The organism is Escherichia sp. KTE96 (genome assembly GCF_000408525.1).
In the GTDB taxonomy this organism is placed as follows: Bacteria; Pseudomonadota; Gammaproteobacteria; order Enterobacterales; family Enterobacteriaceae; genus Escherichia; species Escherichia marmotae.
Genome location: NZ_KE137149.1, coordinates 862,687 through 919,610, shown reverse-complemented (window position 1 = coordinate 919,610; position 56,924 = coordinate 862,687). Strand labels below are relative to the sequence as shown.

General features: G+C 51.2%; 62 protein-coding genes and 1 tRNA gene (2 of these 63 only partly in view). 19 read left to right on the top strand and 44 right to left on the bottom strand.

Annotation, left to right across the window (positions count from 1 at the left end; genetic code table 11):
- Window positions 1-276, top strand: partial view of an FAD-dependent oxidoreductase gene (locus A1WG_RS09965; RefSeq protein WP_001517635.1) — the 3' end only. It extends 1,797 nt beyond the left edge of the window; 276 of the gene's 2,073 nt are visible here — the last part of the coding sequence; the start codon falls outside the window, past its left edge; its stop codon occupies window positions 274-276.
- A 91-nt stretch (window positions 277-367) separates the two neighbouring features.
- Window positions 368-1,645: an MFS transporter gene (locus A1WG_RS09970; RefSeq protein ID WP_001033611.1), complete on the top strand. Its 1,278-nt coding sequence runs from the start codon at window positions 368-370 to the stop codon at window positions 1,643-1,645.
- Between the two features lie 100 nt (window positions 1,646-1,745).
- On the opposite strand, the gene rplI is transcribed toward A1WG_RS09970, so the two are convergent.
- Genes rplI through rpsF form a run of 4 tightly spaced genes read right to left on the bottom strand, consistent with a single transcriptional unit; the run spans window position 1,746 to window position 3,185 of the window.
- Complete coding sequence (gene rplI, locus A1WG_RS09975) at window positions 1,746-2,195, bottom strand: 50S ribosomal protein L9 (RefSeq protein ID WP_001196062.1); 450 nt, start codon at window positions 2,193-2,195, stop codon at window positions 1,746-1,748.
- A 41-nt stretch (window positions 2,196-2,236) separates the two neighbouring features.
- Entirely contained in the window at window positions 2,237-2,464 is a 228-nt protein-coding gene (rpsR, locus tag A1WG_RS09980; protein ID WP_000135199.1) for a 30S ribosomal protein S18, read from the bottom strand.
- Between the two features lie 4 nt (window positions 2,465-2,468).
- Complete coding sequence (priB, locus tag A1WG_RS09985; RefSeq protein WP_001517634.1) at window positions 2,469-2,783, bottom strand: primosomal replication protein N; 315 nt, start codon at window positions 2,781-2,783, stop codon at window positions 2,469-2,471.
- Between the two features lie 6 nt (window positions 2,784-2,789).
- Window positions 2,790-3,185, bottom strand: a complete 396-nt coding sequence (gene rpsF, locus A1WG_RS09990; protein WP_001216676.1) for a 30S ribosomal protein S6 — start codon at window positions 3,183-3,185, stop codon at window positions 2,790-2,792.
- 326 nt (window positions 3,186-3,511) lie between these two features.
- On the opposite strand from rpsF, the gene yjfY reads away from it, so the two are divergent.
- Window positions 3,512-3,787, top strand: coding sequence for a DUF1471 family protein YjfY (yjfY, locus tag A1WG_RS09995; protein ID WP_000492914.1), 276 nt, complete (start codon window positions 3,512-3,514; stop codon window positions 3,785-3,787).
- Window positions 3,788-3,916: 129 nt separating this feature from the next.
- On the opposite strand, the gene ulaF is transcribed toward yjfY, so the two are convergent.
- From ulaF to ulaA, 6 genes are read right to left on the bottom strand one after another with little or no spacing between them, the layout of a single operon-like run.
- A complete protein-coding gene (gene ulaF / locus A1WG_RS10000; protein ID WP_001517633.1) occupies window positions 3,917-4,603 on the bottom strand; it encodes an L-ribulose-5-phosphate 4-epimerase UlaF in 687 nt (228 codons plus the stop codon).
- The gene (gene ulaE / locus A1WG_RS10005) at window positions 4,603-5,457 is read right to left on the bottom strand and encodes an L-ribulose-5-phosphate 3-epimerase UlaE (protein WP_000949556.1); all 855 of its coding nucleotides are present in this window, start codon (window positions 5,455-5,457) and stop codon (window positions 4,603-4,605) included. The genes ulaF and ulaE overlap by 1 nt, the downstream gene beginning before the upstream one ends.
- A gap of 9 nt (window positions 5,458-5,466) precedes the next feature.
- The gene (gene ulaD, locus A1WG_RS10010; protein ID WP_000056742.1) at window positions 5,467-6,117 is read right to left on the bottom strand and encodes a 3-keto-L-gulonate-6-phosphate decarboxylase UlaD; all 651 of its coding nucleotides are present in this window, start codon (window positions 6,115-6,117) and stop codon (window positions 5,467-5,469) included.
- 13 nt (window positions 6,118-6,130) lie between these two features.
- Window positions 6,131-6,595, bottom strand: a complete 465-nt coding sequence (ulaC, locus tag A1WG_RS10015; protein WP_000776497.1) for a PTS ascorbate transporter subunit IIA — start codon at window positions 6,593-6,595, stop codon at window positions 6,131-6,133.
- 9 nt (window positions 6,596-6,604) lie between these two features.
- Window positions 6,605-6,910 (bottom strand): PTS ascorbate transporter subunit IIB, encoded by a 306-nt coding sequence (gene ulaB, locus A1WG_RS10020; RefSeq protein WP_000218363.1) that lies wholly within the window; start codon window positions 6,908-6,910, stop codon window positions 6,605-6,607.
- 15 nt (window positions 6,911-6,925) lie between these two features.
- On the bottom strand, window positions 6,926-8,323 hold the full coding sequence (ulaA, locus tag A1WG_RS10025) for a PTS ascorbate transporter subunit IIC (RefSeq protein WP_001517632.1): 1,398 nt from the start codon (window positions 8,321-8,323) through the stop codon (window positions 6,926-6,928).
- Window positions 8,324-8,677: 354 nt separating this feature from the next.
- Between ulaA and ulaG the strand changes: the two genes are divergently transcribed.
- On the top strand, window positions 8,678-9,742 hold the full coding sequence (gene ulaG / locus A1WG_RS10030; protein ID WP_001517631.1) for an L-ascorbate 6-phosphate lactonase: 1,065 nt from the start codon (window positions 8,678-8,680) through the stop codon (window positions 9,740-9,742).
- 107 nt (window positions 9,743-9,849) lie between these two features.
- Window positions 9,850-10,605: an HTH-type transcriptional regulator UlaR gene (gene ulaR / locus A1WG_RS10035; protein ID WP_000133636.1), complete on the top strand. Its 756-nt coding sequence runs from the start codon at window positions 9,850-9,852 to the stop codon at window positions 10,603-10,605.
- On the opposite strand, the gene yjfP is transcribed toward ulaR, so the two are convergent.
- Window positions 10,602-11,351 carry an esterase gene (yjfP, locus tag A1WG_RS10040; RefSeq protein ID WP_000571047.1) on the bottom strand — a complete coding sequence of 250 codons (750 nt, stop codon included), beginning with the start codon at window positions 11,349-11,351 and terminating at the stop codon, window positions 10,602-10,604. The genes ulaR and yjfP overlap by 4 nt on opposite strands.
- 181 nt (window positions 11,352-11,532) lie before the next feature.
- Between yjfP and bsmA the strand changes: the two genes are divergently transcribed.
- Together bsmA and yjfN are read left to right on the top strand one after the other, a co-directional pair.
- Window positions 11,533-11,862, top strand: a complete 330-nt coding sequence (bsmA, locus tag A1WG_RS10045) for a biofilm peroxide resistance protein BsmA (RefSeq protein ID WP_000254648.1) — start codon at window positions 11,533-11,535, stop codon at window positions 11,860-11,862.
- Between the two features lie 148 nt (window positions 11,863-12,010).
- Window positions 12,011-12,286, top strand: a complete 276-nt coding sequence (gene yjfN / locus A1WG_RS10050; protein WP_001517630.1) for a DUF1471 family protease activator YjfN — start codon at window positions 12,011-12,013, stop codon at window positions 12,284-12,286.
- A 90-nt stretch (window positions 12,287-12,376) separates the two neighbouring features.
- Here yjfN and A1WG_RS10055 read toward each other — a convergent pair whose 3' ends face one another.
- The 21 genes from A1WG_RS10055 to nnr all read right to left on the bottom strand — a co-directional run bounded on the left by A1WG_RS10055 (window position 12,377) and on the right by nnr (window position 34,220).
- Entirely contained in the window at window positions 12,377-14,002 is a 1,626-nt protein-coding gene (locus A1WG_RS10055) for an isovaleryl-CoA dehydrogenase (RefSeq protein ID WP_001517629.1), read from the bottom strand.
- 83 nt (window positions 14,003-14,085) lie between these two features.
- Complete coding sequence (locus tag A1WG_RS10060) at window positions 14,086-15,249, bottom strand: glutathionylspermidine synthase family protein (protein ID WP_000943972.1); 1,164 nt, start codon at window positions 15,247-15,249, stop codon at window positions 14,086-14,088.
- 2 nt (window positions 15,250-15,251) lie between these two features.
- Window positions 15,252-15,890 (bottom strand): DUF1190 domain-containing protein, encoded by a 639-nt coding sequence (locus tag A1WG_RS10065; protein WP_000101693.1) that lies wholly within the window; start codon window positions 15,888-15,890, stop codon window positions 15,252-15,254.
- A 9-nt stretch (window positions 15,891-15,899) separates the two neighbouring features.
- Window positions 15,900-16,298, bottom strand: a complete 399-nt coding sequence (locus A1WG_RS10070) for a DUF350 domain-containing protein (protein WP_001517628.1) — start codon at window positions 16,296-16,298, stop codon at window positions 15,900-15,902.
- A 17-nt stretch (window positions 16,299-16,315) separates the two neighbouring features.
- On the bottom strand, window positions 16,316-16,975 hold the full coding sequence (locus A1WG_RS10075; RefSeq protein WP_001517627.1) for a YjfK family protein: 660 nt from the start codon (window positions 16,973-16,975) through the stop codon (window positions 16,316-16,318).
- Between the two features lie 50 nt (window positions 16,976-17,025).
- Entirely contained in the window at window positions 17,026-17,724 is a 699-nt protein-coding gene (locus tag A1WG_RS10080; RefSeq protein ID WP_001517626.1) for a PspA/IM30 family protein, read from the bottom strand.
- A gap of 18 nt (window positions 17,725-17,742) precedes the next feature.
- Complete coding sequence (locus tag A1WG_RS10085) at window positions 17,743-18,144, bottom strand: DUF2170 family protein (RefSeq protein WP_000220117.1); 402 nt, start codon at window positions 18,142-18,144, stop codon at window positions 17,743-17,745.
- A 126-nt stretch (window positions 18,145-18,270) separates the two neighbouring features.
- Window positions 18,271-19,002 carry a 23S rRNA (guanosine(2251)-2'-O)-methyltransferase RlmB gene (gene rlmB / locus A1WG_RS10090; protein ID WP_001293269.1) on the bottom strand — a complete coding sequence of 244 codons (732 nt, stop codon included), beginning with the start codon at window positions 19,000-19,002 and terminating at the stop codon, window positions 18,271-18,273.
- A gap of 179 nt (window positions 19,003-19,181) precedes the next feature.
- A complete protein-coding gene (gene rnr / locus A1WG_RS10095; protein ID WP_001517624.1) occupies window positions 19,182-21,623 on the bottom strand; it encodes a ribonuclease R in 2,442 nt (813 codons plus the stop codon).
- Between the two features lie 38 nt (window positions 21,624-21,661).
- On the bottom strand, window positions 21,662-22,087 hold the full coding sequence (gene nsrR, locus A1WG_RS10100) for a nitric oxide-sensing transcriptional repressor NsrR (protein WP_001177639.1): 426 nt from the start codon (window positions 22,085-22,087) through the stop codon (window positions 21,662-21,664).
- Between the two features lie 206 nt (window positions 22,088-22,293).
- Window positions 22,294-23,592 carry an adenylosuccinate synthase gene (purA, locus tag A1WG_RS10105; protein ID WP_000527967.1) on the bottom strand — a complete coding sequence of 433 codons (1,299 nt, stop codon included), beginning with the start codon at window positions 23,590-23,592 and terminating at the stop codon, window positions 22,294-22,296.
- Window positions 23,593-23,695: 103 nt separating this feature from the next.
- Window positions 23,696-23,893, bottom strand: coding sequence for a DUF2065 domain-containing protein (locus A1WG_RS10110; RefSeq protein ID WP_001089300.1), 198 nt, complete (start codon window positions 23,891-23,893; stop codon window positions 23,696-23,698).
- Window positions 23,894-23,974: 81 nt separating this feature from the next.
- Window positions 23,975-24,979: a protease modulator HflC gene (hflC, locus tag A1WG_RS10115; protein WP_001232407.1), complete on the bottom strand. Its 1,005-nt coding sequence runs from the start codon at window positions 24,977-24,979 to the stop codon at window positions 23,975-23,977.
- Window positions 24,980-24,981: 2 nt separating this feature from the next.
- Window positions 24,982-26,241 carry an FtsH protease activity modulator HflK gene (gene hflK, locus A1WG_RS10120; RefSeq protein WP_001517623.1) on the bottom strand — a complete coding sequence of 420 codons (1,260 nt, stop codon included), beginning with the start codon at window positions 26,239-26,241 and terminating at the stop codon, window positions 24,982-24,984.
- An 86-nt stretch (window positions 26,242-26,327) separates the two neighbouring features.
- On the bottom strand, window positions 26,328-27,608 hold the full coding sequence (hflX, locus tag A1WG_RS10125) for a ribosome rescue GTPase HflX (RefSeq protein WP_000460354.1): 1,281 nt from the start codon (window positions 27,606-27,608) through the stop codon (window positions 26,328-26,330).
- A 75-nt stretch (window positions 27,609-27,683) separates the two neighbouring features.
- A complete protein-coding gene (gene hfq, locus A1WG_RS10130) occupies window positions 27,684-27,992 on the bottom strand; it encodes an RNA chaperone Hfq (RefSeq protein ID WP_001051887.1) in 309 nt (102 codons plus the stop codon).
- Window positions 27,993-28,077: 85 nt separating this feature from the next.
- A complete protein-coding gene (gene miaA / locus A1WG_RS10135) occupies window positions 28,078-29,028 on the bottom strand; it encodes a tRNA (adenosine(37)-N6)-dimethylallyltransferase MiaA (protein WP_001280339.1) in 951 nt (316 codons plus the stop codon).
- Window positions 29,021-30,868 carry a DNA mismatch repair endonuclease MutL gene (mutL, locus tag A1WG_RS10140; protein ID WP_001122492.1) on the bottom strand — a complete coding sequence of 616 codons (1,848 nt, stop codon included), beginning with the start codon at window positions 30,866-30,868 and terminating at the stop codon, window positions 29,021-29,023. Before mutL ends, miaA begins: the two co-directional genes overlap by 8 nt.
- Before the next feature lie 9 nt (window positions 30,869-30,877).
- Complete coding sequence (amiB, locus tag A1WG_RS10145; RefSeq protein ID WP_001517622.1) at window positions 30,878-32,221, bottom strand: N-acetylmuramoyl-L-alanine amidase AmiB; 1,344 nt, start codon at window positions 32,219-32,221, stop codon at window positions 30,878-30,880.
- A gap of 18 nt (window positions 32,222-32,239) precedes the next feature.
- Window positions 32,240-32,701, bottom strand: a complete 462-nt coding sequence (gene tsaE, locus A1WG_RS10150; RefSeq protein ID WP_000981973.1) for a tRNA (adenosine(37)-N6)-threonylcarbamoyltransferase complex ATPase subunit type 1 TsaE — start codon at window positions 32,699-32,701, stop codon at window positions 32,240-32,242.
- Window positions 32,673-34,220, bottom strand: coding sequence for a bifunctional ADP-dependent NAD(P)H-hydrate dehydratase/NAD(P)H-hydrate epimerase (nnr, locus tag A1WG_RS10155; protein WP_010379592.1), 1,548 nt, complete (start codon window positions 34,218-34,220; stop codon window positions 32,673-32,675). The genes tsaE and nnr overlap by 29 nt, the downstream gene beginning before the upstream one ends.
- Between nnr and queG the strand changes: the two genes are divergently transcribed.
- Window positions 34,219-35,358 carry a tRNA epoxyqueuosine(34) reductase QueG gene (gene queG / locus A1WG_RS10160; protein ID WP_001294210.1) on the top strand — a complete coding sequence of 380 codons (1,140 nt, stop codon included), beginning with the start codon at window positions 34,219-34,221 and terminating at the stop codon, window positions 35,356-35,358. The genes nnr and queG overlap by 2 nt on opposite strands.
- Window positions 35,359-35,627: 269 nt before the next feature.
- On the opposite strand, the gene A1WG_RS10165 is transcribed toward queG, so the two are convergent.
- Window positions 35,628-35,703: transfer RNA gene (locus A1WG_RS10165), tRNA-Gly, on the bottom strand.
- 210 nt (window positions 35,704-35,913) lie between these two features.
- On the bottom strand, window positions 35,914-36,459 hold the full coding sequence (orn, locus tag A1WG_RS10170) for an oligoribonuclease (protein WP_001517620.1): 546 nt from the start codon (window positions 36,457-36,459) through the stop codon (window positions 35,914-35,916).
- Between the two features lie 94 nt (window positions 36,460-36,553).
- Here orn and rsgA point away from each other — a divergent pair, with 94 nt between their 5' ends.
- The 3 genes from rsgA (at window position 36,554) to mscM (ending at window position 42,016) form a co-directional block, all read left to right on the top strand.
- A complete protein-coding gene (gene rsgA / locus A1WG_RS10175) occupies window positions 36,554-37,606 on the top strand; it encodes a small ribosomal subunit biogenesis GTPase RsgA (RefSeq protein WP_000041983.1) in 1,053 nt (350 codons plus the stop codon).
- Window positions 37,607-37,702: 96 nt separating this feature from the next.
- The gene (gene asd / locus A1WG_RS10180) at window positions 37,703-38,671 is read left to right on the top strand and encodes an archaetidylserine decarboxylase (protein ID WP_000934902.1); all 969 of its coding nucleotides are present in this window, start codon (window positions 37,703-37,705) and stop codon (window positions 38,669-38,671) included.
- Between the two features lie 21 nt (window positions 38,672-38,692).
- Complete coding sequence (gene mscM, locus A1WG_RS10185; RefSeq protein WP_001517619.1) at window positions 38,693-42,016, top strand: miniconductance mechanosensitive channel MscM; 3,324 nt, start codon at window positions 38,693-38,695, stop codon at window positions 42,014-42,016.
- A 37-nt stretch (window positions 42,017-42,053) separates the two neighbouring features.
- Here mscM and A1WG_RS10190 read toward each other — a convergent pair whose 3' ends face one another.
- From A1WG_RS10190 to epmA, 4 genes are all read right to left on the bottom strand, one after another.
- Window positions 42,054-42,368, bottom strand: a complete 315-nt coding sequence (locus A1WG_RS10190) for a YjeO family protein (RefSeq protein WP_001272717.1) — start codon at window positions 42,366-42,368, stop codon at window positions 42,054-42,056.
- Entirely contained in the window at window positions 42,365-42,682 is a 318-nt protein-coding gene (gene yjeN / locus A1WG_RS10195) for a protein YjeN (protein ID WP_001517618.1), read from the bottom strand. Before yjeN ends, A1WG_RS10190 begins: the two co-directional genes overlap by 4 nt.
- Before the next feature lie 60 nt (window positions 42,683-42,742).
- A complete protein-coding gene (gene yjeM / locus A1WG_RS10200) occupies window positions 42,743-44,245 on the bottom strand; it encodes a glutamate/gamma-aminobutyrate family transporter YjeM (protein ID WP_001517617.1) in 1,503 nt (500 codons plus the stop codon).
- Between the two features lie 217 nt (window positions 44,246-44,462).
- Window positions 44,463-45,440: an elongation factor P--(R)-beta-lysine ligase gene (gene epmA / locus A1WG_RS10205; protein ID WP_000004769.1), complete on the bottom strand. Its 978-nt coding sequence runs from the start codon at window positions 45,438-45,440 to the stop codon at window positions 44,463-44,465.
- A gap of 324 nt (window positions 45,441-45,764) precedes the next feature.
- Between epmA and frdA the strand changes: the two genes are divergently transcribed.
- The 6 genes from frdA (at window position 45,765) to blc (ending at window position 50,894) form a co-directional block, all read left to right on the top strand.
- Window positions 45,765-47,573, top strand: a complete 1,809-nt coding sequence (gene frdA / locus A1WG_RS10210; protein ID WP_001517616.1) for a fumarate reductase (quinol) flavoprotein subunit — start codon at window positions 45,765-45,767, stop codon at window positions 47,571-47,573.
- Entirely contained in the window at window positions 47,566-48,300 is a 735-nt protein-coding gene (gene frdB / locus A1WG_RS10215) for a fumarate reductase iron-sulfur protein (RefSeq protein WP_000829498.1), read from the top strand. Before frdA ends, frdB begins: the two co-directional genes overlap by 8 nt.
- Window positions 48,301-48,310: 10 nt before the next feature.
- Window positions 48,311-48,706, top strand: a complete 396-nt coding sequence (gene frdC, locus A1WG_RS10220) for a fumarate reductase subunit FrdC (protein WP_000208757.1) — start codon at window positions 48,311-48,313, stop codon at window positions 48,704-48,706.
- A gap of 10 nt (window positions 48,707-48,716) precedes the next feature.
- On the top strand, window positions 48,717-49,076 hold the full coding sequence (gene frdD / locus A1WG_RS10225; RefSeq protein WP_000609664.1) for a fumarate reductase subunit FrdD: 360 nt from the start codon (window positions 48,717-48,719) through the stop codon (window positions 49,074-49,076).
- 62 nt (window positions 49,077-49,138) lie between these two features.
- Window positions 49,139-50,272 carry a BlaEC family class C beta-lactamase gene (locus tag A1WG_RS10230; protein WP_001517615.1) on the top strand — a complete coding sequence of 378 codons (1,134 nt, stop codon included), beginning with the start codon at window positions 49,139-49,141 and terminating at the stop codon, window positions 50,270-50,272.
- A gap of 88 nt (window positions 50,273-50,360) precedes the next feature.
- Entirely contained in the window at window positions 50,361-50,894 is a 534-nt protein-coding gene (gene blc / locus A1WG_RS10235; RefSeq protein WP_001238372.1) for a lipocalin Blc, read from the top strand.
- Here blc and sugE read toward each other — a convergent pair.
- The 4 genes from sugE to efp all read right to left on the bottom strand — a co-directional run bounded on the left by sugE (window position 50,891) and on the right by efp (window position 52,385).
- The gene (sugE, locus tag A1WG_RS10240; RefSeq protein WP_001517614.1) at window positions 50,891-51,208 is read right to left on the bottom strand and encodes a quaternary ammonium compound efflux SMR transporter SugE; all 318 of its coding nucleotides are present in this window, start codon (window positions 51,206-51,208) and stop codon (window positions 50,891-50,893) included. The two genes, blc and sugE, sit on opposite strands and share 4 nt — an antisense overlap.
- A 176-nt stretch (window positions 51,209-51,384) precedes the next feature.
- Window positions 51,385-51,531, bottom strand: coding sequence for a lipoprotein toxin entericidin B (ecnB, locus tag A1WG_RS10245; RefSeq protein WP_000239596.1), 147 nt, complete (start codon window positions 51,529-51,531; stop codon window positions 51,385-51,387).
- Between the two features lie 111 nt (window positions 51,532-51,642).
- Complete coding sequence (ecnA, locus tag A1WG_RS0121885; RefSeq protein ID WP_000977753.1) at window positions 51,643-51,768, bottom strand: lipoprotein antitoxin entericidin A; 126 nt, start codon at window positions 51,766-51,768, stop codon at window positions 51,643-51,645.
- A 50-nt stretch (window positions 51,769-51,818) separates the two neighbouring features.
- Window positions 51,819-52,385 (bottom strand): elongation factor P, encoded by a 567-nt coding sequence (efp, locus tag A1WG_RS10250; protein ID WP_000257278.1) that lies wholly within the window; start codon window positions 52,383-52,385, stop codon window positions 51,819-51,821.
- Between the two features lie 41 nt (window positions 52,386-52,426).
- On the opposite strand from efp, the gene epmB reads away from it, so the two are divergent.
- Window positions 52,427-53,455 (top strand): EF-P beta-lysylation protein EpmB, encoded by a 1,029-nt coding sequence (epmB, locus tag A1WG_RS10255; RefSeq protein WP_000940494.1) that lies wholly within the window; start codon window positions 52,427-52,429, stop codon window positions 53,453-53,455.
- A 404-nt stretch (window positions 53,456-53,859) separates the two neighbouring features.
- Complete coding sequence (locus tag A1WG_RS10260) at window positions 53,860-54,729, top strand: YjeJ family protein (protein ID WP_001517613.1); 870 nt, start codon at window positions 53,860-53,862, stop codon at window positions 54,727-54,729.
- Window positions 54,730-54,931: 202 nt separating this feature from the next.
- On the opposite strand, the gene A1WG_RS10265 is transcribed toward A1WG_RS10260, so the two are convergent.
- The gene (locus tag A1WG_RS10265; RefSeq protein ID WP_000558209.1) at window positions 54,932-55,285 is read right to left on the bottom strand and encodes a DUF4156 domain-containing protein; all 354 of its coding nucleotides are present in this window, start codon (window positions 55,283-55,285) and stop codon (window positions 54,932-54,934) included.
- A 137-nt stretch (window positions 55,286-55,422) separates the two neighbouring features.
- Window positions 55,423-56,924, bottom strand: the 3' portion of a protein-coding gene (gene groL / locus A1WG_RS10270; protein ID WP_000729132.1) for a chaperonin GroEL. Its footprint extends 145 nt past the window's final position; only the last 1,502 of its 1,647 coding nucleotides appear in the window; the start codon falls outside the window, past its right edge — the gene reads right to left on this strand; its stop codon occupies window positions 55,423-55,425.

Here is a 56,924-nt window from a genome sequence, read left to right as displayed (position 1 = left end):
ACACATTATATTGACGCAGGTGGCGGCAGTCGTGGGGCGCGGATGGTTATTGATCCGCAAGGCGAATGCCTGCCACAAACTCGTCGCGGCGCAAAAGAAGAATGGCGTTTTCGCTCTGAGCAAGCCGACGATAAAAATCACAAATTAACGATTCAATATTCACAAGGTTCTTTTATTACCGAAGTTAAGTCTTTACGCAAACAACCGCATATTAACGGTATTTTCTTTGAAAAAAACTGGCCAGATTTTCTGAATGGAGAGATTTACACACAATAATTTTTAATATGTTCTCTGTACCTGATTTTATTACCTATTACACGGAAATACCAACAACCAGGGTTTATTAATATAATTAAAAGGTTTAAACATGAATAAAATAAAGAATTATCGGTGGCATATGATTGCCCTCGTATGTTTTATCACTGTAATCAATTATCTGGACAGAACTGCATTAGGTATTGCGGCTCCAACCATTATGGAGACCACTGGAATAACCAAAGAGCAATATTCATGGATCGTCAGTGCGTTCCAGTTGGCCTATACATTAGGGCAACCGGTGATGGGTTTCTTTATTGATACCGTTGGTCTGAAATTAAGCTTTGCGATTTGCGCCGCAATCTGGGGTCTGGCGACAATGGGTCATGCACTGACCGGAACATGGTCAGGTCTGGCATTTATGCGCGCCCTGATGGGGTTCAGCGAAGCATCGGCAATTCCGGCGGGTGTTAAAACAGCATCAACATGGTTCCCGGCAAAAGAGCGCGGTGTGGCTACGGGGGTTTTCAATATGGGAACTTCACTCGGTGCAATGCTTGCGCCACCGCTGATTGCCTGGTGCATTATGTTTCATAGCTGGCAATTTGCGTTTATTGTCTCGGGTAGCCTTGCTTTGCTCGCGGCTATATTTTGGTTCTTTTGTTATAAAGATCCGAAAGATGCCAAACGCCTTTCTGATGAAGAGCGTCAATATATTGAATCAGGACAAGAGCAGCATCTTAAAACAGGTAAAAAAGAAAAAACGTCAATCAAACATATCCTCAGCCAACGTAATTTCTGGGGTATCGGCATCGCGCGTTTTCTCGCAGACCCGGCATGGGGAACCATTAATTTCTGGGTGCCTATATTCTTCGTTGAAACGCTGCATTTTAGCCTGAAAGAAATTGCCATGTTTGTCTGGCTACCTTTCCTGCTGGGCGACCTCGGCTGTTTAGCCAGCGGTTTTGTGGCGAAGTTCTTCCACGATCGCGGCGTGAGTTTAATTAACTCGCGAAGAATTACCTTCACTATTGCTGCGGTCATTATGATGACAATCGGCCTAGTGAGTATTGTCGAAAATCCCTACATTGCCGTATTGCTGATTAGTATTGGCGCGTTCTCGCATCAATGTCTTTCTACTGTTGCGGCAACACTGGGCGGCGATTTGTTCAAAAAAGATGAAGTTGCCACCGCCGTTGGTATGGCGGGAGCCTGTGCGTGGAGTGGTCAGTTGATTTTCAACCTGTTTATCGGGGCATTCGTTCACATTATCGGCTTCGCGCCGTTCTTTATTGCTCTGGCTTTCTTTGACATCCTGGGGGCAATTGCGCTGTGGGCGCTTATCAAAGTCAAAGATGAAGAACCGCACGTACAATTAGCTACGAGCTAATATTTAAGATGAGTGCGCTGTAATTATGGTTATGGCGCTTCAACAATAAAGCAAAACGCCGGCACATGGCCGGCGTTTTTACGTCTCGTTGAATAACGAATTATTCAGCTACTACGTTTACGATCACTTTCGCGAATACTTCGCTGTGAACCTGGAAGCTTACTTCGTGTTCGCCAGTGGTACGCAGAACGCCGTTCGGCAGACGAACTTCGCTCTTAGCCACTTCAACGCCTGCTGCAGTTACAGCGTCAGCGATGTCGCGAGTACCGATGGAACCGAACAGTTTACCTTCGTCGCCAGCTTTAGACGCGATGGTAACAGTTTCCAGTGCATTGATTTTCTCAGCGCGAGCATTAGCTGCTGCCAGAACTTCAGCCAGTTTAGCTTCCAGTTCAGCGCGACGTGCTTCGAAGAATTCAATGTTTTTCTTGGTAGCTGGAACAGCTTTACCCTGTGGTACCAGGAAGTTACGAGCGTAGCCCGCTTTAACATTTACCTGATCACCCAGGCTACCCAGGTTTGCTACTTTATCAAGCAGAATAACTTGCATTACCTTATCCTCTCAAAGTCGTATTAATGGACCGTGACCGATTACTGATGGCGATCAGTGTACGGCAGCAGGGACAGGTAGCGAGCGCGTTTGATAGCGCGAGCCAGCTGACGCTGGTATTTTGCACGGGTCCCGGTGATACGGCTTGGGACAATCTTACCGCTTTCGGTGATGTAGTTTTTCAGCGTAGCGATATCTTTATAGTCGATCTCTTGAACGCCTTCCGCGGTGAAACGGCAGAACTTGCGACGACGGAAATAACGTGCCATATGGCTAGTCTCCAGAATCTATCAATTCAATCTGCTCGGCATGCAAAACCATTTTGCTCAGACCGTTCTTTGCCTTGTGGCATGAAATGAACCCCTGAACGGTTATGCGACTGCCGACCGTTATACTGTGAGTAATGGCCTGGTTTTCGTGTCCGCTAATAATAACGGGCATTTGGCACCACGCCTGCCGATGAAAACCGGCTTCCTCCTGCACAGAACGATGCTCAAGCACGAACTGGCAGTGAGGAATTCCTGATGGACTGACCTTTCGAAGGGGCATCCTGCACACGGTGCCGGACAACACCAGACGGTTGGTCATCAGAAATTACTCTTCAGAATCCCCAGCTTCAGCATCATCAGCGGTTTCGTTTGCGAAATCATCGCGACGCTCACGGCGCTCGTCTTTCGCTTTAACCATCGGAGATGCTTCGGTAACGGCGTGCTTAGTACGCATTACCATGCTACGGATAACGGCGTCGTTGAAGCGGAAGGTAGTTTCCAGCTCATCGATCACTTCCTGCGGCGCTTCAACGTTCATCAGAACGTAGTGAGCTTTGTGCAGTTTGTTGATCGGGTAAGCCAGCTGACGGCGGCCCCAGTCTTCCAGACGGTGGATCTTGCCTTCTGCACCAGTGATGGCAGCAGTGTAGCGCTCGATCATGCCCGGAACCTGTTCGCTCTGGTCAGGATGGACCATAAAAACGATTTCGTAATGACGCATCGAATTGCTCCTTACGGATTATTCAGCCTCCTGTCTGGGTCAGCCGCAGCCCATGGAGGCAAGGAACGTGTTAAAGGGCGGCTGAAAAATGACGCGTTATATTACTGGTATACCCCGCTAAACTCAAGGCCAGCCGACAAATAATTCTCATCTTTCGCTAAATCGTACTAACCCGCTGATTTGAAGTTCATCACATTCCATTACGGTGTTTTTTTGAACAACTGCATCAGAAATGGTCACCATCAACTTCTTTATCATTGATTAAAATTAAATCAGAAGATCATCACAGAGGAGCGCATACAAAGACAGCCGTCGAGGAGGTATTTATGTTCAGTCGTGTTTTAGCCCTTCTGGCTGTGCTTTTGCTAAGTGCAAATACATGGGCAGCCATTGAAATCAATAACCACCAGGCCAGAAATATGGACGATGTGCAGAGCTTAGGCGTGATTTATATCAATCATAACTTTGCCACTGAAAGTGAAGCACGTCAGGCATTAAACGAAGAAACCGACGCGCAGGGCGCAACGTACTACCACGTGATTCTGATGCGGGAACCGGGGAGTAACGGCAACATGCACGCCAGCGCGGATATTTATCGCTAGCACCAGGTATAACCAACGAAACATTGTCATAGTTTGCATTGCCCCCTTCACCGGGGGCTTTTTTATGAAAAACGGCTGCGGAATCAGACCAGTTATCTCCCGAAGAAGGATATTTCCGCAGCGCGTGTTTTACTTCTGCCCGTAATAAGCGTTGGGACCATGCTTACGCATAAAGTGCTTATTCATCAGATAACTATCGATGGGATTTAGTTGCGGGTTAATGCCGCGCGCAATCCACGCCATTTTCGCCACTTCTTCCATCACCACCGCATTATGCACCGCATCATGAGCGTCTTTACCCCAGGCGAACGGCCCGTGCTGGTAAACCACAATCCCCGGCGTATGCAGCGGCTCGGCATCGCCCAGCGTTTCGATGATCACTTTGCCGGTGTTCAGTTCATACTCGCCCTGCACCTCTTCTTCGCTTAATCCGCGCGTACACGGAATATCGCCAAAGAAATAGTCAGCGTGTGTGGTGCCTAACGCCGGGATCGCCATCCCCGCCTGCGCCCATGCGGTGGCATGGGTTGAGTGGGTATGCACGATTCCACCGAGAGATGGATAACGACGGTAAAGCTCGAGATGCGTTGCAGTGTCTGACGATGGACGATACTGCCCTTCCACCACATTGCCACTCATGTCAACCACCACCATATCGTCCACTTGCATGGTTTCGTAGGCGACGCCGCTGGGCTTAATCACCACCAGCCCGCGTCCGCGATCAATGGCGCTGACGTTGCCCCAGGTAAAGGTCACCAGTCCGTAACGCGGCAGATCCATGTTGGCTTCAAATACCTGTAGTTTCAGCTTTTGCATTATGCGGCCTCCACCATGCCCGCTTTGGCCATGCGCGCTTTCACCCAATCACGCGCTTTCGCCACTTCTGCCGCCGGGTCTTCCGCCGTTTCGCTCCACATCTCAATCAGATAAGGCCCGCAATAACCACTCTGTTTGAGCGTTTCAAAGCAACGTTCGAAGTCCACCACGCCTTCGCCAAATGGCACATTTTTAAAGACGCCCGGTTTGGTGTCTTTCACATGCACCGCGACGATGTGCCCTATTCCAGCCTGTAATTCCATCTGCACGTCGTTATCCCACGCCGACAGGTTGCCGATATCCGGATAGAGCTGGAACCACGGGTTGTTGAGATAGTGTGCATAGCCCAGCGCCTTGCTGATGGAGTTCATCAACGGGTAATCCATGATCTCCATCGCCAGCGTCACCTGCGCACGGCTCGCCATCTCAACACTCTCTTTCAGCCCTTCGCGAAAACGACGACGCGTTTCGTTATTGGCTTCCTGATAGTAGACGTCATAGCCCGCCAGTTGGATCACGCGAATGCCGACATCCTGGGCGAACTGGATAGCTTTACGCATAATCTCCAGCCCCTGCGCCCGCACTGTGTCATCTTCGCTGCCCAGCGGAAAACGACGATGGGCAGAAAGGCACATGGACGGTACGCGCACGCCAGTTTCAACAATCGCATTCACCAGCGTCAGACGTTGTTCGCGGCTCCAGTCAAGGCGAGACAGGCGAGCGTCCGTTTCATCTACTGACATCTCAACAAAATCGAAGCCCAACGTTTTTGCCAGTTGCAACCGTTCCAACCAGCACTCCCCGGTGGGGAGTGCTTTTTCATAGATGCCAAGCGGGATTTGTTTGGACAACATATCCGCTCCTTAGCCCCACAGTTGGGCGATGGAACGTTTGAACTGACGCGCAGCTTCAACCGGAGACGCGGCATCACGGATGCTACGACCAGCGATAAAGACATGAATCGGAATACCTTTGAACAGTGGCAAATCTTCCAGCGCCAGGCCACCGGTAATGGTTACTTTGAAGCCCATATCAGAAAGGCGTTTGATCGCGGCGATATCTGATTCGCCCCAGCCTACACCGGCTGCTTGCGCATCACGGCTGCGGTGATACACCACCTGCTGGATGCCCGCTTCACGCCATGCATCCGCCTGTTCCCAGGTCCAGAAACCAGTCAGTTCAATCTGTACGTCGCCGTTAAACTCTTTTGCCACATCCAGCGCGCCTTTGGCGGTGTTGATATCCGCACAGCAAATCACGGTGACCCAGTCAGCGTTGGCTTCAAAGCACATACGAGAAAGGATTTTGCCCGCATCAGCAATTTTGGCGTCTGCCAGCACAATCTTGTGTGGATAGAGTGCTTTCAGATCGCGCACCGCACGCACACCTTCCCCCATACACAGAATGGTGCCCACTTCGATAATATCGACTTCCTCAGCAATCAGACGAGTGGTTTCATAGGCGCTATCCATAGTCTGGTTGTCCAGCGCGACTTGCAACATGGGTAATGACATCTTCAATTCCTTCTTAAGCAGCCGCGTTGGTGCGGTCAATTAAATCCAGTACTTCCTGCTCGGTACGGCAGGCGCGTAAACGGTCGAAATTCTCTTCATCTTCAAACAGGTTGACGATTTGCATGATGCCCACTTCCTGATGAGTATTGGCATCGACTGCCGCCATCGTGATGAGGATATCCACCGGGTCGTTATCTTCGTGGTTGAACTCCAGCGGCTTTTTCAACGTCACCAGCGCAAAACCGGTTTTCTTAACCCCCTCTTCCGGGCGTCCGTGTGGCATTGCCAGGCCTGGCGCGAGCACAAAGTACGGGCCGTGCTGTTCAACCGCATCCAGAATCGCCTGGTAGTAACGCGGCTCAACAACATCCGCCGCCACCAGCAGGTCAACGCCAATTTTTACCGCGTCCTGCCAGGTCTCTGCTTCTGCCTGCAAACAGATAGATTTATTTTCTGCCAGCGAATCACGTAATTTCATGGCGCGTCCTTACTTCATGTCCTGCGGGAAATGTTCTTTGATCACTTCCAGCAGTTTCGGGCCAAAGTCTGTGGGTGAGAGCATGTTGCGCACGCCAACCACATATTTGTTGCCGGTAACAGTGATTTCGCCCGCAATATGGGTAGAAGCGATGATGATATCCGCGCCGCTCAACTCGCTTTTGTACTCGCCAACCGCGCAGCTATTTACCGTGTGGTCAATGTTTGATTGGGTTAAAAACTGGTCCACTTTCATTTTCATGATCATGGAACTGCCTTGTCCGTTGCCACACACAGCCAGAATACGTACGGTCATAATCAAAACTCCTTATTAAGCAGACTGTTCTGCCAGTTGTTTTTCTGCATCTTCTTCTGCGCGCAGCGCGCGGCCAGCGAAGTACATATAAGCCAATGCAATAACGATGATGACGGCCATAAAGGCGATACCGATGGAGAAGAAGCCCTGCATCATCGGCGGTGCCAGAATCGACCAGTCCGCCATGCCCATCCAGGCACTCATACCGGTGAGTTTCACCGCCCAGACGCAGCCAAAGATTTCAATCATCCCCATCACCAGACAAATCTTCAGCGCCGCACGCCAGCCGCCGAAGTGGTTCGCGAATACGCCGATGGTGGCGTTGGAGAAAAACATCGGGATAAAACCAGGAATGATCAGAATCGCGGAACCGCAGGCGACCAGAATACCAACCGCTATTAGTTGCCCGATGGTGCCCCACATAAAGCCCCAGACCACGGCATTCGGCGCAAAGCTATAGATAGCCGCACAGTCAATCGCCAGAACCGCACCCGGGATCAGACGCTGGGAGATACCGTTAAATGCTTCAGAGAGTTCCGCGACAAACATGCGCACGCCCTGAGTAATGATGAAGATCGCCACCGCAAAGGAGAAACCGGTTTGCAGGATGTACACCACCCAGTTCACTTTGCCTGCCATCGCCTGCACGGTATCGATACCGAAAGAGAGCAGAATGGCACCAAAGAAGATGGTCATCACAATCGCCGTGGAGACGATGTTGTCGTGGAAAATGTTCAGCCAACCGGGCAATTTGAGGTCTTCAACGCTTTCCTCTTTTTTGCCCAAATACGGCGCGACCTTATAGGCAAGCCAGGAAGCAAACTGCTGTTGGTGACCGATGGAGAAACCGCAGCCGTCCGTCACTTCCTGAGTCGGCTTGTACATCATGTTGGAGGTGATGCCCCAGTAAAGCGAAACCAGAATCGCAGTGCAGATAATGGTAGTCCACATGGAGTAGCCGAAAATAAACAGCGTGACAGCTATCAGACCCGCCTGTTGGAACATGATGTGGCCGGTCAGCATGATGGTGCGAATACCAGTAATGCGACGCAGCAGCACGTAACAGATGTTTAGCGCCAGTGCCAACAACACCGCATAACCCACCCAGCTATAGGCATCGCCCATACGCTCAATAGTTGCCATCATCGATGCGTAGGTATCTGAAATCGCGCCATTAATGCCATAGACTTCCGACATTTTTGCCACCACCGGTTTAAAAGTGCTGGTCAGGATGCCGGACCCTGCTTGCAGCAACATAAAACCGATAATCGTTTTGATGGTGCCTTTGATAATCACGCTGACGCTTTTACGCAGCAGGATGTAGCCCAGGCAGGTCACAATACCCAGCAATAACGGGGCATTGGTCATGACCTGGTTAAAGAACACGGTAAAGATGCTGTAGAGGATCTCCATAACGATCTCCTGAAGAAGAGGTAACCGGGAATTCCGCACACCCGGAATGTTGTGCACTCACTCTAATTTTCAAAAATAATCACAACAAGATTATTTGTGATTAAATGTGACGCGGCACGCAAATAATTCCACATAGAAAGTATGGTGTTCACAAGGCGAAACAATTACTCATTTAAATTCATTTAGTTAATTAAATCACACACTCCTTTAAATCTTTCCATACTCAAAATCATCAACAACGCTTTCGGTGAAAAGTCAAAAAATGGTCATTGCCTTCCTGAAAAAACAGTGTCAGGATTAATCAAAACAAATCACACATTGATTCAAATTGAACTATCATGAAGGTAAATGGCGATGAGTAAAGTGAAAAGTATCACCCGTGAATCCTGGATCCTGAGCACCTTCCCGGAATGGGGTAGCTGGCTGAATGAAGAAATAGAGCAAGAACAGGTCGCACCAGGCACCTTTGCGATGTGGTGGCTCGGCTGCACCGGGATCTGGTTGAAATCGGAAGGCGGCACCAACGTGTGCGTCGATTTCTGGTGCGGTACTGGCAAACAAAGTCACGGTAACCCACTGATGAAACAGGGTCACCAGATGCAGCGCATGGCAGGGGTGAAAAAACTGCAACCGAACCTGCGCACCACACCATTTGTCCTTGATCCGTTTGCCATTCGCCAGATCGACGCTGTGCTGGCGACTCACGATCACAACGATCATATCGACGTGAACGTCGCTGCAGCCGTAATGCAAAACTGCGCCGACGATGTGCCATTTATCGGGCCGAAAACCTGTGTGGATTTATGGATTGGCTGGGGCGTGCCGAAAGAACGCTGCATCGTGGTCAAACCAGGCGATGTGGTAAAAGTGAAAGACATTGAAATTCATGCCCTTGACGCGTTCGACCGTACTGCACTGATTACCCTGCCTGCGGATCAAAAAGCGGCTGGCGTACTGCCGGACGGGATGGATGATCGCGCAGTGAACTATCTGTTCAAAACGCCGGGCGGTTCCCTGTATCACAGCGGCGACTCCCACTACTCAAACTACTATGCAAAACATGGTAATGAGTATCAGATCGATGTGGCGTTAGGATCTTACGGCGAGAACCCGCGCGGTATTACCGACAAAATGACCAGCGCCGATATGTTGCGTATGGGTGAAGCGTTAAATGCAAAAGTGGTGATCCCGTTCCACCACGATATCTGGTCAAACTTCCAGGCCGATCCGCAGGAAATTCGCGTACTGTGGGAGATGAAAAAAGATCGTCTGAAGTATGGCTTTAAGCCGTTTATCTGGCAGGTTGGCGGCAAGTTCACCTGGCCGCTGGATAAAGACAACTTCGAATACCACTATCCGCGTGGTTTTGACGATTGCTTCACCATTGAACCGGATCTGCCGTTCAAATCGTTCCTGTAATCCGTCGCTTTTACCGGATAGCGTGGAGATGTTCCCGCTATCCGGCGTAGTATTTCCTGGCTATTTCAAATATCATCTAAAAAAATCAAATTTTATCGGAATAGCTCATGACTGAAGCACAAAGACATCAAATCCTCCTGGAAATGCTCGCACAATTGGGCTTTGTGACCGTAGAGAAAGTTGTTGAGCGCCTGGGAATTTCGCCTGCTACCGCACGACGGGACATTAATAAACTCGACGAGAGCGGCAAACTGAAAAAAGTGCGCAATGGCGCGGAAGCCATCACCCAACAGCGTCCTCGCTGGACACCAATGAATCTCCACCAGGCACAGAACCACGATGAAAAAGTGCGTATCGCCAAAGCGGCATCGCAACTGGTCAATCCGGGCGAAAGTGTGGTCATCAACTGTGGTTCCACCGCATTCCTGCTCGGAAGGGAAATGTGTGGCAAGCCTGTGCAAATCATCACCAATTATTTACCGCTGGCAAATTACCTGATCGATCAGGAACATGAGAGCGTGATCATCATGGGCGGGCAGTACAATAAAAGCCAGTCCATCACCTTAAGCCCGCAGGGCAGTGAGAACAGCTTGTATGCCGGCCACTGGATGTTTACCAGTGGCAAAGGGCTGACGGCAGAAGGGTTGTATAAAACCGATATGCTAACAGCGATGGCAGAGCAGAAGATGCTGAGCGTGGTGGGGAAACTGGTGGTTCTGGTCGATAGCAGCAAGATTGGTGAGCGCGCGGGTATGCTCTTTAGCCGCGCCGATCAAATCGATATGCTGATCACTGGCAAAAATGCTAACCCGGAAATCCTGCAACAACTGGAAGCGCAAGGGGTCAGCATTCTGCGCGTTTAAAGATGCTGGCGGAAAAATTTCACCGCGGCATCTAACGCTTCTGGCGTAATGCGATGACGCACGCCTGGCTGCCATGAACAGGTTAACTGTTTATCCAGCCCCGCTTCTCTTAGTGCCTGCTGCAAACGTACTGATTCGTCGGCAGGTACGACATCATCATCAAGACCATGCCATAAGAGCAGTGGTCTGTTTCCCAGCTCTTCCAGGTGGTTTGTCGCTTCCCACTCCACCAGCGGAGCGATAATGTTATTAAATTCGCGCTGCTGCGCTGCCGTTTCAGGTATCAGCGGTGGAAACAGTGAACGGGCAAGCGATGTGAAATAGCCCGATCCCATCATGCTGGCGGTACATTTCACCGTGGAGTGGCGAGCGGTAATTCCCAAGGCCGTCATCGCGCCCATCGATGCGCCGCCGACTGCCAGACGGTCATCAAGCAGCCAGTTTTCTTTAACAATAGCCGCACGTAATGGCGTAAATTCTTGCATATTTTGCCGCAATATTTGCCAGAACTGATTTAACCGTCGCGGTGTGTCGCCACTAAAACGGATACCGTGATCGGGTGCGTCTGGCATGATTACCCGCATACCGGCCTGTGCCAGCGCAACGGCAAAATAGCTATACACCAGACTGGATGAAGTAAAACCGTGATAAAAAATCACGCACGGTAACGGAGTTTCTTTTTGCCCAACGGGATAAGCATGTAGAACGGGAATATCTGCCAGTACGCGCGATTCTAATTCAATCATCTATTCCTCCTTTTTGTCTGGTATGACATGAAGAAATCCTTAGCACAAGTTTCCGCTGGCAGTATTAGTTCATAATGTTGAGATATGGGTTACGCTTTCACCACGTTTTCATTCGAAAATCGCGTACCAGGTAACAATTCGGGAACATTCCCCCAAAGTTAAATTAATAAGGCACTACACTATGGTTAGCAGGAAACGTAATAGCGTTGTTTACCGGTTTGCCAGTTTATTATTGGTGTTGATGTTAAGCGCCTGTAGCGCACTGCAAGGTACGCCACAGCCAGCGCCACCAGTAACGGATCATCCGCAGGAAATTCGCCGCGACCAAACCCAAGGGCTACAGCGAATTGGAACGGTAAGCACAATGGTCCGTGGCTCACCGGATGACGCATTAGCAGAAATCAGAGCGAAAGCTGCCGCGGCAAAAGCTGATTATTACGTCGTCGTAATGGTGGATGAAACCATTGTGACAGGACAGTGGTATTCACAAGCCATTTTGTACCGTAAATAAATCAGACAACTTATACAGTAAGCTTTACATTGCTTTGCGTCCCTATGCGTTTACCTGTGCACAATAAATTACCGGCTGGAAGCTCGGGCGTTTATTACCGCGATGGAATGCCCTGCAACATGTGGGGAAACGAAAAATGGAGCTGACGATGAAACAATTACTTGCCTCACCCTCGCTGCAATTAGTTACGTGTCCCGCGAGCGCCACGGCACAGTCTGCAGAATTCGCCAGTGCTGACTGCGTGACGGGCCTGAATGAAATAGGTCAGATCTCAGTTAGCAATATTTCAGGGGATCCGCAGGACGTGGAACGTATCGTGGCGTTAAAGGCCGATGAACAGGGGGCGTCATGGTATCGCATTATTACCATGTACGAGGATCAGCAGCCCGATAACTGGCGTGTACAGGCGATACTGTATGCATGAGTGTTATCAACAGCGAATGAACAATGCCGGATGCGGCGCGAGCGCCCTATCCGGCCTATAAATTCTATATATTTCATTAAGCGTAAACGCTTACAAACACACACCACCAGTCGCCCGCAGTAACAAATCATTCTGGATCTGCCCTGACAACCGCACACCACCGCGCGTATCTAACATCATCTGACACCACGCCTGCGCCATTGGCGGAGAAGCATATTTCAACATTTGCGCGCCACTACCCAGCAAGAATAGCTGATGAGTAATCTCTCGCCCCAGCTCTTCAGACGGTTTGCGCAGTTGCTGCTGTAAACGACGAACCGCGCGATCAAAATAGCGATCCTGTCCTTTCACTTCCATAAACGCTTCCGTCAATAACTCGTATACGCCAGCCTGCTTATTAAGAACGCGCAGCACATCCAGACACATAATATTGCCGGAGCCTTCCCAGATACTGTTCACCGGCATCTCCCGGTACAGCCGCGGCAACTCGCTCTCCTCGCAATAGCCAATACCGCCCAACACCTCCATCGCTTCGGCCACAAATGGGACGCCACTTTTGCAAATCACAAACTTCGCTGCTGGCGTAAATAAACGCGCCCACAGGGCTTCTTTAGCATCGGCACGCCGATCCCACGCCCGTGCCAGACGAAACAACAGCGCCGTTTGCCCTTCAAGCTGAAGCGCCATGCGACTTAAGACATGACGCATAAGGGGCTGTTCGATCAACGGATTGCCAAATACATGTCGTTGATGAGCGTGATAAATCGCCAGCGAAAATGCACGGCGCATCATGGCATGGCTACCCAGGGCGCAATCAAAACGCGTCATCCCGCCCATTTTCAGGATCAGGCGGATGCCTTCTCCCTCCTGGCCTAACAGCCAGCCGATAGCATCCTGAAACTCCACTTCGCAACTGGCATTAGAGCGATTGCCCAGCTTATCTTTCAGGCGTTCCAGGCGAATCGCGTTACGTTGTCCATCAGGCAAAAAACGCGGCACAAAGAAGCAGGACAATCCGCCCGTGGTCTGTGCCAGCACCAAATGCGCGTCGCTTTGCGGCACCGAGAAAAACCATTTATGCCCCACCAGCCGATAAGAACCATCGTCCAGACGCTCTGCCCTGGTAGTATTGCTCATCACATCAGAGCCGCCCTGCTTTTCTGTCATTCCCATGCCAATCAACAGACCGCGTTTTTGCCCGCCTGGCAGCAAATGGGAATCGTAGCGATCGCTCAACAGCGGCGTGGTCCAATCCTTGAATGGTGCAGGTAACATCTGCAATAACAATGGGGTGGCGGCAAAAGTCATGGTTATCGGACATAACGATCCGGCCTCAACCTGTGCGTGCAACATAAAACGCGCCGCGCGCGCCACAAATGCGCCAGAACGAGCATCTTCCTCCCAGGCCAGATTGTGCACCCGATTGGTACATAGTGCCTGCATCAGCAAGTGCCATGCCGGATGAAAACGCACATCGTCCAGACGGCGTCCCTGAGCATCGTAGCGCAACAATTCTGGCGGATTCACATTCGCCAGTCGCCCCAGTTCAAGGGATTCAGCCGTCCCTAACTGCTGACCAATACTGGCGAGAAAATCACTATCCCAGCCCGCACCTTCACGTGTTACCGCTTCGCAAAGCGCGCCATCGGACAGGTATAGATTGCTGTTATTTAAAGGTATCGGTTGATTAAAAACGGTGTGAGTTTGCCAGTGCACTGTGTCTCCCTCCATCAATGGCAGTCACCATTAGTATGGTCACTGCCACGGATTCCTGACAGAAAGAGATTGCTAAAACATTCTTAACCCGCAATGTAATGCGGAACAAAACGCGAAGTATCTTTAGTGATCAGCGTGTTATCTTCGCGAATCCCCATACCGCACGCTTCATCATCGACAATCCAGCTACCAATCAATGTGTAGCTATCGCCAAAGCGCGGCAAAGGCTGAAAAGCCTGGTAGATCATCGGTTCATCGGCGTAATCACCCTCAGCATGGTCAACGACGTTGTTCTGACCGTCAAAGATGGTGACGTTACCGCCTTCCCGTGAGTAGATCGGTTTACGCACGTAGCTTTCGCCCGCAGCAATCTGCGGTTTCTCGCCCTCAAACCAGGATGCCAGAAGATTAGGATGACCAGGGAAAAAGCGCCACAATAGCGGCATTAACCCTTTGTTGCTCAAGATACTTTTCCATAACGGTTCCACCCATTGCTCACGACGCTTGCGCAGCAGCGGGCCGTTATCGTCACGCATCATCCACTCCAGCGGATACAGCTTAAACGCACGCTGGATGACGTTATCATCGAGATCGGTCAGCACACCGCCGACGCCCAGGCCGAGATCTTCAATATAGATAAACCGCGATTCCTGTCCTGCCTGCTGGGCGCAGTCCTGCAAGTACAGCACGGTAGTCCTGTCTTCGTCGGTATCCTGACAGCAACAAAAATAAAACGGTTCACGGCTATAAATCTCGCTAAAGCGCGAAATCAGACGCTCCTGAATGACATTGTACTGATCAGCGTCACGCGGAATAATGCCGCTGCGCCGGGCATCTTCCAGCCACAACCACTGAAAATAAGCCGATTCATACAGCGAGGTCGGCGTATCGGCGTTGTACTCCAGCAACTTCACCGGCGCATTACCACACCAGGCAAAATCCATACGGCCATACAGCGAAGGATCGCGCGCGCGCCAGCTTTCAGCAATTACATCCCAGTACAGCGGGGGGATCGCCAGTTGCGTCAGGATCTCTTCATTTTTAACCGCACGATCCACCACCTCAAGGCACATCTGATGCAGTTCCGCTGTCGGTTTTTCGATCTGCTCTTCAATCTGCCGCAGGGTAAAGCGATAAGCACGACTCTCATCCCAATAGATTTCATTGTCGATGATATGAAAGTCAAATCCGTTATCGGCAGCGATCTGATCCAGATCCCGCCGCACAGGAACGTTGTGTCTCAGCATGATTAGCCTCCCCAATGCCCACGGGCGCTGGAAGAACGACCATAGCCGCCGCGAGAAACGGTTGATGCTTTTCTGGTGGTAAAGCCGCCCGAAGAGTAAGACTCTTTTTTGCCAGAACCGGAGCGCCAGGAGTAATCACCGGAAGTGTTGCGCCAGACGGGGCGCGAAGCATAAGAGGAGCCGCCACTGTTATAAACAAACTGCTCATCGCGATCTTTACGAATAACCCGACTTAATAAAAATCCAGAAATGACCGGGAGCCAACTCTGTTCGACGTTGTCGTAATAGCAATTTTCGTACTTAGACTGACAATTCTGCTGAGTCATATTCTTCGGAACATCGGCATAAAATGCCGCTTTGGCGTTGTTCCAGCCATGAGCACAGATATCTGAATTATTACCGTCATCAATGCAATCCTGCACTGTCGAGTAAAACGTTCCGTCGCCGTCGTTATCGACATCGCCACTATCGCCACAACTTTTCAATACGAAAAAAGCGGCTCCCCCCATTAGCGCCAACGTTAAGTATTTATGTGCGTAGCGATTTCGCTGCGGCGCGAAGGGATTATTCGGTCGATTAATACGGCTGATGGCTCCGTGAGCTGGTTTACTGCTATTTCTTGATTTGCGTTTTCTGGCCATGATCGTCCATTACCATGTCATACAAGCTGCGTTAAAAATACCACCAGCCAGCGCGGCGGTTCCCATAAACATTCCTGCGGCGGTATTGTGATTAATAATTTTGTCGCTTAATGCGGGTATATAAAGTCTGACGCCAGAAAAAACGAGTAATTGAATCACCAGTGCGATCCCACCCCAGGCAAAATAATCAGGAATACTCACCGCATTGATTGCCGCACTGGATAATGGAATAACATAACCCAGCAATGTCCCGCTGAACGCCAGTGACGCCGCGATATTATTGTTTTTGATTAACTGCCATTCATTATGCGGAGTAATTTTGGAATAGATAAACAGAAAGATAATCACCATAGCCACGCCAATAAAAAAATAGGCGCTAAAAGCAAGGAGTGAATCAAGAATATGCATTATAAACTTCCCTGTAATTAACCAATAATATGAAGTGATGTTAGTGGGATATCGACACCCAGCGCACGCGAAAATAACCACTCCGGTTCACCGAGTTCGTTAAAGGATTCCTCACCATTTAACAGCAAATATTCGTAAGTATCTTCGGTCACCTGTCGCTGGTAACCCATCATAAAGTTATGCACTTCCCATTTGGTATGGTTTTGATTTTCTATTTTTTCCAGCATGTAGACCGGCTCAATATTACCTGGTTCTTCGCTATTAAAAAATCGCTGCCAGCGTTTTTCCTGCCAGTTTAAGGTCATCATCCCCATTGCTTTGGCATTAATTGCCTCGCGCCAGTGGCTCTCTTTGCTGATACCGTAACTCTCTTCATAGACAAAGAGCTTGATATCATCAATGTCATCAATGTCTTCGCCGCCAGTGGTATTGATTTGCAGGAATTCATCACCGGAAGTGTAGTAACGGAATATCTGACTACCGCCCCCCAGATCGATGCGACTGGCTGCAGCTACAGTGTATTCTTCCCCCGGTAACGCAATCAGTAATTCATCTTCCAGTAAACGAAACGCTAACGTATCGAGCGTAAAACCATTATGGAGATGCAACCCCAGCGGACCACGAGCGACAGCAGGCTTATCATCATTGCCAAACAGGCGCTGGAAAAAACCAGACATATTTTACCCTTAAAATAGCTGCCAGCCTTTTAGTGAGGCTGGCAAAAAAATTACTCACCCTGTTGGCGTTGCAGCCTTGCCAGCACATCCTGAGCACTGCTTTTGTTAACTCCACCAATCCCCGCTTCCGCCAGTTTTTCGTCGAGATCGCGGCCGTCTGCCACTTTCTCCAGTTGTGCAGCGGCATCCAGCCGTGCCTGACGTTCGGCCTGACGCGCTTGCAGGCGTTTTAAGGATTCAGCCGCTGTAGAGACGCTGGAAGATGCTCCAACGGTAGAGGCCGTTACTGCCTGTTGCGCACGCTGCATGGCTTCAGTGGCCTTAACGACTTCCATCTGTTGCTCAAATTGAGCAATACGCTGTGCCGTTGCCGTTACCGCTTTTTCCACACCATCACGGGAGACTTCAAGATTCGACAACACTTGCTCTTCAGCGGTAATGAGATTCTCAAGGCGCGCGATTTCTTCAGCGACTTCGTTAATCAACGACGGGTTGACGTTCTTACTTAATGCTTCCAGCGCACGGGCTTCCAGAGTGGCTTTACGCTCACGTAAATCTTTCAGTTTATCGTTACTTAATTTCACTCGCGCCAGCAGATCGACGCGTGATTTTCCGGCTTTATCCAGTTCAGCTTTGGCGTCGCGAATATGTTGTTCCAGCATCCGCACACCCTGGTTTTCTTCAATGGATTCTTCCGCCTGTGAAATAAAAGACTTACCTAATGTAAATAAACTTTTTAAAATCCCCATAAATACCTGTCTTCGTGATTAATATGAATATTCTTCAGTAATTTCAGCTAAATCCAATGCATTATCTACCAGCGTGGTTATCTCCAGCAGGAGATCATCAAGGGAAGAGTTAAGCGATAATGCACCAAAAACAATGTAATACTCTTCCTGCTCCACACTGGAGATCCCTACCGATGACAGTGGCATAATCTTCTGATTTCTTAATAAGAAGGTATTAAATTCATCTGGATTACTGATACAACTTACCGGGCAAATAAATGTTTCGATAATCATCTGGCGGGAAGTAAAAAGAATATTGATTTGCAAATCGCCATAATCATTCATTTTAATAATTAATGCGTTTTCATTATTTGTTATATCAATATTTTGTTCAGGTACAGTTTGCAGCGCCGTCGCCAGCGCCAACGGATTCCATGTCATATATTATTCCATAGTGATTAAGTTAAAATATTAATAATATGAATATTTGTAGCACGTAATTATCTTACCAGCTCCAGGTAAAAAAAAACCATCCAAATATGGATGGTTTTTCATAATTCAGAGGAATTAGCTACGCTGGCGTACTGCTTCAAATAAACAAATGCCGGTCGCTACCGAAACGTTCAGGGAAGAAACGCTTCCTGCCATCGGGATGCTGATCAACTCATCGCAATGTTCACGGGTCAGGCGACGCATGCCTTCACCTTCCGCGCCCATCACCAGTGCCAGACGCCCGGTCATTTTGCTCTGATAGAGAGTATGATCCGCTTCACCCGCCGTACCGACGATCCAGATATTCTCTTCCTGCAACATACGCATGGTGCGCGCCAGGTTAGTCACCCGAATCAGAGGAACGCTTTCTGCCGCGCCACAGGCCACTTTTTTCGCCGTTGCATTGAGTTGAGCGGAACGATCTTTCGGTACAATCACCGCATGAACGCCAGCGGCGTCTGCGCTACGCAGGCACGCACCGAGGTTGTGTGGATCGGTAACGCCGTCGAGGATCAGCAGGAACGGTTGTTCGAGCGAAGCGATCAGATCCGGCAGATCGCTTTCCTGATACTGACGTCCAGGCTTCACGCGGGCGATAATGCCCTGATGCACGGCACCGTCGCTTTTCTCGTCGAGATATTGACGATTTGCCAACTGGATAACCACGCCATGAGATTCGAGGGCGTGAATCAGCGGTAACAGACGTTTATCTTCACGGCCTTTTAAAATAAAGACTTCCTGAAAACGTTCAGGGGCGCGCTCCAGCAGGGCCTGCACTGCGTGGATGCCGTAAATCATTTCGCTCATTAATGTACTCGTTGTTAACGTTTTGCCTGATACGCTACGCTTATCAGGCCTACATGATTCTGCAATATATTGAATTTGCGTGATTATGTAGGCCTGATAAGGCGTTCACGCCGCATCCGGCATGAACAAAGCGCACTTTGTCAGCAATCTGCCCCTCTTCTGTTTGAAGAGGGTTTTGATCACTCAGCTACTTTTTTCTTCGCTGCACGCTTCGCTTTGGTCGCTGCAGCTATTTTCTGCGTTTTAGCCGATGGCTTTTTCGCTTTTCTCGCGTCTTTTTTCGCCGCTTTCGGCTTCGCTTTTTTCTCACCACGGAAAGCACTGTCTGGCTCAAAGTTTACCTTTTTGCCCACCTGACGACGCTTACCGGCTTTTTTACCTGCATCACCTTTTTTCGCTTTCTCGCGCGCCGTTTTACCGACGTTGCGTGGCGCGCGTTCGCTGGAGATCAGGCTAAAGTCGATCTTGCGCTCGTCCATATTAACCGCTTCGACGCGAACTTCCACGCGGTCGCCCAGGCGATAAGTCTGGCCGCTGGATTCCCCCATCAGACGTTGACCAACCTGATCAAAGCGATAGTAGTCGTTATCCAGCGAAGAAACGTGGACCAGGCCATCAATAAACAGATCATCCAGGCGAACAAAGAAACCGAATCCAGTGACGCTGGAAATTACGCCTTTAAAGACGTTGCCCACCTGGTCGAGCATAAAGTCACACTTCAGCCAGTCTGCCACATCACGCGTTGCTTCATCGGCACGACGTTCCGCCATCGAACAGTGCTGACCCAGTTGCAGCATCTCTTCCATTGAATAATGGTAGCCACCGGTTTCAGTCGTGTTCCCCTGATGCCCCTGCTCTTTCGCCAACAGATACTTAATGGCACGATGCAGCGTCAGGTCAGGATAACGACGAATCGGTGAGGTAAAGTGGGCATAAGACTGCAATGCCAGACCAAAGTGACCGCGGTTTTCCGGATCGTAAATCGCCTGTTTCATTGAGCGCAGCAGCATGGTTTGTAGCATTTCTGCGTCAGGACGGTCGGCAACCGACTCCAGCAGTTCTGCGTAGTCGCGCGGTTCTGGCTTGTTACCACCCGGCAATTCCAGCCCCAGTTCCGCCAGCACTGAACGGAAAGAGGTAATCGCTTCGGTGCTCGGCTTGTCGTGAATACGGAACAATGCCGGTTCTTTCGCTTTCTCAACGAAACGTGCCGCCGAGATATTCGCCAGAATCATACACTCTTCAATTAATTTGTGCGCGTCGTTACGCTGAGTCTGTTCGATACGTTCAATACGACGTTCAGCGTTGAAAATAAACTTCGCTTCTTCACTCTCAAACGAGATCCCACCGCGCTCTTCGCGGGCTTTATCCAGCACTTTATAGAGGTTATGCAGCTCTTCGAGATGCTTAACCAGCGGAGCGTATTGTTCACGCAGTTCCTGATCGCCCTGCAGAATATGCCAAACTTTGGTGTAAGTCAGACGCGCATGAGAGCTCATCACCGCTTCGTAGAATTTATAGCCGGTCAGGCGACCTTTCGACGAAATGGTCATCTCGCACACCATACACAGGCGGTCTACCTGCGGATTGAGCGAGCACAGGCCGTTAGAGAGTACTTCCGGCAGCATCGGGATAACCTGCGAAGGGAAGTACACCGACGTACCGCGGTTACGTGCTTCTCTGTCCAGCGGTGTTGGTGGACGCACATAGTAACTGACGTCGGCAATTGCGACCCATAAACGCCAGCCACCGCCGCGTTTCTTCTCGCAGTAAACCGCATCGTCAAAGTCACGGGCGTCTTCGCCATCAATGGTGACCAACGGTAAATCACGCAGATCGACACGGCCTGCTTTTGCCTCTTCCGGCACTTCTTCTTTCAGTCCGGCAACCTGTTGCTCAACAGCCTGCGGCCAGATGTACGGAATTTCATGGGTGCGCAGGGCGATATCAACCGCCATGCCGGTGCCCATATTGTCGCCAAGTACTTCGACGATTTTACCCACCGCTTTGGTACGACGTGTCGGGCGTTGAGTCAGTTCGACAACAACGACAAAGCCCATGCGTGCGCCCATGATCTGATCAGGTGGGATTAAGATATCGAAGCTCAAACGGCTGTCGTCAGGAACCACAAAGCCGACGCCCGCTTCGGTAAAGTAACGACCCACAATCTGGCTCGTTTTTGGCACCAGTACGCGGACAATACGCGCTTCACGGCGGCCTTTACGGTCAGCACCAAGCGGTTGCGCCAGAACCTGATCGCCATGAATGCAGGTTTTCATCTGCTCGCTGGAAAGATACAAATCATCTTTACGCCCTTCAACCCGCAGAAAGCCGTAGCCATCACGGTGGCCAATAACAGTACCTTTCACCAGATCGAGACGTTCCGGCAGCGCATAGCACTGACGGCGAGTGAAGACCAGTTGACCGTCGCGCTCCATCGCGCGCAGGCGACGACGCAGGCCTTCAAGCTGCTCTTCGCCTTCAATGTGCAGCTCTACCGCCAGCTCATCACGGCTGGCCGGTTTTTCACGTTTGGTTAAATGTTCGAGGATAAATTCCCGACTAGGGATGGGATTCGCGTATTTTTCAGCTTCGCGTTCCTGGAAAGGATCTTGTGACATCTCGGTTCCTCCGTTGTCATCTCTGATGAAGATTTTCGTCACTCCACCAGCAATAATTTATAAAGCGGTTGATTCTCTTCAACCAAATCGGCAAGCGTGTAGTTATCCAGTTCCGTAAGAAAACTTTGCACGGCCTTTGAAAGTGCCTGTTTCAACCGACAGGCAGGTGTGATGTGGCAAAACTCACTGCTGCAATTCACCAACGATAAGGGTTCCAGCTCGCGCACCACATCACCAATACGTATAGCACTCGCCGGTTTACCCAGGCGAATGCCGCCATTTTTTCCACGAACAGCAGTCACGTAGCCGGCACGACTAAGTTGATTGATTATTTTGACCATATGATTACGGGAAACGCCGTAGACGTCAGTCACTTCAGAAATGCTGGTCATCCGCCCTTCTGGCAATGATGCCATGTAGATCAGCGCGCGTAATCCGTAATCAGTGAAACTCGTTAACTGCACATCAACCTCAAAAAAGGGAAAGCGGGAAAAAATACATTTACATTGATGATAAACCAGCCACAAGCTGTGTCGCTAATTTATTTCAGTTTGGGGAAGGAAAAAAGCGAGGATTTAACACTGTGTCGGATAGCGTAATGGCTTACCCGACACAGTAATGTATCACACTGCTAGCCCGGCAGGCAAAAGATCTGCCGGGCGTACCAGAATTACGCGTCGAACGGGTCGCGCAGAATCATGGTTTCAGTACGATCCGGACCAGTAGAGATGATATCGATCGGCACACCGGTCAGCTCTTCAATACGCTTGATGTAGTTCAGCGCTGCCTGCGGCAGACCGCTACGATCTTTCACGCCAAAGGTGGATTCAGACCAACCCGGCATGGTTTCGTAAATCGGCTCAACGCCTTTCCAGTCATCTGCTGCCAGCGGAGTGGTGGTCACTTCGCGACCATCCGGCATACGGTAGGCCACGCAGAGTTTCACCTCTTTCAGGCCGTCCAGAACGTCCAGTTTGGTCAGGCAGAAGCCAGACAGAGAGTTCAACTGTACCGCACGACGAACAGCAACGGTGTCCAACCAGCCGGTACGACGGCGACGACCCGTTGTCGCGCCAAATTCGTTACCCTGCTTGCAGAGGAACTCGCCGGTTTCATCAAACAGTTCAGTCGGGAACGGACCTGCGCCAACGCGAGTGGAGTAAGCTTTGAGGATACCCAGAACGTAATCAACATAACGCGGCCCCAGGCCGGAACCGGTCGCCACGCCACCCGCAGTGGTGTTGGAAGAAGTTACGTACGGATAAGTACCGTGGTCGATATCCAGCAGCGTACCCTGCGCACCTTCGAACATGACGAAATCGCCACGTTGACGCGCCTGGTCGAGCAGGTCAGAAACGTCAACCACCATAGAAGTCAGGATGTCAGCAACCGCCATCACATCATCCAGAACTTTCTGGTAATCAACCGCTTCAACTTTGTAGTAGTTAACCAACTGGAAGTTGTGATATTCCATCACTTCTTTCAGTTTTTCAGCGAAGGTTTCTTTGTCGAAAAGGTCGCCAACACGCAAACCGCGACGTGCTACTTTATCTTCGTAGGCCGGCCCGATACCACGACCCGTGGTGCCGATCGCTTTCGCACCACGCGCTTTCTCACGTGCGTTATCCAGCGCCACGTGATAATCAAGGATCAGCGGACATGCTTCAGACAACAGCAGACGCTCACGAACGGGGATGCCACGGTCTTCCAGTTCTTTCATCTCTTTCATCAGCGCAGCCGGAGACAGCACAACACCGTTACCGATGATGCTGGTTACATTCTCGCGAAGAATACCTGATGGAATAAGATGGAGAACGGTTTTTTCACCGTTGATTACGAGAGTATGGCCTGCGTTGTGACCGCCCTGGTAGCGTACAACATATTTAGCCCGTTCAGTCAGAAGATCGACGATCTTACCTTTACCTTCGTCACCCCATTGGGTGCCCAGTACGACGACGTTGTTACCCATTTTTCAAAATCACCGTTTGCTTAAAAATGGATTCTACCATCGCTTTTTCAGAGTTACAGCACTTTTTGCATCCAAAAATGACCTTAGTCAGTCTATTTTTTGCTCAGCCAATCGTTTTCCTCAACATGTAGTAGACCACAACGCCCGCAACCACAAGTCCACCGCCAAAACGGCGTAAAATATTATCGGGTAAATTGGTCATCGCGGAGATCATCTTCTTCCACGCCTGTGGGTAAAGCATCGGCCCTAAACCTTCCAGCACCAAAACCAAAGCAAGCGCCAGCCAGATTGTCGAATTCATTCATTGTCCTTATAGAAAAAGAAAACCACCGGCATCCCTGAGGATGCGGTGGCTTTATTTACCTGTACCGCGGTCGTTATCTTAACGCGTCGCGGAGCTCGGCGTCTTCATGTAGCGGAAGAAATCGCTGTCCGGGCTCATGACCATCACGTCCTGATTACCGGAGAAGCTATTCTCGTAGGCACGCAGGCTACGGATGAACGCGTAGAAGTCTGGGTCCTTGCTGAATGCATCAGCAAACAGTTTAGCCGCTTCGGCATCACCTTCACCGCGCATGATACGACCCTGACGCTCTGCTTCTGCCAGCGTTCTGGTCACTTCATAGTCGGCAGTCGCGCGCAGTTTTTCCGCTTCTTCCTGACCTTGTGAACGGTGACGACGCGCTACCGCTTCACGCTCGGCGCGCATACGGTTGTAAATCGCTTCAGACACTTCGGTCGGCAGGTTGATCTGCTTGATACGCACATCGACAACTTCAATACCCAGCGCAGCCATACTGTTCGGGTTGATGACCGGAACCTTGCCCTTAGTCTCTGCCGTTACACGTTCAGCGGCTTCTGCGATAGCGTTATCTGCCGCAGGCGTAGACACTTCATCTTCCGTCCCCGCAGAACCAGAGTTCAGCGCGTCACGCACTTCGAGGGTCAGACGACCACGAGAATCAGTGACGATGTCTTTCACATCCAGACGACCAATTTCAGAACGCAGACGGTCAGAGAACTTACGTTTCAGCAGCACTTCTGCTTGCGAAATATCGCCGCCGCCCGTTGCCAGGTAGTAACGGCTGAAATCGCTGATGCGCCATTTGATGTAAGAGTCGACGATCAGGTCTTTCTTCTCTTTGGTCACAAAGCGGTCTGCCTGGTTGTCCATGGTCTGAATACGCGCGTCGAGCATTTTCACCGTTTCAATGAACGGTATCTTGAAATGCAGACCCGGTTCATAAACCAGAGGTTTGTTGTCATCGTCACGCAGTACCTTACCAAAACGCAGCGTAATACCGCGCTCACCTTCTTTGACGACAAAGACAGACATGTAAAGCACTACCAGCACGATGATGATAATCGCGATAACTGACTTACGCATCGTTATTCCCCCTGACGCTGGTAGTCGTTACGCTGCGCGTTGGCGCGGCGTTGGTCCATAATATCGCCCTGACTGGTGGACGACGTGTTGCTTGCTCCACTGGTTGTGGAGGAAGAGGCTGGCGGCAGACGCAGCAAGTTGCTGGCACCGTTGTCGCTCTTCGCCGCAGGCGCGTTGCCGCCTTTCAGCATCTGGTCTAACGGCAGAACCATCAGGTTGCCACCTTTATCGTTAACCAGCACTTTGCGGGTGTTACCCAACACTTTTTCCATCGTCTCGATATACAGACGCTCGCGAGTAATTTCCGGCGCGGCTTTATATTCCGGCAGAAGTTTAGCAAAGCGCGCCACTTCACCCTGGGCTTCCAGGATAGTCTGAGCCTTGTACGCACGCGCCTCTTCGAGGATACGTTGCGCCTGACCGTTCGCACGCGGCTGAACTTCGTTGGTATACGCCTCTGCTTCACGAATGTATTGCTGTTCGTTTTCACGCGCAGCAATCGCATCGTCAAACGCGGCTTTTACTTCTTCCGGCGGACGAGCGGCCTGGAAGTTGACGTCCAGCAGCGTGATACCCATGTCATACGGGCGGATAGTCTCTTCCAGTTCGCGCTGAGTATCGCTACGAATTACGGTACGACCTTCCGTCAGAATGCGGTCCATGGTGTATTTACCGATAACCCCACGCAGGGCGCTGTCGGTTGCCTGACGCAGACTGTCATCCGGGCTGGTCACGCTATACAGGTATTTTTCCGGATTAGTGACGCGGTACTGCACGTTCATCTCAACGCGCACCACGTTCTCGTCCGATGTCAGCATCACACCGGAAGCAGCCAGTTCACGCACGGCTTCCACGTTCACCGGTTTTACTTCGTCGATAAACGTCGGCTTCCAGTTCAAACCAGGTTCAACCAGATGGCTGAATTTACCAAAGCGTGTTACCACGCCGCGTTCGGCTTCTTTAATGGTGTAGAAACCACTGGCTGCCCAGATAATGACAATCGCTGCCGCTGCGATGGTAACGACACGACCGCCAAGCTGCGGGCGCGGGCCTTGCGATGAACTACCACCGCCAGAACCGCTGCCTTTACCGCCGCCCAGACCACCGAGTTTTTTGCTCAGTTTGCGGAAGATATCATCTAAATCAGGTGGCCCTTGATCGCGACCGCCTTTGTTTCCATTTCCCTCAGAGTTGCCGCCAGGTTTGCTGCTTCCCCACGGGTCGCGGTCTTGTCCGTTATTACCGGGCTGATTCCACGCCATGTTTGTGCTCCATATTTGTTATGCGGTGATCCCTGTTGTCTTTCGACGCCAGAGGATATGACTCCACGCTTCAGACGCTTTGCCGGTTAGATCAGGTAATCGATCAACGCCGGTTCTTGTTTACAGAGGCGACGCCAGTCAATGATCGGCATACGAACTTGCAGACTTACGCTGCCGTCCTCCTCCATCCACTCTTTTTCTATTGCCTGAAGCTGATAAAAACGGCTTCTCAGACGCCCTTCCTGCGGCGGCAAACGCAATGTATGCTGCGCCACCTCACCGGAAAGCCGCTCCGTCAAAGCCTGAAAAAGCTGTGGTATCCCCGCTCCGGTCTGCGCGGAAAGCCAGACACGAATCGGTTTGTTCTCTTCATCTCGATCAATACGCGGTTCGAAATCGTCCAGCATATCGATCTTGTTCATCACCAGCAGGGTTGGGATCTCGTGAGCATCGATCTCTTCAAGAACCGTATTCACCGCTTCGATGTTCTCCTGTACGCGCACATCTGCCGCATCAATGACGTGCAGCAGCAATGTGGCTTGCCGCGTCTCTTGCAACGTGGCTTTAAACGCCGCCACCAGATCGTGCGGCAAGTGGCGAATGAACCCTACGGTATCCGCCAGTACGGTTTCACCGACATCCGCGACGTCAATACGCCGCAACGTAGGGTCGAGGGTGGCAAACAACTGGTCTGCCGCATAAACCCGTGCTTCGGTGATGCGATTGAAAAGGGTAGATTTACCGGCGTTGGTATATCCCACCAGCGAAACTGTAGGAACGTCGGCTTTGATGCGCGATTGCCGCCCCTGCTCACGCTGCTTTTCAACTTTTTCCAGGCGCGACTGTATCTGCACAATGCGATTACGCAACAAACGACGGTCGGTTTCGAGCTGGGTTTCGCCCGGCCCACGCAAACCGATCCCGCCTTTCTGTCTTTCAAGGTGGGTCCAACCACGCACCAGGCGCGTGGCCAGATGGCGCAACTGCGCCAGCTCAACCTGCAACTTACCCTCATGAGTACGTGCACGTTGGGCGAAAATATCTAAAATAAGACCAGTGCGGTCGATAACACGACATTCGCACAAACGCTCCAGGTTACGCTCCTGCGCCGGACTCAGTGCATGGTCAAAAAGAACGACCGAAGCACCCGTCGCTTTTACGGCTTCCGCAATTTCAACGGCTTTACCTTCACCAACAAAATACTTTGGGTGCGGCGCTTTACGGCTACCGGTAATCACCTGCAATGCTTCGACACCGGCGGAAGAGACCAGAGATTCAAACTCCTGGAGGTCTTCCATATCTTTGTCTTGCGTAAAATAGATGTGTACCAGCACCGCCTGCTCACCAGCATCATAACGGTCAAACAAGCGTATAACCCTCTAAATAGATCAGCGGGGAACGCAGGATCGCTGGCTCCCCGTGTAAAAAAACAGCCCAAAACCTTATTCGGTTTCTTCGCTGTCCTGTTGCGCGGAAGTATTCTGCGCGCTGCTACCATGATGGTAGTTACTGCTGGTACTGCCACCGGCGTTGTTACTGTGATGAGAAACCGGGCGAGACGGGACAACAGTAGAAATCGCGTGCTTATAAACCATCTGGCTGACCGTGTTTTTCAACAGGATCACGAACTGATCAAAAGACTCGATTTGTCCTTGCAGCTTAATACCATTCACCAAATAAATAGAAACTGGAACACGTTCCCGACGCAGTGCGTTCAGGAACGGATCTTGTAAAGATTGCCCCTTAGCCATTCTCTCTTTTCCTTATATGCTTATTTGTACTTTGAACCTTTCGATTCTGAAAAAATTGCGCACGATACGTCTCAATTGTACACATTCAGCCTGCGATAGCACCAACAACCTGTAATACTTCGTCACGCGCCTGTTCTGGTTTTTCACTGTCAAGCCAGTGAACCCCTTCCCAACCACGCAGCCAGGTTATTTGCCGCTTCGCCAACTGTCTCGTGGCGCAAACACCTCGATAAACCATTTCATCGTATGAGATTTCGCCTTCAAGGTAAGACCACATCTGGCGATAACCCACGCAACGAATGGAAGGCAAATCCGTATGCAAATCTCCTCGGGCAAAAAGCGCCCGGACTTCTGCTTCAAAACCTGAAGCCAACATCTGATGAAAACGCTGCTCAATTCGTTGATGGAGCAGTTCACGGCTCGCCGGGGCGATGGCGAACTGATGCACCTGATACGGTAGAGCGTCTCCTGACGTTTGCGTCAGTTCCGTTAAAGTTTTACCCGAAATGAAAAAAACTTCCAGTGCCCGGGAAAGCCTTTGTGGATCATTTGGATGAATCCTTGCTGCCGCAACCGGATCGATCTCCTGAAGTTGACGGTGCAATGACTCCCAACCTTGCTCTGCCGCCTGTTGCTCAATTCTGGCCCGTACTTCCGGGTCCGCCGACGGTAGCGGCGACAACCCTTCCAGTAACGCCTTGAAATACAACATCGTACCGCCTACCAACAGCGGGATCCGCCCCGCCGCGGTGATATCGGCCATTTCCGCCAGCGCATCGCGGCGAAAATCAGCAGCCGAATAAGCCTGCGACGGATCGCGAATATCCAACAATCGGTGCGGCGCGGCGAGTAACTCTTCAGCGTTCGGCTTCGCCGTCCCGATATCCATCCCTTTGTAAATAAGGGCAGAATCAACGCTTATCAACTCTACTGGTAAAATTTTACGCAGCTCAATAGCCAGCGCCGTTTTACCGGAGGCCGTTGGCCCCATCAAAAAAATTGCCTTAGGCAGGCTCGCCTTACTGATATCACTCATCTTTCAGGGCTTTTATCGCCGGATGTAAATCAACAGATTGTAACAGACCACCCGGCGGCGTTTTCACAAGCTGAGGACATAACCGTTCTACGTCCGCCAGTAGGGTAATGGCTTGTGCCATTGACCACTGTGCATGTTCGCTCGTCAGATTTCGTGCAATCCACTGCGCAATATTGCCATGTTCGAATACGGACTGCTTTGCCAGGTAGCCTATCAGTTCAGGAATCAAGATTTGTAAATTTTGTTGGCGTAAGGGTAAAGGCACGGCCCTGATGGTCACATGCTGCGCATCGGACTGATATTCAATGCCTAACTCTGCCAGTGCAGACTGCGCTTTTTCTAATGCCGATTTTTCTTCGCCAGAGACTTTTAGCCGCAACGGAATAAGCAACGGCTGGGCGCAAACTGGCGATTCACCCGGCGTCAGTTGCACCTGACGCAACCAGCGTTCCGCTACCGGCAGGGCTAAAAGTGAAATTTTGCCGTCGCGTTCCAGCAGCGCACAGTCAGAATGGACGATAGTCAGCACCCGACCAAAGCTTTGACCATTCGCTGCCAGCGTAAGTTCCTGCGGTTCTGACGCTTTTGGTTTGTGCATTGGCGCAGGCGTTTGCAAAAGCTGGCGATACACTTCGCCTTGCTGTTTCTGGTAGCCTGGCTGTGCGTTCGGCCACGGAGCGGCCTGGCGGCTGCCTGTTGCTGGAGCAGGAGAGTAGCGCTGGGCTGCTGGCTCACGAACTGCCGGTTCAGCAAAATGATTACGCCCTGCTGCCACGCGGTTTTCTGGTACAGGACGCGGTGCTGGCTGAGCGTTACCCTCCAACGGCAAAGGCGTTTCCAGTTGCTGTTGCAGCACGCTTAACACACCCTGATAGATAAAATCATGCACCAGGCGCGACTGATGAAAACGCACTTCGTGTTTGGCAGGGTGCACGTTAACATCCACCTGATGCGGGTCGATCTCAAGATACAACACAAACGCCGGTTGTTGGTCGGCCCCCAGTTTATCTTCGCAGGCCTGGCGGATCGCGTGATTGATCAGGCGATCGCGCATCATGCGCCCATTCACGTAGCAATACTGAATTTCTGCCAGCGCGGGCGTGGTGTGAGTCGGATCTACGACCCAGCCGTGCAGCGTGAGGTCACCGTGCTGCCATTCAATCGCCAGCGCATGTTCGAGAAAAGCGGTGCCACAAATCGCCCCTAAACGGCGCTCTTTTTGCCCGCCTTCCGGCACCGCGCGGTACTGGCGCATGATTTTGCCGTTATGTGACAGGTTGATGGTCACATCGAAACGCGCCAGTGCAATACGCCGGATAATCTCATCAATATGGTTAAATTCCGTTTTCTCGGTGCGCATGAATTTGCGCCGCGCCGGGGTGTTGTAGAACAGATCCAACACTTCCAGCGTCGTTCCCACCGGATGGGCAGCAGGTTTAACCGTCACATCCATATCACGCCCTTCGGCATAAGCCTGCCAGGCTTCCTGCTGTTCCGCGGTGCGCGAAGTGAGTGTCAGGCGGGAAACCGAACTGATACTCGCCAATGCCTCACCGCGAAAGCCCAGGCTGATAATGGCTTCGAGATCGTCCAGAGAGGCGATTTTACTGGTGGCATGACGCGCCAGTGCCAGCGCCAGTTCATCTTTTTTGATACCGCAGCCGTTATCACGAATGCGGATAAGTTTCGCCCCGCCACGTTCGATATCAATATCAATGCGCGTCGCCCCCGCATCGAGGCTGTTTTCCACCAGTTCTTTGACTACCGACGCAGGTCGCTCGACCACCTCACCTGCGGCAATCTGGTTCGCCAGTTGTGGCGGTAAGACCTGAATTGGCATCAATAATCCTTAGTTTGGCAGCGTGCGATCTGACGTCGTGGCAGTACTGGCTGTCTGCGCAGTTGCGCCCTGCGGCGCAGACTGCATCGGATGCGCAAGGAAATAATTGCGCAGGCCGTTGTAAATGGCTTCTGCCAACTGCTGTTGATAATCGTCGCTCGCCAGCAAACGCTCTTCGCTGTTATTGCTGATAAAACCGGTTTCGACCAGTACTGACGGGATATCCGGCGAACGCAGAACGCCAAGGCTGGCGTGTTCTGGTCGACGTTTATGAATTTCGCCAATGCGTTGTAACTGGCTGATCATACTGGTCGCCACATCATACCCTACCCGCTGGGAATGACCGAACTGTAAATCCAGCACAGCCTGGCTTAAGTACGGATCCGACTGGCTGTTTGCCAGCACATCACCAGCACCGCCCAGCAACTCTGACTGTTTCTCGTGCTGTTCCAGCCAGCTTGCCATTTCACTGTTTGCGCGACGGTTCGAGAGCACCCATACAGAGGCGCCGGTGGCACTGCGGTTCGGTGCGGCATCGGCGTGAATCGACACGAGGAAATTGGCGTTTTGCTTACGTGCGACGTCACTACGCCCCATCACCGAAATAAAGTAATCCCCGTCACGGGTTAAAACCCCCTTAAACATCGGATCGGCATTGAGCAAAGTACGCAATTTACGCGCGATGGCGATGGTGACATTTTTCTCCCGCGTACCGCCAGGGCCGATAGCGCCTGGGTCCTGACCGCCGTGCCCGGCATCAATGGCGATGACAATTTTATCGCCAGTGTTAGCCGTCGCGCGCGCTGCCGGACGCGTTACCGTATTGCTGCTGATGACACCTGTTGTGCGGTTGCTTTCAGTTTTAAACGGATTGCGCGCAGGTTCACTTACGCGCGGTGCGACAACCGTAGGTGTTTCAACGCGTTTAGCAACCACAGGCGGCGGAGGGGGCGGTGGCGGTGGCGGTGCATCGGCGTTAATCGTAAAGACGACTGTGTAATTGCTACCATTCTGCCGCTTCACCGCTTCGGTTTTACCGTTTTCGGTAAGATCGACCACCAACCGCAGCGTTTGCGCATCTTTTGGCGTGCCAGAGCGAATAGCTTTTACCAAATTATTGCCACTGAACAACAACGGTAGCCCCTGAATTACACCGGTTTGTTTAATATCCAGCGCCACAGTGCGTTTGCTTTGATGGCTAAAGGCATAATCAGGATCGCCAATAAAACTCAACGTTATCCGCGCCTGCTCACTGCCATTAGAAACCTGAATATCAGAGAGCGTAGCGGCACCAGCCTGTGCGCACAACAGCACCAATGCCGCCACCAACCAATTTTTGATGCGATACATCATCCCGCCACCTTTTAAAGGTTAACCGGCTAAACGCGCCAGCAACAATTCACCCGCAGAGGAAACAGCACTCACGCGCGCCTCACGGCCTTGTGCCTGATAATCAATGTGTATTTCGACATCCGGGTCAGGAAGAACACCTGTACCTTGTTGTGGCCATTCCACCAGGCAGATGGCATCGTGGGCAAAATAATCGCGGATCCCCATAAACTCCAGCTCCTCGGGATCGGCAAGGCGGTACAAATCAAAGTGATAAACCATTAATTTGTCGAGCGTATAGGGTTCGACCAGCGTATAGGTGGGGCTTTTGACATTACCCTGATGGCCCAGAGCTTGTAAAAAACCCCGGCTGAAGGTGGTTTTACCTGCACCTAAATCGCCATACAGATAGATTACGGTAGCGCCATCGCAGGCTTTAGCTACCCGTTCGCCCAGGTCTAATGTTGCCTGCTCGTCAGGGAGCGGAATTACTCGATTCATCATGGTTTTTATCAGTCACTTCCGGGTTAACAATACGCTGTAGCGTGGAAAAGAGATCGGTTGCCAGCATCCCGCGCGTACCAAAACGCGCTGCCAGCACATCGGCCGCCGCACCGTGCGCAACACAACCGGCACAGGCAGCATCATACGGCGTCAGTTTCTGCCCTAACAATGCGCCAATAATACCAGAGAGCACATCGCCCATGCCGCCACTGGCCATACCTGCATTTCCGGCGTCAACAATACCTAACGCATCAGGATGTGCAGCGACCACGGTCCCGGCACCTTTCAGCACCGCCACACCACCATAACGTTGTACCAGACGTTGTGCGTAATGTAAGCGGTCACTTTCAATTTCAGCCACGGAACAGCCCAACAACCGTGCAGCCTCGCCAGGATGCGGCGTGATCACGCGATTGTGACGCTTATCGGGATTGATTGCCAGCAGGTTCAATGCATCGGCATCCCACAACATCGGTTTGCGAAAATTCTCGACTTTTTGTAGGGCTTTTTTCCCCCACTCTTGCTGACCCAGACCAGGGCCAATCACCACCACATCGGCCCATTCCAGGCTATCAGCTAAGGATTCCGCAGTCAGTTCGTATACCATCAATTCCGGGCGCGCGGTCAGCAACGGCGCAATGTTTTCACTGCGCGTCAGCACTCTGACCAAACCAGCACCAGCACGCAGCGCCGCTTCGCCCGCCATACGGATCGCGCCCGCCGTGCCGTGATCGCCACCGATAATCACCAGTCGCCCGTGATCGCCTTTATGTGATGTCGGGCGACGCGGTTTCAGCCAGTGAGAAAGTTGCGATGCGGAAAAGCGCTGAATTTTCGCCTCCTGAGTTGCCAGCCACCTATCCAGCCCCAGCGAGTCAAAATGCAGATCCCCGGTTACATCCCGCGCTTTCCCGGTTAGCAAGCCTGGTTTCAGGGCAATAAAGGTCACGGTGTGAGAGGCGTTGATCACCGCACCTGGCGTGGCTCCGGTTTGTGCTAACAGGCCGGAAGGAATATCAACTGCCACAATCGGCGCAGGATGAGTATTGGCATGATCGATTAATTTACTGATGGGTTCACGGGGCGCTTGCTGCAATCCGGTGCCGAGCAGCGCATCAACTATCAGATCCACCGACTCAGGCCAGACAATATTCGAAGCATGAATCTCGCCTCCCGCGTTTAACCATGCATCGCGCGCTTGTGCGGCCTCTTCTGGCAACGGTTTGTCGCTCTCCTGGGCCAGCAGCGTGACCTCAATGCCGATGGCTTTTGCCCGCCGCGCGACCACATACCCATCGCCACCGTTATTGCCATGACCGCACAGCACCAGCCAATGACGGGCGTCAGGATAAGCGGTACGACACACCTGAAACGCGGCTTCCCCCGCACGAAGCATCAGTTCATAGAGCGTTAGCCCCAGCGCATCCGCCGCCTCGCGTTCGCCACGGCGGATATCGTCGGCGTGCCAGACGGTGTGTGGTATACTTACGGGGTTTTTCTTCATTGTATGGTCCGTCATGTCAGAGCCCCTCGATCTCAATCAGTTAGCGCAAAAAATTAAACAGTGGGGGCTGGAACTGGGCTTTCAGCAAGTAGGTATTACCGATACCGATCTCAGCGAGTCCGAGCCAAAACTGCAAGCATGGCTGGACAAACAATACCATGGCGAAATGGACTGGATGGCGCGTCACGGTATGCTGCGCGCCCGCCCCCACGAGTTATTGCCCGGTACACTGCGCGTGATCAGCGTGCGGATGAATTATCTTCCTGCCAACGCCGCATTTGCCAGCACGCTGAAAAATCCCAAACTCGGCTATGTTAGCCGTTATGCGCTGGGCCGTGACTATCACAAACTTCTGCGCAACCGACTCAAAAAGCTGGGCGAGATGATTCAGCAACATTGTGTTTCGCTGAATTTTAGACCGTTTGTCGACTCTGCGCCTATTCTTGAGCGTCCGTTAGCTGAAAAAGCAGGTCTTGGCTGGACAGGTAAGCACTCACTTATTCTTAATCGCGAAGCTGGTTCGTTCTTCTTTTTAGGCGAACTGCTGGTTGATATTCCGCTACCTGTGGATCAACCGGTTGAGGAAGGATGTGGTAAATGCGTTGCCTGCATGACGATTTGCCCGACCGGAGCCATCGTGGAACCATATACCGTCGATGCTCGCCGCTGTATCTCTTATCTCACCATTGAACTGGAAGGAGCAATCCCGGAAGAACTACGGCCATTAATGGGAAACCGTATTTACGGTTGCGATGATTGTCAGCTTATCTGCCCGTGGAATCGCTATTCACAACTGACAACTGAAGATGATTTCAGCCCGCGTAAACCGTTACATGCGCCGGAGCTCATTGAGCTTTTTGCCTGGAGCGAAGAGAAGTTTTTAAAAGTCACGGAAGGATCAGCGATTAGGCGGATTGGTCACTTACGCTGGCTGCGAAATATCGCCGTAGCACTAGGAAATGCGCCCTGGGATGAAGCGATTCTGGCGGCACTGAACAGTCGGAAAGGTGAACACCCACTTCTCGATGAACACATAGAGTGGGCGATTGCGCAGCAAATCGAGCGACGAAATGCCTGCGTGGTCGAGGTGCAACTACCGAAAAAACAGCGTCTGGTTCGCGTGATAGAAAAAGGCTTACCACGTGACGCCTGATTCATCCACAGCTTGTGAATAAAATTAAAAACACATTGCAATTCAAGCCAGAAAAAATCGTCAAGTGATCAATACGACAAATCAAAACCTTATTTTTCAACTTAAATATCAACACGTTAAAAAATTACTATTCACCGTGCGAAGTTTTCCTGAAATTAAGATTACAGCCCGACACTGTGGATAACTCTGTTTACAAGAGTTTGTCAGAGATAACAAAAACCAGCAATAACGCATCGCGTCGCTGTGGATATTTTATTGAGAGGAGAATTTGGAGCGGGAAACGAGACTCGAACTCGCGACCCCGACCTTGGCAAGGTCGTGCTCTACCAACTGAGCTATTCCCGCGTACTACTTAATTTTTGCTTTCGTAATTTCGCATTTCTGCGTCGTTACGGGAGGCGCATTATACGAGAAATCTTTCCCTCTGCAACCCCCCTAAAAAAATTTTTTTGAGTTTTTATCTCAAGTGCTGAAATTATCGGCAAGACGTTCAATTTAGCGTCAAAATCACGCCGCCGCAAGTGGATTTCGGCGGTTACGTGACCAGGAAAAATTTTACATCTTGATGAAGTGCTCGCGGTAGTAAGCCAGTTCCGCCACCGATTCACGGATATCATCCATCGCCTGATGCGTCCCCTGTTTGGTAAAACCATCAAGAATTTCCGGCTTCCAACGGCGCGCCAGCTCTTTCAGCGTGCTGACATCGAGATAGCGGTAGTGGAAGTACGACTCCAGTTCCGGCATGTATTTGAACAGGAAGCGACGATCCTGACCAATACTGTTACCGCAGATCGGTGATTTTCCTGCTGGCACCCACTGTTTTAAGAACTCGAGCGTCGCCAGTTCCGCTTCCCGATCGCCCATCGTGCTCGCCTTCACACGCTCCACCAGCCCACTGGCGGTATGAGTGCGCACGTTCCAGTCATCCATCAACGCTAACTGTTCATCAGACTGGTGTACTGCAATGGTCGGCCCTTCTGCCAGAATATTCAGGTTGGCATCGGTCACCAGCGTGGCAATCTCAATAATGCGATCGCGCTCGGGATCCAGACCGGTCATCTCAAGATCGATCCAAATCAGGTTGTTTTCATTGGCACTCATGCTATTTTCCACCCATTCACAGTGACTATATTGATTCGCAATTGCGTGTATCATAGATGTTTTGCCCATCAGGGGCGACCAGGAGTCAGTACGATTGAGTAAAAATAAACTCTCCAAAGGCCAGCAGCGCCGTGTGAACGCCAATCACCAGCGTCGTCTTAAAACGTCTAAGGAGAAGCCCGACTACGACGACAATCTGTTTGGCGAGCCTGATGAAGGTATCGTCATCAGCCGTTTTGGCATGCATGCTGATGTGGAATCCGCCGATGGCGAAGTTCACCGCTGCAATATTCGCCGCACTATCCGTTCGCTGGTGACTGGCGATCGCGTTGTCTGGCGTCCGGGCAAACCGGCGGCGGAAGGTATTAATGTCAAAGGGATCGTTGAAGCGGTGCATGAGCGCACCTCGGTGTTGACGCGCCCGGATTTTTACGACGGCGTGAAGCCCATTGCCGCCAACATCGACCAGATCGTCATTGTCTCCGCCATTTTGCCGGAGCTGTCGCTCAATATTATCGACCGTTACCTGGTGGCCTGCGAAACCTTGCAGATTGAGCCGATTATTGTGCTCAATAAGATCGACCTGCTGGACGATGACGGTATGGCATTTGTCAACGAGCAGATGGATATTTACCGCAACATTGGTTATCGCGTATTAATGGTTTCCAGCCATACTCAGGATGGCCTGAAACCGCTGGAAGAGGCGTTGACCGGGCGGATCAGCATCTTTGCCGGGCAGTCTGGCGTCGGTAAATCCAGTCTGCTGAACGCGTTGCTGGGGCTGCAAAAAGAGATCCTGACCAACGATGTTTCGGACAACTCTGGTCTGGGTCAGCACACCACCACCGCCGCACGGTTGTATCACTTCCCGCACGGCGGTGATGTGATTGATTCCCCTGGCGTGCGTGAATTTGGTCTCTGGCACCTGGCACCGGAACAAATCACTCAAGGCTTTGTCGAATTTCATGATTACTTAGGCCTGTGTAAGTATCGCGATTGCAAACACGATACCGATCCGGGCTGCGCTATCCGTGAAGCGGTTGAAGATGGGAAAATCGCGGAAACTCGTTTCGAAAACTATCACCGTATTCTGGAAAGCATGGCGCAGGTAAAAACGCGTAAAAACTTTTCTGATACGGATGACTGACAATTAAGCTAACCGTCGTTAGAATCGTCCCCTTTTTTTCAGGATCCGGCATGTACGCCGGATCAGGAACGACAAAACAATGGCCTGGAGGCTACCTTGTTAAATTCATTCAAACTTTCGCTACAGTATATTCTGCCGAAACTATGGCTTACTCGCCTGGCGGGTTGGGGTGCAAGCAAGCGGGCAGGATGGCTGACAAAACTGGTTATCGATCTGTTCGTTAAATACTACAAGGTCGACATGAAAGAGGCGCAGAAACCGGACACCGCCAGCTACCGTACCTTTAACGAATTTTTTGTCCGTCCGCTGCGTGACGATGTACGCCCGATCGATACCGACCCGAATGTTCTGGTCATGCCTGCCGATGGTGTTATCAGCCAGTTAGGTAAAATCGAAGAAGATAAAATCCTGCAAGCCAAAGGCCACAACTACAGTCTTGAAGCCCTGCTGGCGGGTAACTACCTGATGGCGGATCTCTTCCGCAACGGTACGTTTGTGACCACTTACCTCTCCCCGCGTGACTACCACCGCGTACATATGCCGTGCAACGGTATCCTGCGTGAGATGATCTACGTGCCGGGCGATCTCTTCTCGGTGAATCATCTCACAGCCCAGAACGTGCCAAATCTGTTTGCCCGTAACGAACGCGTAATCTGTCTCTTCGATACCGAATTCGGCCCGATGGCACAGATTCTGGTCGGTGCGACAATTGTTGGCAGCATTGAAACTGTCTGGGCAGGCACCATTACGCCACCGCGCGAAGGCATCATCAAACGCTGGACCTGGCCTGCCGGGGAAAACGACGATTCTGTGGCGCTACTGAAAGGCCAGGAAATGGGGCGCTTTAAACTCGGATCTACTGTTATCAACCTGTTTGCGCCGGGTAAAGTGAATCTGGTTGAGCAACTGGCAAGCCTTTCTGTCACTAAGATTGGTCAGCCGCTGGCTGTATCTACCGAAACCTTTGTTACGCCAGAAACTGAACCGGCCCCGCTTCCTGCTGAAGAGATCGAGGCAGAACACGACGCCAGCCCATTGGTTGACGACAAAAAAGACCAGGTCTAATCCATCAAAGGAAACGCTGACGTGCGCCTGATTATCACTTTTCTGATGGCCTGGTGCCTCAGTTGGGGGGCGTACGCCGCGACGGCCCCCGATAGTAAACAAATCACCCAGGAACTGGAGCAGGCAAAAGCGGCGAAACCCGCGCAGCCGGAAGTCGTAGAGGCGCTCCAGTCTGCCTTAAATGCGCTTGAGGAACGTAAAGGTTCCCTTGAGCGCATCAAGCAATATCAAGAAATCATTGATAACTACCCGAAACTCTCCGCTACTCTGCGCGCACAGTTAAACAATATGCGTGATGAGCCGCGCAGCGTGTCGCCGGGGATGTCTACCGACGCGCTGAATCAGGAAATACTCCAGGTCAGCAGTCAGTTGCTGGATAAAAGCCGTCAGGCCCAGCAAGAGCAGGAACGCGCCCGCGAGATTGCGGATTCGCTTAATCAATTACCACAACAGCAAACTGACGCCCGCCGCCAGTTGAATGAAATTGAGCGCCGACTGGGGACACTCACGGGAAATAGTCCGCTTAATCAGGCACAAAATTTCGCGTTGCAGGCCGACTCCGCACGTTTGAAATCATTGGTCGATGAACTCGAGCTGGCGCAACTTTCTGCCAATAACCGTCAGGAACTGGCTCGTCTGCGCTCGGCACTGGCAGAAAAAGAGAGTCAGCAACTGGATGCGTATTTGCAGGCCCTGCGCAACCAGTTGAACAGCCAACGCCAGCTTGAGGCAGAGCGGGCGCTGGAAAGCACTGAATTACTGGCAGAAAGCAGTGCCGATTTGCCGGAAGATATCGTTGCTCAATTCAAAATTAACCGTGAACTATCGGCAGCGTTGAATCAGCAAGCGCAGCGGATGGATCTCGTCGCCTCACAGCAGCGTCAGGCTGCCAGCCAGACGTTGCAAGTCCGGCAGGCACTGAATACGCTGCGTGAACAGTCGCAATGGCTGGGTTCATCAAACTTGCTCGGTGAAGCACTGCGGGCGCAGGTGGCACGCCTGCCGGAAATGCCGAAACCGCAACAGCTTGATACCGAGATGGCTCAGTTGCGCGTGCAACGGTTGCATTATGAAGATCTCCTCAATAAACAGCCACAACTGCGACAGATCCTTCAGGCCGACGGCCAGCCGCTGACTGCCGAGCAAAACCGGATACTCGAAGCTCAATTGCGTACTCAGCGCGAGTTGCTTAACTCATTACTCCAGGGCGGCGACACGCTACTGCTTGAGCTAACCAAGCTGAAAGTTTCCAACGGGCAACTGGAAGATGCGCTGAAAGAGGTCAACGAAGCGACACACCGCTATCTGTTCTGGACCTCTGATGTGCGCCCGATGACCATCGCCTGGCCGTTGGAAATCGCCCAGGATCTGCGTCGTCTGATCTCGCTGGACACCTTCAGTCAGTTAGGTAAAGCCACCATGATGATGCTGACCAGCAAAGAGACTATTTTACCGCTGTTTGGCGCGTTGATTCTGGTCGGTTGCAGCATTTACTCGCGCCGCTATTTCACCCGTTTTCTTGAACGTTCGGCGGCTAAAGTCGGCAAAGTCACTCAGGATCATTTCTGGCTGACGTTACGGACGCTTTTCTGGTCGATCCTCGTCGCTTCGCCGCTACCAGTGCTGTGGATGACGCTGGGTTACGGCTTGCGCGAGGCGTGGCCTTATCCGCTGGCGGTAGCGATTGGCGATGGTGTAACGGCCACCGTGCCACTGCTGTGGGTGGTGATGATTTGCGCCACCTTTGCTCGCCCGAACGGCTTGTTTATCGCCCATTTCGGCTGGCCGCGCGAACGTGTTTCCCGTGGTATGCGCTACTACCTGATGAGCATTGGGCTTATCGTGCCACTGATTATGGCGCTGATGATGTTTGATAATCTCGACGACCGCGAGTTTTCCGGCTCACTGGGACGTCTTTGCTTTATCCTCATTTGCGGTGCACTGGCAGTGGTCACGCTCAGCCTGAAAAAAGCCGGGATCCCACTGTATCTTAACAAAGAAGGCAGTGGTGACAACATTGCCAACCATATGCTGTGGAACATGATGATTGGCGCGCCACTGGTCGCTATTCTCGCCGCAGCCGTGGGTTATCTGGCAACAGCGCAGGCTCTGCTGGCAAGGCTGGAAACATCGGTCGCCATCTGGTTCCTGTTACTGGTGATTTATCACGTTATCCGCCGCTGGATGCTGATCCAACGCCGCAGGTTGGCGTTTGACCGGGCGAAGCATCGCCGTGCTGAAATGCTGGCACAACGCGCGCGTGGCGAAGAAGAAGCGCATCATCACAGTAGCCCGGAAGGGGCGATTGAAGTGGATGAAAGCGAAGTCGATCTCGATGCTATCAGTGCACAATCCTTGCGGCTGGTGCGTTCAATCCTGATGCTGATCGCCCTTCTTTCAGTCATCGTGCTGTGGTCAGAAATTCATTCCGCTTTTGGCTTCCTCGAAAATATTTCGCTGTGGGATGTCACCTCCACAGTGCAGGGCGTGGAAAGTCTGGAACCGATTACTCTCGGTGCAGTGCTGATTGCCATTCTGGTGTTTATCATCACCACGCAACTAGTGCGCAACCTGCCCGCGCTGCTGGAACTGGCGATTTTGCAGCACCTTGATTTAACGCCAGGTACAGGTTACGCCATCACCACCATCACCAAATATCTGCTGATGCTGATTGGCGGGCTGGTCGGCTTCTCGATGATTGGTATTGAGTGGTCGAAATTGCAGTGGCTGGTCGCTGCACTCGGTGTTGGTCTCGGTTTTGGTTTGCAGGAGATTTTCGCCAACTTTATCTCTGGTCTGATTATCCTGTTCGAAAAACCGATTCGCATTGGCGATACGGTGACAATTCGCGATCTTACTGGCAGTGTGACGAAAATTAACACCCGCGCCACCACTATCAGCGACTGGGATCGCAAAGAGATTATTGTGCCAAACAAAGCGTTCATTACTGAGCAGTTTATCAACTGGTCGCTTTCTGACTCGGTCACGCGCGTGGTGTTGACGATTCCGGCTCCTGCCGATGCCAACAGTGAAGAAGTGACGGAAATCTTGCTAACCGCAGCGCGTCGCTGCTCGTTGGTCATCGACAACCCGGCACCGGAAGTCTTCCTGGTCGATCTACAACAGGGGATTCAGATTTTCGAGTTGCGTATTTACGCCGCGGAAATGGGTCACCGTATGCCGCTGCGCCACGAGATCCACCAGTTAATTCTGGCGGGCTTCCACGCCCACGGTATCGATATGCCATTCCCGCCGTTCCAGATGCGTCTGGAAAGTCTGAACGGTAAACAAACGGGCAGAACATTAACGTCTGCGGGTAAAGGACGTCAGGCAGGAAGCTTGTAACGTGAGAAACTGCCGGAGGCGACTCTGGCAGTTTCAATCACCAACAAAACTGATAGCGCAGGAAAAACTGCCATAGCCAGTAGCCGAAGATCGCCAGTGCGGTGGCGTACATAAACCAGCCGCGTTTTTTTCGCCACTGCGTGAACCAAAGAAAAGGGAAAAACAGCGGCAACGTCATTATCACACCGACATCGCGAGTATCGTCATTTTCCAGATGCTCCAACACATCGCAGATATTGTTAATCCCGCGTCCATCAATCATCCATTCTTTGTCCAGCGTGGACAGTATCAGAATCCAGAGAACAGATACGAAGAACCAAATGCAGCATAAAATAAACTGATGTGCACTCATGACGTTTCAACCGACAGTTTCATTTCGCTAAAACGCATTCTGAACAAATCACCGTATCCGACCAATTCGCCACGAAAAACCAGGAACCTGATAAGGTAAGCGCAATAAATATCCGACAGGTTTCGCCACCGATTCCGGTCTCGATCTTTGAGGGTATTAATGGTATTGCTGACCACCATCGCTATTTTACGGGTGTGGCAGGCATCGAAAAAAGAGAGAATAGTCTGCTCTATTTCCGCTACATCCCCAGCAGAAAATTGCAGTGCTCTGATTTGATCTTCGGTTATCAGCGGGCCCCGCCCCGTGCCATCCATGACATCTTCCTTTTCAGACAACTCATCGCCGGACTGGCGATGAGTTGTTATTGCATACAATCAATCTAAGGTTAACTCAGGCTTATTCGCCATGCGGCCGCAATAGTTCTGGTAAATCGCCATTGCTAACAGCGAGAAGAAGACAGGGCCGCCAATCATCCACAATGTGCTATCCCAGTCTCCGGCTTCGACTACTGGCTGGATGATGGTAAAGACGTTAGCAAACGTCACCACCAATACGACAACCACTGTGGCAATCATTGCTGACATGTGCGTTTTGAAAATAACAAACGGTCTGTCGAGATCCTGACGCGCTTTAAAGAACGGGAATGCCAGGGCAAGGAACAGATACGGAATGGTCATGGAGACATTCGCCATCAGCGTCAGCTTGTTAAAGAACGCCGATGCGGTGCCGCCGCCAAACGAAACCAACAGGATGAAGACAGTAACCAACCCGCACTGCATCCACATCGCAATAGACGGCATTCCCATCGCGTTCAGACGCGTCATTGGTTCCGGCCACAATGCTTTCGGCGTCCCCTGGATGATTGCTTTCAACGGCGAGTAGCAAAGCGTAAAGAACGCCCCCGTGTAAGCGAGGAACATCGAAAGTCCGGTAATACGCGCAAACCATACCCCCAGCGACAATGATGCTTCGGGCGACAAATGCAGTGCATTACCCAGCGTCATCCCAAGGCTCTTCATCAGTACATAAGTAATATTGCCAAGGTTAACCGAACCATTACTTAATACCCGCTGCCAGTTAGTGCTGACGCCCCATAAGAATATTGCCAGGGAATAACCAATCGAAATAACAATAGCGGCAAAAACAATACCTTTAGCAAAATTCTTTTCAGGATTTTCCGTTTTATCAACCAGACCGCCAACAGCTTCAATTCCACCGTAAGCGAAAATAGCAAATACGACAAAAGATAACATCGCCAGACCGGACTGATATCCCGGATTTGGAGATACCACAAAATTAATATCCTGTGCGAAATGACCACCATTTAATAACAAAATAGCAACGCTCACTAACAGTAATACTAAATTAAGACACATTACTGCTATACCACCTACCGCAGTAATACGGGCTATTTTATTAATCCCTTTTGAGGCGACGACGGTAACCAGAACCATCCATGCGACAGCCAACAGACCAACAACCTGCGTAGGCTCCAGCCCGGCAATACTCCAGTGCTGAGTCATGTCGCTACCATAGAGGAATGTTGAGAACGGCACCCAAACTTTAGCGGAAGTACTCACCATCCAGATGATATAAGAGGAAAACCACATAAAGGTGCCGATGAAAGCAAAACGTGGCCCAACGCTATTATTCATCCAGGAATAGATACCGCCCTCTTCTTTGCGATAGGCCGCCCCCATTTCAGCCATCATTAAGGCGAATGGAATAAAGAATAATAATGCAGAAAATATATAAAATGGAATCGCACTATAACCCATTAAATAATAAGCCGATGGGCTATTCGCAAAACCGAATACTGAAGTAAAGATCATCAATATGAGCCCAATTAGACTCATCTTTTTTATCGTGTGAGGCATGGAATCATCCTTCATTTCAGCGCATATATTAAACGCGCCAATTAACTGCACTACCCACCGATTGGCAGGCAACAATAAAACTAATACAGAATTGATACCTGGATGATAGCAAACATCCAGTCTTAAATTGTGCGCTTTAGCGGGAAAATGAAAACATCTGCTACAGAATGGCGTCAGCTACGCCATTCTGTGTTGCGATTGAGCTAGCTTTTCAGAATTATGCCCGGTCGACACTAAAGGCAATGACTTCCGCCAGTGTCTCAGCGCCCAATGCCAGCATCACCAGGCGGTCAACACCTAACGCCACGCCGGAACAGTCAGGCATACCAACTTCCAGGGCGTCAATCAGGTTCTGGTCGATAGGATGTTGTGGTAAACCACGCGCCGCACGTTTACGGTTATCCTGCTCAAAGCGTTGTTGCTGTTCACGAGCGTCCGTCAATTCATGGAAACCATTCGCCAGCTCAATACCTTTGTAGTAGACCTCGAAGCGTTCCGCGACCCGATGATCTTCCGTACTAATTTGTGCCAGTGATGCCTGGCTGGCCGGGAAATGGTACACAAACGTTGGTTTTTCTTTACCAATGTTCGGTTCCACGCCAAAGGTAAATAGCAGTTGCAGCAACGTGTCGCGGTCTTCTTCGGTGTCTGCAACGTTACTCAAGTCCAGTTTCGCCGCGACTTCTCGCAGTTGCGTTTTGTCAGCAGAAAGCGGGTCTATTTCCAGATAACGCAAGAAAGCTTGTTGATAAGAAAGGCTTTCTGCCGCCGGGCAGTCCAGCACCTGTTGCAAGAGGTCGTCCACCTCATTCATCAACCGATACATATCATAATGCGGTCGATACCACTCCAGCATAGTGAACTCAGGGTTGTGATAACGTCCCATCTCTTCATTACGGAAGCTGCGGCACAACTGGAATACCGGACCACAACCGGCAACCAGCAGGCGTTTCATATGGTATTCCGGGCTGGTCATTAACCAGAGATTCATCCCCTGCGAGTGCCCGGGGCCTACGAAACGTGTCTCAAACGGGACCAAATGAATATCGGTTACCGTCGCCTGGCTCATACAAGGCGTCTCCACCTCCAGCACTCCACGATCGGCAAAGAAACGACGGATCTCCGCCATAATCGCCGCGCGTTTTAATAAGTTAGGAATGGATGCGCTCGGCTGCCAGGATGCCGTTTCGCTCATAGTAAAATCTCCAGTTTTTGACAAGGGCACGAAGTCTACTCGCAACGCGACGGCGAGACAAATTTTACGCAGAAATCAATCAACGGTGGGCTGTGACTAAAAAAACCGCAATATGATGGTTTAGTAATTAAATTAATCATCTTCAGTGATAATTTAGCCTCCCGGCACGCTAAAAAAATCGATCTCGTCAAATTTCAGACTTATCCATCAGACTATACTGTTGTACCTATAAAGGAGCAGTGGAATAGCGTTCGCAGACCGTAGCTTTCAGACACTTACCCTGAAGTACGGTGCTGCGGGATAAAAACAATCTGGAGGAATGTCGTGCAAACCTTTCAAGCCGATCTTGCCATTGTAGGTGCCGGTGGCGCGGGATTACGTGCTGCAATTGCTGCCGCGCAGGCAAATCCAAATGCAAAAATCGCACTAATCTCAAAAGTATACCCGATGCGCAGCCATACCGTTGCCGCAGAAGGGGGCTCCGCCGCTGTCGCGCAGGATCATGACAGCTTCGAATATCACTTTCACGATACAGTAGCGGGTGGCGACTGGTTGTGTGAGCAGGATGTCGTGGATTATTTCGTCCACCACTGCCCAACTGAAATGACTCAACTGGAACTGTGGGGATGCCCATGGAGCCGTCGCCCGGATGGTAGCGTCAACGTACGTCGCTTCGGCGGTATGAAAATCGAGCGTACCTGGTTCGCCGCCGATAAGACAGGCTTCCATATGCTGCACACGCTGTTCCAGACCTCTCTGCAATTCCCGCAGATCCAGCGTTTTGATGAACACTTCGTGCTGGATATTCTGGTCGATGATGGTCACGTTCGCGGCCTGGTGGCAATGAACATGATGGAAGGTACGCTGGTGCAAATCCGTGCTAATGCGGTGGTTATGGCTACCGGCGGCGCGGGTCGCGTATATCGCTACAACACCAACGGCGGCATTGTTACTGGCGACGGTATGGGCATGGCACTGAGCCACGGCGTTCCGCTGCGTGACATGGAATTCGTTCAATATCACCCGACCGGTCTGCCGGGTTCCGGTATCCTGATGACCGAAGGTTGCCGCGGTGAAGGCGGTATTCTGGTCAACAAAAATGGCTACCGTTATCTGCAAGATTACGGCATGGGCCCGGAAACTCCGCTGGGCGAGCCGAAAAACAAATATATGGAACTGGGTCCGCGCGACAAAGTTTCTCAGGCCTTCTGGCACGAATGGCGTAAAGGCAACACCATCTCCACACCACGCGGCGATGTGGTATACCTCGACCTGCGTCACCTGGGTGAGAAAAAACTGCACGAACGTCTGCCGTTTATCTGCGAACTGGCAAAAGCATACGTTGGCGTCGATCCGGTTAAAGAACCGATTCCGGTACGTCCGACCGCGCACTACACCATGGGCGGTATCGAAACCGATCAGAACTGCGAAACCCGTATTAAGGGCCTGTTCGCCGTCGGTGAATGTTCCTCTGTAGGTCTGCACGGTGCAAACCGTCTGGGATCCAACTCACTGGCAGAACTGGTGGTCTTCGGTCGTCTGGCCGGTGAGCAAGCTATGGAGCGCGCATCTACCGCTGGTAATGGCAACGATGCGGCAATCAATGCACAGGCTACTGCCGTTGAACAGCGTCTGAAAGATCTGGTTAACCAGGACGGCGGCGAAAACTGGGCGAAGATCCGCGACGAAATGGGCATGGCCATGGAAGAAGGCTGCGGTATCTATCGTACGCCGGAACTGATGCAGAAAACCATCGACAAACTGGCGGAGCTGCAAGAACGCTTCAAGCGCGTGCGCATCACCGACACCTCCAGCGTGTTCAACACCGACCTGCTCTACACCATCGAGCTGGGCCACGGTCTGAACGTTGCCGAATGTATGGCGCACTCCGCAATGGCGCGTAAAGAGTCTCGCGGCGCGCACCAGCGTCTGGACGAAGGTTGCACCGAGCGTGACGACGTCAACTTCCTCAAACACACCCTCGCCTTCCGCGATGCTGATGGCACTACTCGCCTGGAGTACAGCGACGTGAAGATTACTACGCTGCCGCCAGCTAAACGCGTTTACGGTGGCGAAGCGGATGCAGCCGATAAGGCGGAAGCAGCCAATAAGAAGGAGAAGGCGAATGGCTGAGATGAAGAACCTGAAAATCGAGGTGGTGCGCTATAACCCGGAAGTCGATACCGCACCACATAGCGCATTTTATGAAGTGCCTTATGACGCAACCACCTCATTACTGGATGCGCTGGGCTATATCAAAGACAACCTGGCACCGGATCTGAGCTACCGCTGGTCCTGCCGTATGGCGATTTGTGGTTCCTGCGGCATGATGGTCAACAACGTGCCGAAACTGGCATGTAAAACCTTCCTGCGTGACTACACCGACGGTATGAAGGTTGAAGCGCTAGCTAACTTCCCGATCGAACGCGATCTGGTCGTCGATATGACCCACTTCATCGAAAGTCTGGAAGCGATCAAACCATACATCATTGGCAACTCCCGCACCGCGGATCAGGGTACTAATATCCAGACCCCGGCGCAGATGGCGAAGTATCATCAGTTCTCCGGTTGCATCAACTGTGGTCTGTGCTACGCCGCGTGCCCGCAGTTTGGCCTGAACCCAGAGTTCATCGGTCCGGCTGCCATTACGCTGGCGCATCGTTATAACGAAGATAGCCGCGACCACGGTAAGAAGGAGCGTATGGCGCAGTTGAACAGCCAGAACGGCGTATGGAGCTGTACTTTCGTGGGCTACTGCTCCGAAGTCTGCCCGAAACACGTCGATCCGGCTGCGGCCATTCAGCAGGGCAAAGTAGAAAGTTCGAAAGACTTTCTTATCGCGACCCTGAAACCACGCTAAGGAGTGCAACATGACGACTAAACGTAAACCGTATGTACGGCCAATGACGTCCACCTGGTGGAAAAAATTGCCGTTTTATCGCTTTTACATGCTGCGCGAAGGCACGGCGGTTCCGGCTGTGTGGTTCAGCATTGAACTGATTTTCGGGCTGTTTGCCCTGAAAAATGGCCCGGAAGCCTGGGCGGGATTCGTCGACTTTTTACAAAACCCGGTTATCGTGATCATTAACCTGATCACTCTGGCGGCAGCTCTGCTGCACACCAAAACCTGGTTTGAACTGGCACCGAAAGCGGCCAATATCATTGTAAAAGACGAAAAAATGGGACCAGAGCCAATTATCAAAAGTCTCTGGGCGGTAACCGTGGTTGCCACCATCGTAATCCTGTTTGTAGCCCTGTACTGGTAAGGAGCCTGAGATGATTAATCCAAATCCAAAGCGTTCTGACGAACCGGTATTCTGGGGCCTTTTCGGGGCCGGTGGTATGTGGAGCGCAATCATTGCACCGGTAATGATCCTGCTGGTCGGCATTATGCTGCCGCTGGGACTGTTTCCGGGTGATGCTCTGAGCTACGAACGCGTTCTGGCGTTCGCGCAGAGCTTCATTGGTCGCGTATTCCTGTTCCTGATGATCGTTCTGCCGCTGTGGTGTGGTTTACACCGTATGCACCACGCGATGCACGATCTGAAAATCCACGTGCCTGCGGGCAAATGGGTTTTCTACGGTCTGGCTGCTATCCTGACAGTTGTCACGCTGATTGGTGTCGTTACAATCTAACGCATCGCCAATGTAAATCCGGCCCGCCTATGGCGGGCCGTTTTGTATGGGAACCAGACCTTATGCTCAAAATGACGCTCTGCGCCTTACTGATTACCGCCTCTTGCTCCGCACTTGCCGCCCCCCAACAGCTCAACGATATTGTGCATCGCACAATGACTCCGCTTATAGAACAACAAAAAATCCCGGGCATGGCCGTTGCAGTGATTTACCAGGGCAAACCTTATTACTTTACCTGGGGCTATGCGGACGTAGATAAAAAGCAGCCCGTCACGCAGCAAACGTTGTTTGAGTTAGGCTCGGTCAGCAAAACATTTACGGGCGTACTTGGTGGCGACGCTATTGCTCGAGGGGAAATAAATCTAAGCGATCCCGTCACAAAATACTGGCCTGAACTTACCGCTAAACAGTGGAACGGGATCACGCTATTACATCTCGCAACCTACACCGCTGGCGGCCTGCCATTGCAAGTGCCGGATGACGTTAAATCCTCAAGCGACTTGCTGCGCTTCTATCAAAACTGGCAGCCTGACTGGACGCCAGGAACACAACGTCTGTATGCCAACTCCAGTATCGGTTTATTCGGCTCGCTAGCTGTGAAGCCGTCTGGTTTGAGCTTTGAACAGGCAATGGATACCCGTGTCTTCCAGCCACTCAAACTCACCCATACGTGGATTAATGTGCCGCCTGCAGAAGAAAAGAATTACGCCTGGGGATATCGCGAAGGTAAGGCGGTGCATGTTTCGCCAGGGGCGTTAGATGCTGAAGCTTACGGTGTGAAATCGACGATTGAAGACATGGCCCGCTGGCTACAAAGCAATATAGATCCTCGTAATATCAATGACAAAACACTTCAGCAAGGTATCCAACTGGCGCAATCTCGCTACTGGAAAATTGGCGATATGTATCAAGGCCTGGGCTGGGAAATGCTGGACTGGCCGGTAAATCCTGACAGCATCATTAATGGCAGCGACAATAAAATTGCACTGGCAGCACGACCAGTAAAAGCGATTACGCCCCCTGCTCCTGCTGTGCGCGCATCATGGGTACATAAAACAGGGGCGACCGGCGGATTTGGTAGCTATGTCGCATTTATCCCAGAAAAAGAGTTGGGTATTGTGATGCTGGCTAACAAAAACTATCCAAACCCGGTGAGAGTCGCCGCCGCCTGGCAGATCCTCAACGCTTTGCAATAACAACGAAGATGGCCCGAATTTACGGGCCTTTTCTCCGCTTTTCCTTGCTGTCATCTACACTTAGAAAAAAACCAGTAAGGAAACATCTATGCGCCTGCTCCCTCTTGTTGCCGCAGCGACAGCGGCATTTCTTGTCGTTGCCTGTAGTTCACCTACGCCGCCGCGTGGCGTGACCGTAGTGAATAATTTCGACGCTAAGCGCTATCTTGGCACCTGGTATGAGATTGCCCGTTTTGATCACCGCTTTGAACGCGGACTGGAGAAAGTCACCGCGACATATAGCCTGCGGGATGATGGTGGATTGAATGTCATCAACAAAGGCTATAATCCGGACAGGGAGATGTGGCAACAGAGCGAAGGGAAAGCGTACTTTACCGGAGATCCGCATCGCGCAGCGCTGAAAGTGTCATTCTTTGGCCCTTTCTATGGCGGCTATAACGTCATTGCGCTCGACCGGGAGTATCGCCACGCGCTGGTTTGCGGCCCGGATCGCGACTACCTGTGGATACTCTCCCGCACGCCAACTATTTCTAGCGAAGTTAAACAGGAGATGCTGGCGGTCGCAACCCGGGAAGGATTTGATGTCAGTAAGTTTATCTGGGTACAGCAACCCGGCAGTTAATGGGTGCTGAATTTCAGACCAACTATCCCCAGTACGATTAACGCCAGACTCGCCAGGCGCATCGGACTAGCAGACTCACCGAGCAGCACAATACCGGTGATCGCCGCCCCGACTGCGCCAATCCCCGTCCAGACAGCATAAGCTGTACCTACCGGTAGCGATTTCATTGCCCAGGCGAGCAACGCCATACTGACAATCATCGCCGTCACGGTAATTACGCTTGGCGTCAGACGACTAAAACCGTGGGTGTATTTCAGGCCTACCGCCCAGACAACTTCCAGCAAACCAGCAATAAACAGGATAATCCAGGACATATAATACTCCGGAGAAATGGGGCCGTCCCCGGTGAAACGATGCGTTTGCGGGTCGTCCCGCAAAGCTGATAGTGAAAGAAGCATTTTGCCGATTTAAGAGGAAATTTCAACGGTTACAGCAGTGATTACCGCCGGGAAAAACAAACGGCACGACAAACCTGTCGTACCGTTATTGCTTATTGCTGCGCTTTCGTCGCTGCGCCAGAAATCGCGTTACCGCCATCAGAGATGTCTTCACCAACGCCACGCGTGGTGTTGCAGGCAGTTAATACTGTTGAAAGCACCAGAACAGAAAAGATCGCTGCAATTGTCTTCTTCACCATAATATCTTCCTTTTAGGTAATGTTATTTGTGTTTGCCTATAGCAAATTAATAATAGACAACATCACCAAAAATGACGGGAATCTGATGATTTTTCGGAAGTGAAGAGGAAATTAGCTGGCAGCGCGGGAAATGGAATTGCCGAGATGTTTGATATCTTCACCGAAACCGCGAGCGGTGTTACAGCCCGTGAGCAGCGTACTGGCAAGCAAAACAAGAAGGATAAGGCGTTTCATCATCTCTGACCTGAAAAGTGATGGTGCAGCCAGCAGGCCGCACCACAACCGTATTACTTCACGCGAGATACGTATTCACCAGAGCGGGTATCCACTTTGATAACTTCGCCAATCTGTACGAACAGCGGAACTTTAACCACAGCGCCAGTGGACAGGGTAGCTGGTTTGCCGCCAGTACCTGCGGTATCACCTTTCAGACCTGGATCGGTATCAACGATTTCCAGTTCAACGAAGTTCGGCGGAGTAACGGAAATCGGCTGGCCGTTCCACAGAGTCACGATGCACTCTGCCTGATCCAGCAGCCATTTCGCGTTGTCGCCAATTGCTTTTGCATCAGCAGACAGTTGTTCGAAGGTTTCGTTGTTCATGAAGTGCCAGAACTCACCATCGTTGTACAGGTAAGTCAGGTTCATATCGACAACATCAGCGCCTTCAGCGGAATCCGTAGATTTAAAGGTTTTTTCTACACGAGTACCGGTCAGCAGACGACGCAGTTTAACGCGAGCAAATGCCTGGCCTTTACCCGGCTTCACAAATTCACTTGCTTCAACCGCGTAAGGTTCGCCGTCCAACATGATTTTAAGACCAGCACGAAAATCGTTGCTATAGTACGTTGCCATAAGGCCCTCTGAAATTTGTTAATTGGTAGCTAAGCCACAAAATGGCGCATATTGTAACCCTAAACACCCCATCCAGAGAAGATTGGTTAGCGCAACTTGCCGATGTTGTGACCGATCCTGATGAACTTCTGCGTCTTTTGAATATAGACGCGGACGAAAAACTGTTGGCCGGACGCAGCGCCAAAAAGCTGTTTGCCCTGCGCGTGCCCCGCTCATTTATCGATCGCATGGAAAAAGGCAATCCTGACGATCCACTTTTGCGTCAGGTACTTACCTCGCAAGATGAGTATATCACTGCACCCGGTTTTTCCACCGACCCGCTGGAAGAACAGCACAGCGTGGTGCCTGGTTTGTTGCATAAATACCACAACCGGGCATTACTGTTGGTGAAAGGTGGCTGTGCGGTAAATTGTCGCTATTGCTTCCGTCGCCACTTCCCGTATGCCGAAAATCAGGGCAACAAGCGTAACTGGCAGACTGCACTTGAGTATGTTGCCGCAAATCCAGAACTGGACGAGATCATTTTCTCCGGCGGCGATCCGCTGATGGCGAAAGATCGCGAACTGGACTGGTTGCTCACGCAACTGGAAGCCATCCCGCACATCAAACGTCTGCGTATTCACAGCCGTCTGCCGATTGTGATCCCGGCGCGCATCACTGAGGCGCTGGTTGAACGCTTTGCCCGTTCTACGCTGCAAATCCTGCTGGTGAATCACATCAACCATGCCAATGAAGTGGATGAAACATTCCGTCAGGCGATGGCTAAGTTAAAACGCGTGGGCGTCACCCTGCTTAACCAGAGTGTTCTGTTACGTGGCGTGAACGACAACGCGCAAACGCTGGCAAACCTGAGTAATGCGTTGTTTGACGCGGGCGTGATGCCCTATTACCTGCATGTGCTCGATAAAGTGCAGGGCGCGGCGCATTTCATGGTGAGCGATGATGAAGCACGGCAGATTATGCGTGAGTTGCTGACGCTGGTGTCGGGATATCTGGTGCCAAAACTGGCGCGTGAGATAGGCGGAGAACCCAGCAAAACACCGCTGGATTTGCAGCTACGTCAGCAATAACTGATTCAACAGGGAAGTTGAAGCTGATGATAAATGTGAAATTGCCTGATGTGCTGCGCTTATCAGGCCTACATGATGCATTGCAACTGATTGAATTTTCAATGAACTGTAGGCCTGATAAGGCGTTTACGCCGCATCCGGCAAGAGCAACGAACACGCGTACAGCGACCTGCCATTAAATAGGGAAGTTTAATCTTTTCCGTTGCATAACCATTAATTATTCATATGCTTTGCTATTTTTATTATTTATATAGGTGATATCAATAATTAACCTTTCTTTTCTGTTTATATAGAGCGAGCGCCGCTATTTATGTTATTTTAACAACTATTACTACCAAGCCCATTTATCTGGCTTATAAATTAATATTATTTATTTTATTGAGAAATGGTTAGGGAGAACCTACATGGCCATAAGCATCAAGGGTGTTAACACTGGTGTTATTCGCAAGAGTAATAACTTCATTGCACTGGCACTGAAAATAAAAGAGCCTCGCAATAAAGAATCGTTGTTCTTCATGTCTGTGATGGAACTGCGCGACCTGCTGATAGCGCTGGAAAGCCGTCTGCATCAAAAGCATAAACTGGAGGTTGATCACCGTCTTCAGTATGAGCAAGCGCGCGATAAGGCCATGAAAAAGATGGCAGAAAATATTCCTCAAATTCAGATTGAAGAACTTAAAAATGCTGATATTAATCGCCGTGTAAATACACTGGCACTTACCGATAATCAGGGTGAAAATCTCACATTCCTATTAACTCTGCATGACGGCAGCAAATCTGAATTAGTTGTCAATGAACTGCAAATTGAAATGCTGGCGCGAGCAATCATTCACGCAATTAATAATGCGGAAATGCGTGAACTGGCATTACGTATTACATCGCTGTTAGATTTCCTGCCATTATATGACGTCGACTGCCAGGATAATGGTAATCTGGAATATGACACCTATTCACAGCCAGAATGGAAACAAAACTTGTTTAGCCATTATCTGGCGGTGCTTTATCGCTTTAAAGATGAAAGTGGCAAAGAACAATTTAGCGGTGCAGTGGTGAAAACACGTGAAGCGACAGCAAGTAAAGAAGTGGAGGCCATCACCCGCCGGATGCTTGATTTCAGCCCTCGACTGAAAAAGCTCGCTGGAGTGCCGTGTCAGGTCTACGTTCGCACCGTAGCGGCAAATAACGCCCAACCGCTGACCCAGGATCAATGCTTACGCGTACTGCATCACCTACGCGTTCAGTCCATCAGCAAAGCCGCGCCACAAGCGAAATAATCCCATCTTTGCTAATGCGAGGCTGGAGCCATCCAGCCTGAAATGACTGATAACGTGATCGTTGATCATGTCGGATGCGGCGTAAACGCCTTATCCGGCCTATAAATTCTCAAGCATTCAATCAGTTGCAATGCCTGATGTAGGCCTGATAAGCGAAGCGCATCAGGCAATTATACGTTTGTCACCCAGCCTCGGAATCACATCAGTTCGGGCACTTATAAACCTGGCCGATAATCTGGCTATCAGTCGGAACGAAGCTGGACAACATCCCCTGCGACGGGCTGCTAATACCATAAATCACGTTACCGCCCATTGCGGCAGCCTGATTGCGCAGATCGTTTGCCGCACCACGCATAGAACCGCCTTCTTCGCCGTGTTGTCCGGAAAGCCAGTTACTTTGCTTACCTGTCGCAGTACCAATAAGTTGGCACTCTGCGCCTGGTTGCTCGTCCACAATGCGAACACTCTGACCGGCAGCACTCAATTCGTTACTGGAGCTACAACCCGCCATCAGTAGCGCGGCACCGACAATCCCTGCTAAGTATTTTACGTGCATGTTATTCCCCATAATCAATGAGCTGGACGCCCCTCGCGTCGTCCGTGTTTGAATCTTATACTAGAAAGATGACTAAAAGAAAAACCCCCAGACATTTCTGCCTGAGGGTTTCTTTATTTCTGCGAGGTGCAGGGCAATTACATCATGCCGCCCATGCCACCCATGCCGCCCATACCGCCAGCAGCGCCTAAGTCAGCCGCATCGTTTTTCGGCAGGTCGGTAACCATGCACTCGGTGGTGATCATCAGGCCAGCCACAGAAGCTGCGTACTGCAGAGCAGAACGAGTTACTTTGGTTGGATCCAGGATACCCATGTCGATCATGTTGCCGTATTCTTCGGTTGCAGCGTTGTAGCCGTAGTTGCCGTCGCCAGCTTTAACAGTGTTAGCAACAACTGACGGCTCTTCACCGCAGTTCAGTACGATCTGACGCAGCGGAGCTTCCATTGCACGCAGTGCAACTTTGATACCCACGTTCTGCTCTTCGTTCTGACCACGCAGGTCAGCCAGTTTAGACGCTACGCGGATCAGCGCAACACCACCACCAGCAACCACGCCTTCTTCTACCGCAGCACGGGTCGCGTGCAGGGCGTCTTCAACGCGTGCTTTTTTCTCTTTCATTTCAACTTCGGTAGCAGCACCCACTTTGATAACTGCAACGCCGCCTGCCAGTTTCGCTACGCGCTCCTGCAGTTTTTCACGGTCGTAGTCAGAAGTTGCTTCTTCAATCTGCTGACGGATCTGAGCAACACGGCCCTGGATTGCAGCTTCTTCACCCACGCCATCGATGATGGTGGTGGTGTCTTTGTTGATCACAACACGTTTAGCCTGGCCCAGGTCTTCCAGGGTTGCTTTTTCCAGTTCCATACCAATCTCTTCAGAGATTACAGTACCACCGGTCAGAGTAGCGATATCCTGGAGCATTGCTTTACGACGATCACCGAAGCCCGGTGCTTTAACCGCAGCCACTTTCACGATGCCGCGCATGGTGTTAACAACCAGAGTTGCCAGAGCTTCGCCTTCAACATCTTCAGCGATGATCAGCAGCGGTTTGCCTGCTTTTGCAACAGCTTCCAGAACTGGCAGCATTTCGCGGATGTTGGAGATTTTCTTATCAGCCAGCAGGATGAACGGGCTTTCCAGTTCTACTGCGCCAGTTTCCGGCTTGTTGATGAAGTAAGGAGACAGGTAGCCACGGTCGAACTGCATACCTTCAACCACGTCCAGTTCGTCCTGCAGACCAGTACCGTCCTCAACGGTGATAACGCCTTCTTTACCGACTTTGTCCATCGCTTCAGCGATCAGTTTACCTACGGTTTCGTCGGAGTTAGCGGAGATAGTACCAACCTGGGCAATAGCTTTAGAGTCAGAGCACGGTACAGACAGCGCTTTCAGTTCTTCAACTGCAGCGGTAACAGCTTTGTCGATACCACGCTTCAGGTCCATCGGGTTCATGCCCGCAGCAACAGCTTTCAGACCTTCAGTGATGATGGCCTGAGCCAGTACGGTTGCGGTGGTAGTACCGTCGCCTGCAGTGTCATTCGCTTTAGAGGCAACTTCTTTCACCATCTGCGCACCCATATTTTCGAACTTGTCTTCCAGTTCGATTTCACGAGCAACGGAAACACCATCTTTGGTGA

Coding starts and splice junctions, on each gene's coding strand:
- A1WG_RS09970 (WP_001033611.1), top strand. CDS start 368: ATGAATAAAATAAAGAATTATCGGTGGCATATGATTGCCCTCGTATGT.
- rplI (WP_001196062.1), bottom strand. CDS start 2,195: ATGCAAGTTATTCTGCTTGATAAAGTAGCAAACCTGGGTAGCCTGGGT.
- rpsR (WP_000135199.1), bottom strand. CDS start 2,464: ATGGCACGTTATTTCCGTCGTCGCAAGTTCTGCCGTTTCACCGCGGAA.
- priB (WP_001517634.1), bottom strand. CDS start 2,783: ATGACCAACCGTCTGGTGTTGTCCGGCACCGTGTGCAGGATGCCCCTT.
- rpsF (WP_001216676.1), bottom strand. CDS start 3,185: ATGCGTCATTACGAAATCGTTTTTATGGTCCATCCTGACCAGAGCGAA.
- yjfY (WP_000492914.1), top strand. CDS start 3,512: ATGTTCAGTCGTGTTTTAGCCCTTCTGGCTGTGCTTTTGCTAAGTGCA.
- ulaF (WP_001517633.1), bottom strand. CDS start 4,603: ATGCAAAAGCTGAAACTACAGGTATTTGAAGCCAACATGGATCTGCCG.
- ulaE (WP_000949556.1), bottom strand. CDS start 5,457: ATGTTGTCCAAACAAATCCCGCTTGGCATCTATGAAAAAGCACTCCCC.
- ulaD (WP_000056742.1), bottom strand. CDS start 6,117: ATGTCATTACCCATGTTGCAAGTCGCGCTGGACAACCAGACTATGGAT.
- ulaC (WP_000776497.1), bottom strand. CDS start 6,595: ATGAAATTACGTGATTCGCTGGCAGAAAATAAATCTATCTGTTTGCAG.
- ulaB (WP_000218363.1), bottom strand. CDS start 6,910: ATGACCGTACGTATTCTGGCTGTGTGTGGCAACGGACAAGGCAGTTCC.
- ulaA (WP_001517632.1), bottom strand. CDS start 8,323: ATGGAGATCCTCTACAGCATCTTTACCGTGTTCTTTAACCAGGTCATG.
- ulaG (WP_001517631.1), top strand. CDS start 8,678: ATGAGTAAAGTGAAAAGTATCACCCGTGAATCCTGGATCCTGAGCACC.
- ulaR (WP_000133636.1), top strand. CDS start 9,850: ATGACTGAAGCACAAAGACATCAAATCCTCCTGGAAATGCTCGCACAA.
- yjfP (WP_000571047.1), bottom strand. CDS start 11,351: ATGATTGAATTAGAATCGCGCGTACTGGCAGATATTCCCGTTCTACAT.
- bsmA (WP_000254648.1), top strand. CDS start 11,533: ATGGTTAGCAGGAAACGTAATAGCGTTGTTTACCGGTTTGCCAGTTTA.
- yjfN (WP_001517630.1), top strand. CDS start 12,011: ATGAAACAATTACTTGCCTCACCCTCGCTGCAATTAGTTACGTGTCCC.
- A1WG_RS10060 (WP_000943972.1), bottom strand. CDS start 15,249: ATGCTGAGACACAACGTTCCTGTGCGGCGGGATCTGGATCAGATCGCT.
- A1WG_RS10065 (WP_000101693.1), bottom strand. CDS start 15,890: ATGGCCAGAAAACGCAAATCAAGAAATAGCAGTAAACCAGCTCACGGA.
- A1WG_RS10070 (WP_001517628.1), bottom strand. CDS start 16,298: ATGCATATTCTTGATTCACTCCTTGCTTTTAGCGCCTATTTTTTTATT.
- A1WG_RS10075 (WP_001517627.1), bottom strand. CDS start 16,975: ATGTCTGGTTTTTTCCAGCGCCTGTTTGGCAATGATGATAAGCCTGCT.
- A1WG_RS10080 (WP_001517626.1), bottom strand. CDS start 17,724: ATGGGGATTTTAAAAAGTTTATTTACATTAGGTAAGTCTTTTATTTCA.
- A1WG_RS10085 (WP_000220117.1), bottom strand. CDS start 18,144: ATGACATGGAATCCGTTGGCGCTGGCGACGGCGCTGCAAACTGTACCT.
- rlmB (WP_001293269.1), bottom strand. CDS start 19,002: ATGAGCGAAATGATTTACGGCATCCACGCAGTGCAGGCCCTGCTGGAG.
- rnr (WP_001517624.1), bottom strand. CDS start 21,623: ATGTCACAAGATCCTTTCCAGGAACGCGAAGCTGAAAAATACGCGAAT.
- purA (WP_000527967.1), bottom strand. CDS start 23,592: ATGGGTAACAACGTCGTCGTACTGGGCACCCAATGGGGTGACGAAGGT.
- A1WG_RS10110 (WP_001089300.1), bottom strand. CDS start 23,893: ATGAATTCGACAATCTGGCTGGCGCTTGCTTTGGTTTTGGTGCTGGAA.
- hflC (WP_001232407.1), bottom strand. CDS start 24,979: ATGCGTAAGTCAGTTATCGCGATTATCATCATCGTGCTGGTAGTGCTT.
- hflK (WP_001517623.1), bottom strand. CDS start 26,241: ATGGCGTGGAATCAGCCCGGTAATAACGGACAAGACCGCGACCCGTGG.
- hfq (WP_001051887.1), bottom strand. CDS start 27,992: ATGGCTAAGGGGCAATCTTTACAAGATCCGTTCCTGAACGCACTGCGT.
- miaA (WP_001280339.1), bottom strand. CDS start 29,028: ATGAGTGATATCAGTAAGGCGAGCCTGCCTAAGGCAATTTTTTTGATG.
- mutL (WP_001122492.1), bottom strand. CDS start 30,868: ATGCCAATTCAGGTCTTACCGCCACAACTGGCGAACCAGATTGCCGCA.
- amiB (WP_001517622.1), bottom strand. CDS start 32,221: ATGATGTATCGCATCAAAAATTGGTTGGTGGCGGCATTGGTGCTGTTG.
- tsaE (WP_000981973.1), bottom strand. CDS start 32,701: ATGATGAATCGAGTAATTCCGCTCCCTGACGAGCAGGCAACATTAGAC.
- queG (WP_001294210.1), top strand. CDS start 34,219: ATGTCAGAGCCCCTCGATCTCAATCAGTTAGCGCAAAAAATTAAACAG.
- nnr (WP_010379592.1), bottom strand. CDS start 34,220: ATGACGGACCATACAATGAAGAAAAACCCCGTAAGTATACCACACACC.
- orn (WP_001517620.1), bottom strand. CDS start 36,459: ATGAGTGCCAATGAAAACAACCTGATTTGGATCGATCTTGAGATGACC.
- A1WG_RS10190 (WP_001272717.1), bottom strand. CDS start 42,368: ATGAGTGCACATCAGTTTATTTTATGCTGCATTTGGTTCTTCGTATCT.
- yjeN (WP_001517618.1), bottom strand. CDS start 42,682: ATGGATGGCACGGGGCGGGGCCCGCTGATAACCGAAGATCAAATCAGA.
- yjeM (WP_001517617.1), bottom strand. CDS start 44,245: ATGCCTCACACGATAAAAAAGATGAGTCTAATTGGGCTCATATTGATG.
- epmA (WP_000004769.1), bottom strand. CDS start 45,440: ATGAGCGAAACGGCATCCTGGCAGCCGAGCGCATCCATTCCTAACTTA.
- frdB (WP_000829498.1), top strand. CDS start 47,566: ATGGCTGAGATGAAGAACCTGAAAATCGAGGTGGTGCGCTATAACCCG.
- frdC (WP_000208757.1), top strand. CDS start 48,311: ATGACGACTAAACGTAAACCGTATGTACGGCCAATGACGTCCACCTGG.
- frdD (WP_000609664.1), top strand. CDS start 48,717: ATGATTAATCCAAATCCAAAGCGTTCTGACGAACCGGTATTCTGGGGC.
- A1WG_RS10230 (WP_001517615.1), top strand. CDS start 49,139: ATGCTCAAAATGACGCTCTGCGCCTTACTGATTACCGCCTCTTGCTCC.
- blc (WP_001238372.1), top strand. CDS start 50,361: ATGCGCCTGCTCCCTCTTGTTGCCGCAGCGACAGCGGCATTTCTTGTC.
- sugE (WP_001517614.1), bottom strand. CDS start 51,208: ATGTCCTGGATTATCCTGTTTATTGCTGGTTTGCTGGAAGTTGTCTGG.
- ecnB (WP_000239596.1), bottom strand. CDS start 51,531: ATGGTGAAGAAGACAATTGCAGCGATCTTTTCTGTTCTGGTGCTTTCA.
- ecnA (WP_000977753.1), bottom strand. CDS start 51,768: ATGATGAAACGCCTTATCCTTCTTGTTTTGCTTGCCAGTACGCTGCTC.
- efp (WP_000257278.1), bottom strand. CDS start 52,385: ATGGCAACGTACTATAGCAACGATTTTCGTGCTGGTCTTAAAATCATG.
- epmB (WP_000940494.1), top strand. CDS start 52,427: ATGGCGCATATTGTAACCCTAAACACCCCATCCAGAGAAGATTGGTTA.
- A1WG_RS10260 (WP_001517613.1), top strand. CDS start 53,860: ATGGCCATAAGCATCAAGGGTGTTAACACTGGTGTTATTCGCAAGAGT.
- A1WG_RS10265 (WP_000558209.1), bottom strand. CDS start 55,285: ATGCACGTAAAATACTTAGCAGGGATTGTCGGTGCCGCGCTACTGATG.